Source organism: Vibrio sp. 10N.247.311.51 (assembly GCF_041467855.1).
In the GTDB taxonomy this organism is placed as follows: domain Bacteria; phylum Pseudomonadota; class Gammaproteobacteria; order Enterobacterales; family Vibrionaceae; genus Vibrio; species Vibrio coralliirubri.
This window is the reverse complement of sequence record NZ_JBFSVK010000004.1, coordinates 1-57671: the sequence shown is the minus strand read 5'-3', so window position 1 is coordinate 57671 and position 57671 is coordinate 1. Positions and strand designations below refer to the sequence as shown.

Sequence of the window (57671 nt, the reverse complement as noted above, 5' to 3'; positions counted from 1 at the left end):
ATGACGACGGAATGGGCGGAGAAATGGAAGGGGTTACCGCTTACGTAACTTTAGAGCCATGTTCATTTGTCGGCAGAACACCCGCTTGCGCCAATACATTGGTTAAAGCAGGTGTAAAACACGTGGTAGTGGCGATGCTAGACCCAGACCCTCGCAATAATGGCCGTGGTGTTGCGATCCTTGAATCGCACGGCGTGAAGGTGGATGTGGGGTTATGCCAAGCGCAAGTGAGCGCCTTTTTAACCCCTTACCTTGGTAAGTCCTAGATCTTAAACAACCAGTATTAGTTCAATTTCACTCGGTAAAGTGGGTTTACTGGTTTGTCGACAAAATACGACCAGATATGATCGTAGACCGCATGTTGGTTGGGGAATGGCGCTAACGCTTTTGCCTCTTCTAAATTGCACCAACGGTAGTCTGTGTGTTCATCATTCAGTTCAATCGCTTGGTTGGGCGGGCATAGCACCGCAAAGACAGGGATTAGCTGAATCACATTCACGTGCGCCTCGTAAAACTGCTCCAGAAACTGCGCGTTATACAAAGCTTCCACCTTAATTTGGGTCTCTTCTTCAAACTCGCGCAGGATAGCCTGCCAGCCTGTTTCACCTGCTTCAATCGAGCCTGCGACGTGGCACCAAAACTCACCTTTAACACGTTTCATTAATAGCATTTTCATTTGTCCGTTGATCTCTGAAATAGCGACACCGGATACAATCGAAGTGTTGAGTGGAATCATAACGTTACCTTAGGTTGAACAAGAGGGTGGCAAGGCTACCACCCTTCACTTGTTAAGTTACCTTCTCTGATTAGAAACGAGAAGTTACTCATCAATTAATGAAGTTCAAGCCATAACTCATGGGTTCAGTGTTAACCATCTCGCTTAGCTATCCAGTAATAGAACCATTTCTTATTTGAGGCGCTTTTCGATAAAGAGTAGAATCGCCGCCTTGTACTGTGTTTAACGTCGCTAAACATACACAGTAAACTCACAACCATTTATCACCACGATATAAGTATTAATACGACTATGCACTCATCAAAACCAACGCACGACTCAGAAAACAGCCACACACCTGAGCATTGCTTCACTCGTTTTCAACAGCCGATCGAGTCATATTCGTTGCCTGAGCGTTTCACATTCCCGTTCTACTACGAACCGCACCCACTGTGTGAAATAGCCTCTCATCAGCTTCAACAATATCTAGAAACACAAACCGACTGGCAGCATGACTTCGGACTAGATTCTGACGCTGGTCGCGGCAAAATGTTTGGTGTGTTACTGGTGAAAAGCCCTGAAGGTGAATTGGGTTACTTCTCTGCTTTTTCAGGGAAAATCGCCGACCAAAACCTACTGCCTCACTTTGTTCCTCCTGTATTCGACATGCTGAGCAGCGATAGCTTTTTCCATCAAGACACAGCCGACATGATGGCAGTCAACGCTGAGTTTAAAGCGCTGCAAGCAAATACTAAATACCTTGAATTGTGCGAGCAACTGGCGCAGCAGAAAGCGCAAGCGGAGCAAGAGATTGAAGCTCAACGCCTATCAATTATTGAAGGCCGAAAAACGCGTAAAGAACAACGTGAACAAGGTAAAGAAAACCTTGATGGGCAAGCTTTCGAACAGCTAAATAACGAGCTAAACAAAGCCAGCGTTGCCGACAAGAACCAGCAGAAGTACCTAAAACTCAACTGGGAACAAACCCTGCAACTGTTGCAGGCTAAAGTTGATGTTTTCACCTCTCAACTGGCTGAGCTAAAAGAGCAAAGAGCACATATTTCTCATCAGCTTCAACACAAGTTGTTTTCACAATACGCTTTCCAAAATGCGGAAGGAAACGTTGAAGACCTTAACCAGATCTTTGAAAACACGCCAAACAAGATACCACCAGCTGGCTCTGGCGAATGCGCTGCGCCTAAATTGCTGCAATACGCGTACTTAAATGGTTACACACCATTAGCATTGGCTGAATTTTGGTGGGGTCGCTCTCCAAAGTCGGAAATCCGTAAGCACAAGAAATACTACGCCTCTTGCCAAAGCAAATGTGTACCAATCCTTGGCCATATGATGAAAGGCCTTGAAGTCGATCCAAACCCATTGCTAGAGAACCCAGCAGAAGGCAAAGAGCTGGATATTCTGTTCCAAGATGAGCACATCGTTGTAGTCCACAAGCCAGCAGGTTTTCTATCTGTGCCGGGTAAAACCATCAAAGATTCCGCCTACACACGTGTTCAAGAAATGCATCCCGATGTTGAAGGCCCATTTGTTATTCATCGCTTAGACATGGCGACCTCTGGCATTCTGATATTTGCCCTCACTCGACGTGCGAACAAGAGCTTGCAGAAGCAGTTCATTACTCGTGAAGTCGAAAAGCGATACGTGGCAATGATTGAAGGCGTTCTAGCAGAAGATGAAGGCTATGTTCGACTGCCATTGCGTGGTGATTTGTATGACCGCCCTCGTCAGATTGTCTGCTTCGAACACGGCAAGCCTGCAGAAACCAAATGGGAAGTGATTGAGCGAAACGAGCAAACCACTAAGGTTTACCTGCACCCTAAAACAGGGCGTACACACCAGTTGCGTGTTCACTGTTCACACGAAGAAGGCCTTAACATGCCTATCGTTGGTGATGGCCTATATGGCAATAAAGCCGACCGATTGCACTTACACGCAGAAAGACTTGCGCTGCACCACCCTGTGACCAAAGAGTGGATGGAATTCCAGTTCGACGCTGAATTCTAAAATCTCTCATTAAAAACGAGTCTTAATTAAGGGAGTCACAACGCTTGTGGCTCCTACCTCTTTTGGGTATATCTCCACGCTTATTGCACTACATCAAGATTCACTTTGTTGTGAAGAGTAGCATGCCCACCTTCTTCTCTCCTTGAGGCCTTTGATATGTCATCAGCTGCTTTGAATTTACAACCTAACAAACTGACTTCCCCATTAATTGCGACTCAAGCACCAAGCTTGAAGCCACTTACATCCAAAAAGCCAGACTTAAACTCGGCAATGCTTAACTTAATTGAAGAAGTGAAAAACGAACTCCCACTTTACGAGTCGGAGACGTTTATCTGTGGGCCAAAAGGAAACTGCTCGGGTTGCTCTAAGAAACTACTTGAGATGGTCGACAGCGAGTTAATGTATTGGGAGCACAGTATTTCCATTGGCCAAGGCCCTAACTTCGAAGAACTGCGCCGCTTTGGTAAACTATGCAGCAGCGTTCGACGTGGTTTAGAGCGCAATGGCTTAGTCGAAAAACGCCCAAAGAAAAGATAACAAGCCAACTCGATAATCATTACAATGTGTCGTTGGCGATTACAAGCTACCCTGCTACTAACTGATTGAACTCGTTAGCTATAAAAGCAATAATGTTTTGTAATACAATTTAGTACGCAGACCGACTTCGTAGATTCGAACTCATAGAGATAAGTTCATCGATACTTTCACCATATTCTTGAACGACTCTATCCTTCTTGTCTGACGTGCCTTAGCCTTCTGTATATCAATATCACACCGATTAAAAACCTATTTGGGACAACGGAGAGCCACCTTGAAGAGACCACAACCAGTACTGGGAAAGACCGGTATGCTATTTTTTCTCGTCATAATAAGTGCTTTCCCTCCATTGACCATCGACCTTTACTTACCTGCACTCCCGCAGATGGTCGAGGTGTTTAATACTGACCGATCAATGGTCAACCTAACCCTGAGCAGCTACTTCGTTACTTACGCCATCGGTCTTTTGTTCTGGGGGCCACTCAGCGAAAAATTTGGTCGTAAGCCGATCCTATTAATTGGATTAGCGGGTTATATGGTCGCGAGCATATTGTGTGCGATGACCAATAGCATCGAACAGTTAATTGGCGCTCGTGTATTCCAAGCCTTTGCTGGCAGTGCTATCACCGTTATCGCTACCGCCATTGTCAAAGATCTTTATGACGGCCGAGAACGTGAAAAGATCATGGCGACTATCATGTCACTGGTGATCATCGCGCCAATGGTTGCGCCTGTATTTGGTGCCTTTCTACTGAAAATTGCTTCTTGGCGAATGATGTTTGTCACGCTCGCCATTTTTGGTGCATTTGCGTCAGTATTAGCTTGCTGCTACCGAGAAACACTCGAAAACAAATACCAAGGTTCTATATTCCGCTCATGGGGAAGAATGGGCGTGGTCATGAAAAACCGCTCGTTCGTCAAGCTGCTGGTCATTTTCTCTATCATACCGATGGCGTTGATGGGCTTTCTTGCGGCGGGTTCTTATATCTACATCGATCGTTTTGGATTGACCGAACAACAGTTTAGTTACGCGTTCGCATTCAATGCATTGTGTGCCTCATTTGGTCCAACAATCTACATGAAGTTGTCCTACCGAATGCCGGTTCAGAAGGTCATCTCAGGATGTTTTGCTCTGCTGGCGCTTGCCGGAATCTTCACCCTAACCATTGGTGACCTGTCCCCTTGGTTCTTCATGTTCATCGCTGCACCAGCGACACTGATGGCGATCATCATGCGAGTACCGGGCACCAACTTGATGTTGAACCAGCAAGATCATGACACGGGCTCTGCCGTCGCACTGATTCAGTTCTTCAGCATGATTTGTGGCTCGCTAGGCATGGTATTAGTGTCAATCCGTCCAGAGTCGCTGATTGAAAACCTCGGCTTTATCCAATTATCCATCGGTACGCTAGGCGGCCTGATGTGGCTAATGGTCAGAAACAAAGAGTTCGTGACTAATAAGCTGAATTAGGCCTTTTGGTAATCTAACTCTGGTACTTAAACACGATTTAGGATGTACTCGATCGTGTTTAAGGTCTCGCCCTCACTGGCTTTAGCGCATATTGGCTCCAATCACCTCAATTGGAGTTAAACCATGAAATGGATACATTTACTGTTCACATCCCTACTTTTCCTTTGTACTTCATCCATCGCTTCCGGTGTCGGATTCACTCAAGCCACCTTAGCTGACGATCCTAACCGCCCGCTAAACACTGCCATTTGGTATCCCACACAAGATGCATCAGACACAACCTTGATTGGCGATAACCCAGCCTTTATCGGCACGCAAGTCATCAAAGATGCTGAGATTCAATTAGGCACTTTTCCAGTAGTACTGCTATCACACGGCTACCGAGGAAACTGGCGAAACCAAAATTGGTTGGCGACAGAACTCGCGAACCGCGGATACATAGTCGCCGCAGTCAACCATCCGGGAACAACCTCTTTTGACCAATCTCCTGTGCAAGCCGCCAAGTGGTGGGAAAGACCGCGAGATATCACTCGAATTCTCGATTACCTATTAAGCGAAATTCAGTGGAAGCAAGCTGTTAACGCCGACAATATCACAGCAATTGGACACTCGTTGGGTGGCTGGACAGTGATGCAATTGGCGGGAGCAAAAATCGATAGGGCGACCTTTGAGGCTGAGTGTTTTATATACCCGAACCCGCGAACCTGTGGGCTGTCTGATGAATTTGGGCTATCACAAGTCCAACCCTCAGAACCAAGCAATAAAGACTTATCAGACCCTAGAATTCAGCGCATTGTCAGCCTTGATTTAGGACTTGCCCGAAGCTTTTCGCTACAAAGCTTAAACAACATCACCGTGCCAACTTTGATACTGGCTGCAGGAATTGATATTGGCGACTTACCCCAGGCATTAGAGTCTGGCTACATTGCTGAGCACATGCCTCTTAATTTAAGACGCTATAAGGTCTATGAAAGCGCCACCCATTTCAGCTTCATTCAAAGCTGTAAACCTGGGGCAATACCGATGCTTGAAGAAGAAGTCCCAGGCGATGGCATTATTTGTAAAGATGGCGTTGGTACATCACGCGACCAGCTACATCAATTGATCTTAAACGACATCATTAGCTTTCTGAATTGATAAACGAAAAGCAAACACACTCAATCTAACACTTGTGGCGAACTTCGGTACTCACTCGGGGTTTGCCCTGTGATTCTTAAAAACTCACGATTGAAATTGGACTTGGTTTGAAAGCCGGAGTTAAGGAATATGTCTGTTATCGTCCCATCACTTTGCTTCAATAAAGTCTTGGCATGCTCAATTCGATAAGAATTTATCACCTTCGAAATATTTTCGTTGTGGGTTTTATTAACCGCCACCGAGATCTTCCGAGCAGGAATAGCTAACTTTCTCGCCAACCGGTTTAGAGTCAAATCAGGGTCTGTGAACACATGTTGTTCTTTCATCAACGAGTCAAACTTAGCAACGATATACGCGACTTCTTTATCTTCTTCTACGCTAGCAACCGATACATCGACCTCTAAGGGCAAGTTGCTTGGCTTTGGAGGTTCACTCTGTTGATTCTGCTTGAGATCTGGAGCAGTACTTATACTGACAACAATTACAGCTCCAACTATGGCTGGAATAAGTACAAGGTAACCAACAGACAGAATCAGGTCAGTGTGCTTTGAGTTAAACAACAAGATATCGTAAGAGAGTACACCATCGACCAAAGCAGAAAACAGTAGCATTCCCCCTGCAACCCGCTCAGCAATCAAGGCTTTCGTTACATCAGTTAACCTTACTTGTTCCGGCATACTGAACGACGATTTCAGCAGCAAGCTACCGTAGCCTAGATATAGCGAGATCAGAAATATATCGACAGTTCCAACCCACACATGCTCATACAATAATGAACCGCACAGAACAACCGGAGGGCCAATCCAATGCAAATATGTGTTTGGTTGGCTTCTGTGAGCACCAGAAAAACAAAGCCATGCAGCTACTGGCACACTCGCGCCAAGAACGGGCTGTAAGAAACGAAACAATGCGATATCCAATGTCCAGCGTAGCCCTACAACGGTGATCATCAAAGCGCACAACATGATAAACCAAAATGGCTTTTGACTTGCCTGCGGGTAGCGATAACGAAATAAAATGGCGATAAGTAATAGCAGTAGAGCCGCAACGAATGGTAAGGGAATGGCGAGCATCAAAAGTCCATTTAAGTTCGATAAAAGATCATTTCAATATCACGTCACATATTCCGTAAGTAAACGATTGAATCAGTGCGAGTAATAAGGATTGAATATCAATCTATGGTAAATCATTCCTCAGAGAGAAATCTAGAGCGAAACCTTGATGGTGTTAAGCCAATGATTTTCATGAAGACTTTTCGGAAACTGTTTACGTCCTCATAGCCAACTAGGTAGCTGATCTGTTCTACCGGTTTGTGGGAGCTTTCCAATAACTCGCATGCGCTTTGAATACGCACGTGTTGGATATAATTGATAGGCGTAAAACTGGTCGCTTTGGTAAATTGACGAATAAAGGTTCTTCGAGTCATGAAGGCTTCTTCTGCCAATTGATCGAGCGACAAAGGGAGATGATGATGCTTCTGAATAAAACGCTGCACCGACACAATCTTGTCATTGCCGTGAGCATAATTCGGCACAAAACTCTGATAGTAGCGCTGCTCTCTCAAACCCGTATCAAGCACTAGGTATTTACCGAGATTACGAGTATTGGTCGGCGTCGTGTATTTGGTCAGGATAAACAGAGCCAGATCCATCCACGACATCAAACCACCTGCGGTGATAATGTCAGCGTCATCGATCAAGATTTTGTCGACATCAACATCGACGTCAGCATAGTGCTCCGAAAATTGTTGCTGAGCTTGCCAATGCGTTGTCACGGTTCGTCCTTGCAACAAACCCGTTCCCGCCAAAATAAACACACCTGCGCAAGCAGAACACAGGATCGCCCCACGTTGATGAGACTGCACAAGGTAGTCCAATAGCCCTTCATCTGGTTCTAGGTAGTATCTACCATCTAAGTTTGGCGGCACTAGAATAATGTCGGCCTTTGAGTTCTCAAGTGATCCGTTGGTCGACATAGACAAGTCGTCGTGAGGCTTAATTTCAACATGAAACTGAACCTGCTCATTGGAAGACTCAATGCTATTCGCCAACTGAAGAAACTCTTTCACTCCGAACACGGCACTTTGCAAAGAGCCTGGATAGTCGATGATTTCGACCACAACTGATTTTGTCACTATTGCCATAGAGTCTGTCATTTTTGACGTGCGATAAAAACTACAGAGTATTCATAATATCCCTACACCGCAATACACCAAATACACCAAATACACCAAATACACCAAATACACCAAATACAAAGGTATAGACTATGAAGAACACTGCATTACTACTTATCGACTTTCAAAATGACTACTTCCCTTCATACGAGGGTGCAAAGTGGGCACTGTCTGAAACGGAAAAGGCAGCCGAAAAAGGTGCTCAGTTATTACAGGCTTTCAGAGACAAGCAACTACCAATCGTTCATGTGCGCCATGAATTTCCAACCAATGAAGCACCCTTCTTCTTGCCAGATTCAGACGGTGCTCAAATCCACAACAGCGTGACTCCGCTAGAGGGTGAACCTGTTATCGTAAAGCATCAAATCAATAGCTTTAGAGATACTGAACTGAACAAGGTGCTAAAAGATCAAGGCATTGAGAAACTGATCATCGTTGGCGCAATGAGCCACATGTGTATTGATGCTGTGACTCGTGCAGCAACCGATTTAGGCTATGAATGCCACGTAGCACATGATGCTTGCACTACCTTAGACATGGAATTCAACGGTGTTAAAGTTCCCGCTGCGCATGTCCATGCGGCATTCATGGCCGCATTGAGCTTTGGCTACGGCAATGTCGCGACAGCCAGCGAACTTGAAAGCCAACTTTAGTAAAGCTCAAAACCGTCCACATGGGCGGTTTTGTCTATATTCAAATCAGTATTAGCTTCCAAACAATTCGTTCAGGCGCAAAAAAGGCCCCTTTTGGAGCCTTCTTGTCAGAGCCAGTGATCACTCAGTTTGGTCAATTGTTACTAAGCTTGAGCCACTTGGCGTGCTGGGTGTTTAATAAACACAGCCACTACAGCCACGATTGCAAGCGCGAAACAGTAGTAAGAGTTAGACACGATCTCTAGCGGCGATAGGTTAAACACAGAGCCCAATAGCAACACCTGAGCACCGTAAGGCAATACGCCTTGAATCACACACGAGAAGATATCCAATAAGCTTGCAGAGCGGCGTGGAGACACATCGTTCTCTTCTGCTAATTGGCGAGCAACACTACCAGACACAATGATTGCGACCGTGTTGTTTGCCGTACAAAGGTTCACCATTGATACCAAGCCAGCAATACCTAGCTCACTTGCGCGGCCATTCGCTTGCTTAGAGTGAGAAGAGCCAAACGCACGAATCAAACCGCTCACTAAGTTAGTCAGAAACGCTAATCCACCTTGGCGACGCATCAACTCACTCAAACCACCAATCAGCATCGACAGTAAGAAGATCTCTTGCATGTTGCCAAAGCCTGCGTAGATGTCTTGAGCGTAATCCGTCAAGCCGTAGTTCTCAACAGAACCTAGACTTACACCACCCGCTAACAAGATACCGATCGTCAATACAACGAACACGTTCATACCCGATACCGCAAGAATGAGGATAGTGATGTACGGAAGGACTTTCAGCCATTCAATTGGGCCCGTTTCAGGTACCTGAGTCGCTGTGCTGTTGAAAGCAAAGATAACAATCGCGATAAGTGCAGCAGGCAGTGCAATACGGATGTTCTCTTTAAATTTGTCTCTCATCTCACAGCCTTGCGAGCGAGTCGCAGCAATCGTGGTATCAGAGATGATTGAAAGGTTATCACCAAACATAGCGCCACTTAGCACCACGCCAGCAGTCAGAGGAATGCTCATGCCAGCTGAGTCAGCAATGCCTAGGGCAACAGGGGCAACCGCAGCGATAGTACCCATAGATGTGCCCATTGCGGTCGCAATGAACGCCGAAATAAGGAAGATGCCCGGTAGGATCATGCTCGTTGGGATAGCCGATAGACCAAGGTTTACCGTCGCGTCCACGCCACCAGAAGCTTTAGCCACAGCAGCAAAAGCACCCGCTAATAGGTAGATCATACACATTGCAATAATGTCTTTGTGACCCACACCACCCAAGAACTGCTCGATCGCACGGTTCAATTTATCTTTGCTCAATAGCAACGCTAACATCACGGCAGGCAGAGCCGCAATCGGTGCTGGAAGCTGATAGAAAGCAAAATCGACGCCTTGTAGCGACAGGTATGTACCCACGCCAATAAACAGCGCAAGGAAAACGATCAGAGGGATAAGCGCCACTGCCGAAGGGGCAATTACCGCGTTAGAATTTTTTGAATTGGACATGGAACGACAACACAATAGAACAGGAAGGAGAGCAGACTAATGTCACACTTAGAACTTGTCAACGTCTAGACGTCTAAACGCCTAATTTAATGCAAAGTAATAAGAACCCTATTGAGCATCACGTAATAAAAAAGGCTATTTACTCATCAGTAAACAGCCTTTCGATAACAGATAGTGCGTCGCTAGAAGTTAGCGTTTCTGCTTGAACGTTACTTGGTATTCGCCAATACCTTCATAATGGAAGGTCGTTGGCTTATCGAATTCCATTTCCACGATACCGCAGTAAGAGCCCGTGATAATAGCTTCACCCGCTTGGAAATCAACACCACGACGTGTCATGTAGTTAATCAGCCAGTAAATTGGGCTTGGTGGCAGTGTATTCGGGTGCTTACCGTCGAATGTTTGAACTTGCTCGCCTTGTGTCACTTCAATGCTGATCTCTGCAGAAGTGAACGCTTTTTCGCGATCAATCTCAGGGCCAATGAATAAGCCTTGGTTTACTAGGCCATCGGCCAGTTTTTCATAGAACTCAGCGCCGCTGTCATCCGCAAAACGAGATTGCATTAACTCAAGTGCCATGTGACAAGAACCAATCGCTTCGTTGATTTGCTCTTCGCTGTAGCCTTCTTGGCTTGCAGGCAGGCTCTTAGCAAGCGTAAATGCGATTTCAGGCTCAACGCGTACTACGTCGTTGTCAGCAAACAGTTCACAAACTTCGCCTTGTTGAACGCTGCCCGAGAAGATTGGCGCAACAACAAACTTGTCTTCAGCCAGAGGAAGTAAGCACTTCCAACCGCCGACTTTATCGCTTTTCAAATCGATCATTGAAGATTGGATCTTTAGCGCATCTTCCAAGTTATTCGGACGGTACTGTTCGTCCAATCTTGGTGCTTTGGTGCCAGCAACGCGACGACTCAACAGTTCTTCAGCTGCTTGTTTAAATACATTTGTCATATAATACCACCTTTAGTTTTATGACCAGTATAATATCGGATTTCTTAAAGCTTGAATAGACAATTCAACAACGGTGCTACACCGAAAATTCAGCCATCAATTTTCGCATATTCTAGACGCAAACAACTGAAATTATTTTGATTTAAAGACAACAAAAGCCAGTAAGTTCGTTACTGGCTTTTCGATGTGTTACTGATGATTAGGCTTTACTGCCCTTTCAAGGTCTTCTTAAGGTTTTGCATGAAGTCTCTGAAGTGAGGCATAAAATTAACAAACAGAGGATGCTTTCTATCTTGCATCATCAATGGACCGAGTAAACGGATACTCACACCCAGTCGTGCTGCTGATTGCTCATCTAAGCCGCTGTCTTGTTTGATCTTCTCAACAATCGCGAACATGTTTTCTCTGTCTTCAATTTCAAACTGCATGGTTTGAAGTTCGCGGTCTTCTTTAACGCTCACTTCTTCAATAGTGATGCGGTAGTTATTGTGTTTGCCTGTAAATGCTTTCATGTGGATCTCCTACAATGCTGTGAAATGTTTTGGCTAGCTCTTCATGAATCGTTCTAGCTTAGGTTTAACCGTCATCGACATTACGACCATAATCGTAAGGCCAATAGGAAGCGCGGCAATAAATCCATTAAACCATCCACTGGTAAACGCCGATGTATCCGAAAATCCAATATTATTTGCCGCTGTTACAAATGCCATCATGGACTCCATAATGAATGCCATGATCAGTCCTATGATCAGGTTGCGAACTTTCTCGCTATAAGTTGTGAACACTCTAGCAACGGCTTTGGTGACTAAAGCCATCATCACCGCGCCCATTGGCATCATGATCACGACAACAAGGGCTAACGAAGAAAGCCAGTTGCCAATAAATGCCTCGCCGAATCCGACATTCATGTAAGTCATCACGGCCGTTAAACTGCCGCCAATCGTCAGCATTAAGCTCATCATGACCAAAATTTTGTATAAAACCGGTGTGCCTTTTTGCTCAGGAAGAGTTGGCGTTAGAGTTGCTTGAATCGTCATATCTATTTCCTGTCTTGAATTTACGAACAATTAAGTTGATAATGTCAACTATAAATACAATAGTTGATAATGTCAACTATAAATACAATAGTTGATAATGTCAACTACATTTCTAAGGATAGTTTATGTCTGATAACACATCGCTAGAATCAATCTTTCGTCTAGTGCACTCTTTGAAACGTCAAATGAGCGAACAGATTGAGAGCTTAGACTCAGAGATCGCCCCTATGAACATTCGTGTCATGAAGATCATTACTAAGAAGTCTCCATGTACCGCTATCGATATCGCACACTTCCTAGATCGTGATAAAGCACAGGTCACTCGGCTCATTAATGCCTTGATCAATCAGGAACTTGTGAAGAAGTCTCCGAACCCGGAAGACAAGCGCAGCCAGTTATTGGTTCTGACTGATAAGGGTCAAGAGATCATGAGTAAGGTCTCGGATATCGATCGAGACATGCTGAAGAGAATGACCAAAGGCATGGCCGAAGACGAGTTAGAACAATTCAGAAAAATTGCGAAGAAAATGGCGCAGAACTTAGAAAGCTGATCTTAAAAATAAAACGAAAAAACGCCACCGAATCGTAAGATCGGTGGCGTTTTGTGTATAAGTTGGGTTGTACAGCTTAGTGGTTTAGCTATGTCTATTTAGATGACAACTCTAATTCGATGCCAGTTTCCACCATGCCTGAACAGGTACCGGCTCTGAAATCACCAAACGTTCACCCATCACCGGGCTTACCATTTGCACATCTCGCTCTTTGCTAATCGCCAGAGCTTGTTCCATTGGATCTTGCCAATCGTGCATAGAAAGGTCGAAGGTACTGTTGTGGATTGGCATCATCACCTTACCTTGCAGATCAATGTGCGCCTGAACACTCTGTTCTGGGAACATATGAATATCCGCCCAAAGAGAATTATACGCGCCCGTTTCAACCATGGTTAAATCAAACGGCCCATAGCGCTCACCAATCTCTTTAAAGCCGCTGAAGTAACCAGAGTCACCGCTAAAGAAGACTTTCTTATCTGAAGCGTTAATAACCCAGCTACCCCACAGTGTTTGGTCACGATCAAGCAAGCCACGTCCAGAGAAATGCTGTGTCGGCGTTAACGTGAACTCAATGTCTGAGGCCGTTGCCGATTCCCACCAATTTAATTCGATGATCTTCTCTTTATCCACGCCCCACTTTTCCAACAGTGCGCCCACTCTTAATGGCACTAAGAACGTCCCCACTTTGTCGGCGAGCACCTTAACGGCACCTTTGTCTAAATGGTCGTAGTGATCGTGGCTGATCACCACCACATCAATATCGGGTAGGTCTTGCAATGTGATTGGTGTCGGATGAAAGCGCTTTGGTCCCATCCATTGCACCGGTGATGCACGATCACTGAACACAGGGTCAGTCATCACTAGCTTCCCATCCAGTTTCATCATCACACTGGAGTGACCTAAGCGGTAAGCAACGTCGTCTTGTTCTTCGATCAATTGCTCAGCTGTCATTGGAATCAAAGGCAATGCAGCGCGCGGCACTGGCTCGTTTCTTTCTACAGTCACGTATGCTTTCAAGATTGAAAAAATATCAGACATACCCGATTTGTATTCCAACTCACTGTTAGCAAACTTCTTTGGAAGCTTATCTAGATTGTCGTTTGATTGTGAACCTGTGCTTACGATAGCGACCACGGCAAGTACTCCTAAAATCGGTAATAGATATTTTTTCATTGGTATCTCTTCATCGGTTGGGATGGACCCAACACATAAACTACACCGACTAGTTTACATACAAAAACTAAAAAGTAAACCACTGAGTGTAATTCTTAGTTTATCTAGACGTGAGCGTGCCAAAGTCGATTTTGGAGAAACCGACTTTGAAAACGAGTTAACTTAGTTATTTAGTAAGTAAGAAAGGTTAATCAGCAGACCATACATTCTTGAAATCTGGCCATCCCCAGTTGGTGATGGCCACGTTTTTCAGAATCCCTTGGAAACGAACAGTCTGTAAGTGATGGAACATAGGCACTAACCAATAATCTGAGATCAGAGTAGACGCGATAGGTTCTAGCTCTGCCAAGTAATTAGGCAGTTCAACGGATGCTTTATGACTATCCAAGCGCTGCTTGAGCCAATCGCTGTTCATCTCTCCCAAAGCAGAGTGCAGAACAGGATCGTTCATCATCCACGAGAACAGCGAAGACGGAGCATTGTCATCGAGGTTGAGGTTACACAACACCAAGTCCTCCTTTAACTCGCCACTCTGAGAGAGCTGCGCCAACTCTCGAAAACTGTAGGTGTTCACCTCAACTTCCACGCCATACCGTTTGAGTATGTCGGATACGCAAATCGCACATCGATACAACGCATAATAATCGTAAACCGCAATACTCATCTTTTTCGGCAGTTGTGTCTCTTTCGAAGGCGTTCGATACAATTTCTGCCAACTTGGTAGTATATTTTGAGCTAAAGAGACACTGAACAAACCCTTGTTATGTTCCAGCTGAGACAAAATCGCTTGTGGGTTGGTCAGTTGTGAAAGGTATTTGCGCTGCTCATTATTTAGTGGGCTAGCCGCTGAGTTCTGATTGAAGAGGATAAACAGACACCCATCCTCGACTCGGCTACGAAGGCCGTCTGTGTCTGCTGAAACAAGTTCCGCATCGCTTTTCCCTAATTGATGGAAGCAAGAAGAATCTTCATAAGGCGATACGTGCATTTGGCTATCATCGAATCGAGCAGTGCCCGTCATTGATTCCTCAAACTGCCAGATGGTCACCTCATCGGTTAACGAGCGGCAACCATAATAGTGTTCAAATGCGGCGAGTTTGATTCGTTCATTGTTGGTCTCAACCACTTTAAATGGACCGGTACCAATAACAGCATGGGACACAGAACTTAATGGAGACGGTTCACGGGTGACTTGCGCTGCGGGTTGAATCGAATATTTAACGCCAGCAAGTAAACCAGCAAAGCCGGTATCTGCTTTGGTGAGTTGAAAGCTGATCCTCAATGGCTGCTCACTGTAAACTGAAGCGACATGGGCGAGCTCTGTTTGATAGAAAGGTAAAGTTTGCAATGCAGAAAACATCGAAACTAATTGCTTAGCATCCACAGGCTGTCCGTCATGGAAAGTAAGTCCCGGGCGTAGATAGAAAGTCCAAGCGAGCTTTTCAGCGTCATATTGCCAATGATGCGCCAGCTCAGGCTTCAACTCGCCTTTGCCATTACAAGTCACTAAACAACTGAACACTTGTCTGATCAAAAATCGTTCACTACTACGATGAATATGATGCGGGAACAGGTCTTCGAACTTACGTTTGTAGGTTAATTGGACGTGCAGTAACCCTTCGCGCATCGTCGCACCGGATGTTTCTTGGAGAAGAGAACCAAACACTGCGCGGTCATCATCCAGAATAGAGAGTGCTTTTTCGTACTTACCCTGCTCTATCAGCTTGCTGGCAACATGTTGAGTCAGTTGTTGATTGCTAAAGCGCAATGTCAGGTTAGAACGTTGATTCCTCCCAACTTTTGGCTCCCACACTACCCATTCAGCCTGATGCATCTTGCCGAGTAAGGTTCGTGCATGGCGCAAACTGGTAAACAGCTTGTTTGCCACCTCAGTCAAAGTCACCGAATGTGAGATGTTTGGCTCGAACGAATCCAGCCGAGTGTAGTAACGCATCATATTTAGATCAGACAAATAATGAACCTTTTAGCAACAACCCTTCCTCATAAAGCCGATTATAAAACACATTTGTCTTTAAGTGACGATAAAAGACAAAAACAGGAACAACCCAACAAAAAACCGTCTGTTTATTACTTCCTGTTAAATGACCATAATTAATGGGTCAACAAGGAACTTTGAGTTCCCACCAAAGCCTAATACAAGAGAAGTAATCATCATGAGAAAATACTATCTTAATAAGCTAAAAAGCACCTGTAGCAAGCTCGAAAGAGAAGCACTACGAACACTTATAGAGCTATGTAACTGGCGTTATTAGTACACTTTTAAGCACCGAGTTAACGCGAGTTGAGTACAACCTAATATGCTCCTACCCCCAATATGAGTTAGGTCTCAACTCGCTTTTCCATTCCAAATCCCCTCTCAACCCAGTTGTACCAATCGCTCACGCACTCGATAAATTTCTGTTGTCGACTCGACAAATTTAATTCGTTTTCTTAGTTAAACGAAAAGCCTTAAGGTTCGCCCCGAAGCAAGCAAGGAGCCTCAGAAAAACTGAAAGCTCAGCTAACAACTAATTTATTTGCAGTTACCAATCAGGTATTAACTAAGGAAACGCCATGCGTATCGCAATTCTTTCTCGCAACGAAAATCTATACTCTACTTCTCGCTTAAAAGCGGCTGGAGAAGCACGTGGTCACCAGGTCGATGTTATCGACACGCTGCACTGTGATATAGATATCGCGAGTAACAATCCGAAGATTCGCTACATGGGTGAAGAGCTACCTCAATACGATGCTGTTATTCCACGTATTGGCGCTTCCATTACCTTTTACGGAACTGCGGTTGTTCGCCAATTCGAAATGATGGGCACTTTTTGTATCAATGAGTCAGTTGCAATCAGTCGTTCTCGCGACAAACTGCGCTCACTACAACTTTTGTCTCGCAAAGGTATTGGCTTACCAAAAACAGGTTTCGCTAGCCGCCCAGACAAGATTCAAGACTTGATCAAAAACGTAGGTGGTGCGCCACTGGTTATCAAGCTTCTTGAAGGTACTCAAGGTATCGGTGTGGTTCTAGCTGAAACAAACAAAGCAGCAGAAAGCGTTATCGAAGCATTCATGGGCCTAAAAGCGAACATCTTGGTTCAAGAGTTCATTGAAGAAGCAAATGGCGCAGACATCCGCTGTTTTGTTGTTGGCAACAAAGTAATTGCAGCGATGAAGCGTCAGGCTGGTGAGGGTGAATTCCGCTCTAACCTGCACCGTGGCGGTACAGCTCAACTGGTTAAACTAACCAAAGAAGAGCGCGCTACAGCAATCAATGCTGCGAAAATCATGGGTTTAAACCTATGTGGTGTTGATATTCTACAATCTAAGAATGGCCCTGTTGTAATGGAAGTTAACTCTTCTCCTGGCCTAGAAGGTATTGAGAAAGCGACGGGCAAAGATGTAGCAGACATGATTTTCGAATTCATCGAAAAAAATGCAAAACCAAACGCTAACCGTACTCGTGGCAAAGGCTGATTTAACGCCGTTAACTCATGATTGGAAATGACATGAACAATAAAATGATCATAGGGAATACAGAAGCACTTTGCTTACCAGAGTTAGGGATAACTGGACTACATACACGTGTTGATACAGGGGCTAAAACCTCTTCTCTACACGTAGACAATCTACTATGTGTAAAAACAGACGGTGAGAACTTCGTTGAATTCGATCTTCACCCAGACGTTTACCACCTAGAAGAGACAGTGCGCTGCAAAGCGAAACTGAAAACAAGTAAAAGAATCAAATCATCGAACGGCGAAGTTGAACACCGTTGTGTGATTGAAACCATGCTAAAAATCGGCGGTCAGGAATGGCCTATCGATATCACGCTAAGCAACCGTCAAGATATGACTTATATGATGCTGCTTGGTCGTCAAGGCATGAGTGACAAAGTGATTGTTGACCCAGCGGGTGAATTCCTGCTGACTCACTAATCAGAGTCATCGTAACCGCTCCACAGGTTATAACTAAATAAGGCCAGTCTCATGACTGGCCTTATTGCTATCTATTTTTCTATTTCTACTTTCAGCTCTGAATACACGACTTTGCATTCAGACTTCTGATCTATTTCTTCGATTTACTATGAGATTGAAAACCAAATCGCCAAATCGATAACAGTAATTTCTTGGTTTTGATTTTCGTCACTCGCCAATGTGTAACAGGCCTTCTTGGGGCACTCATCAGCAGATGTTCAAAAGCCTTCTGACTGAAATCGACTTGCCCACCATGTGCCACCAGCAAGGTATCGAGCTGCATATCATAAATGCGCGATACAGACGCTCGATACTTATTAGGGTGAAAGATAGGAAACGGCGGAATTAGTTTCTTCTTAACCTCGACCATCAAGTCGGCCACATAAGCCACGCTGTGTGATGGGCAATAAACGGAAAGATCTCTGTCGGTATGGCCCGGGGTTTCAAGAACCAACCAATCATCAAACCCCGGAATACTATCCCCATCAGACAGCTTATAGTCTGGTTTTAATTTCCTTGAATACCACAAGTTCGCTTTCGGTTTTCCTAAGCGATTCGCCATCCACCTAGCAAGCGCTAAGTCGGTCAGGTGCATCAAAATGCCATCAATGCCGTAATACCAGTCTTTATCTCGGTTTGCTGCCACCAAGTTACAGTTCGTCAGCTTTCTGAGCGTATGCGCAGCGCCTGCATGATCGGGGTGCATGTGTGTCACAACCACAGTGTGTAGGTCGCCGAATTCACGGCCAAGATCATCTTCAATGAAATCCCTAAGATGGGGTATATCCGCTCGGCACGCACCATCAAGTAACAGCAACCTGTCTGGGTACTCTACGAGATACATGTCTTGGATATAGCCTTTGATGGTATGCAGCTGCAAAACCGCTCCTTGTGATAAAACAACTGGTCAGACCTATACAATAGCAAATTCAACTTCAATTGTGATCATTTTGTTAAGAGTAACAATCTAAAACCGGATAGAGAACTCGAATCAAGATTTCGATTGGTATCCACTAAATTACTCAAATCCAATGTTACTCAAATCCAATTCAACTCAGAGCAGTGGAAACAGATTCCAAAGATTGCCATCAATTTCATCCGATATTTGTCAGCATTATCGAATGCCCGCATTGCCGTAAACCTTGCTCTATAGGCCTTGCTATTCAAGCCTCCACTAGCATTTATCGTAACGACAAAACATGTGATTTGTTGACCTGAGTTATTAGGACTATATATGCGCCTCTAATTTATTGTCTGAGTGCTATACATGAACCAATTAATCGATGCTCTTTCTACCCAAGGTTATTTCGTTTGGGATGACTTCTTAACTCAAGAAGAAGTGGTGGCATTGAGGGATTGCATTCCAGAGAACTGGAAAAAGGCTAGGATTGGCCGTAACGATGAAGTAACGCGAGAGTCGACCATCCGTAGTGACAAGATTCAATGGGTGCGCCGCGATATGGGTCAGCCAGCATCTCTGTTTCTAGACAAGATGGAACAAATTCGTTTAGCAGCAAACCAAGCGTTCTTTTTGGGTCTGTTCGAGTACGAAGCGCACTTTGCTAAATACGAAAAAGGCGACTTCTACCAGAAGCACTTAGACTGTTTCAAGGGTAATGAGAACCGCCGTCTGACTACCGTGTTCTACATGAACGACGAGTGGACAGAAGACGACGCAGGTGAGCTTGTGGTTTACGATCTAAAAGACAACCACATCGCGACCATTCCACCAAAGTCAGGCCGCTTATTTGTGTTCTTATCTGAACAGTTCCCACACGAGGTACTGCCGACCAACACAGAGCGATTCAGTATTGCAGGTTGGTTCCGTATTAACGGCGTGAAAGACAACCAACTCGATATCGCACACTAGAACAAAGCCGATTATTACAAGTTCTAGCTTATTCAAAGCCTCTCATTCGAGAGGCTTTTTTGTTGAACAAATGCCGATCAAATATCGGTCAACAAACCTCTCAAAAACCGCACGTAGTAAATATCAAAACCATCAATAACTTTTCTCTTAAATGAAATCGAAATGAATCTTTCATATCAGTGAAACGGTTTAGCCACTTAAGTGAAATACGCCCTGTTCAAGATAGCTTCAAACGACACCCCTACCGTCTCGTTAACACTCTAATCCAATACCTCGACATCGATTTCATCCAAAAGGAAACGAAGATGAATAAGCTAATTTTGGCAGGCGTTCTTTCTGCGACAGCGGCAATGCCAGCGTTCGCAACGACTCAAGTCACTTGGTGGCACGCAATGGGCGGCCAGCTTGGAGAAACAGTAAACAAAATTGCGACCGACTTTAATGCGTCACAAGATGATTACCAGATCACGCCAATCTACAAGGGTTCATATACAGAGACCTTAACAGCCGGTATCGCGGCATACCGAGCAGGTGAAGCACCTAATATTCTGCAAGTCTTCGATGCAGGCGCAGCAACCATCATGAACGCGAAAGGCGTCGCGAAACCGGTACAGGATATTCTGGTTGAGTCGGGCTACAACTTTAATTCAAACGATTACCTAGCGGGCGTTCGTAACTTCTATGCCGACAACCAAGGCAAGATGGTTGGTATGCCTTTCAACAGTTCGACACCGGTTCTTTACTACAACAAAGATCTTCTCGCGGAAGTGGGTGCAGACGCGCCTAAAACTTATGAAGAACTAGAAGTCGTTGCTAAGAAGCTGAAGGCAGAAGGACACATCGCGTTTTCTCAATCTCTGACGCCGTGGATCATGTTTGAGAACTTTAAGTCTCGCCACAACCTGCCGGTCGCAGATCAAAACAACGGCTACGATGGCTTGTCCACTAAGATCATGTTCAACACCAAAGACATGATGATGCACGTTAGCAAGATGAAAGAGTGGTCAGATCTCGGTTACTACAAGTATTACGGCAGCGACTGGGATGCAAACCAAACACCTTTCGAGCGCCAAGAAGTGGCGATGTGGATGGGTTCTTCAGGCTCATTCGGTGGCTTACGTAACCGCGTACCTTTCGAACTCGGCACCACATACCTTCCATATTGGAAATCGGTTAACCCAGACGCAGGCTTAACCTTCATTGGCGGTGCTGCTCTGTTTGCACTCAATGGCCATGACCAACAACAAGACAAAGGTGTCGCAGCGTTCTTTGACTACCTGACTAAGCCTGAAACTCAAGTTTACTGGCACAAAACCACTGGCTATGTACCTGTAACAACGGCTGCCTATGAGCTAGCGAAAGAGTCTGGCTACTACAACGAACAGCCAGACGCAGAAGTGGGCGTTAAGCAACTAAGCCTAAAATCGGGTGAATGGACTAAGGGCTACCGCTTAGGATACTACCCTCAAATTCGTGAAGTGATGCATCGTGAGTTTGACAATATCTTCGCCGACCGCTCTAGCGTCGAGAACAGCCTAGATAAAGTCGAAGATGAGAGCAGCAAGCTGCTGAAACGCTTCGCTCGTACGATGAACTAATTCTGCTTTTTAACCAAAGCAGATTACTGAGCTAAAGGCTTAACAACCCAAAGCTGTTCATTGCTCCTCACCACTTGTCACTGCGTCATTAAAAACGTAATGGCAAGGTGTGAGGAGATTCTTCACTAGCGCCATTTCTTGCTCCAAAAACTACAACTCAACTGGATGCATTCCTTTGCTATAGCGCTAGTGCTCACCGTAACTAACAGTGATAACAGTCACTAATTTTTGGGGGTTACCCTGTGGAACGACGTCAGCAATTCTTTCACTCTCCGCTGCCTTACCTATTTTTGGCGCCTCAGATACTCATCATTGCGATTTTCTTTATCTACCCAGCAGCAAAGGCAGTTTACCTGTCCTTCATGCTAGAAGACCCTTGGGGCACCTCTTCCATCTTCGTGTGGTTCGAAAACTATCAGATGCTATTCGAATCGAGCGAGTATCTGAACTCGATTGGTTTCACCTTGATGTTCGCAATTGTGGTTTCTTTCTTATCGCTTGCCTTAGCGCTGCTGCTCGCGGTTAAAGCCGACAACATCATTCACGGACGAGGCGCTTACAAGGTCACTCTCACTTGGGTTTACGCGGTTGCTCCTGCGATTGCAGGCGTAATCGGTGCTTTCTTGTTTAACCCACATATTGGCGTGTTTACCGAGATATTTGCGGTTATAGGTTGGGACTTTAGCTTCCAGACCGACCCTTTAGATGCCACGTTTGCTCTGATTTTGGTTTCGGTATGGAAACAGGTTTCGGTGAATTTCATCTACTTTCTGGCTGGACTTCAATCGATCTCTTACGCCGTAAAAGAAGCGGCAATGCTGGATTGCGTCAGCGACTCAAAACGTTTCTGGACCATTACTTTCCCGCTACTCGCACCTACAGGCTTCTTTCTTCTGGTCATCAACCTCACCTACTCGTTCTTTGAAACCTTTGGCGTAATCGACACCATGACCAATGGCGGCCCGGGTGGTGGCACAACGTCGTTGGTGTACAAGGTCTATCGAGACGGGTTTGTTGGCGCAGATTTAGGCGGCAGCTCTGCGCAGTCAGTTGTGTTGTTGCTACTGGTGCTCACTCTTACATTTATCCAGTTTCGCGTTGTAGAAAAACGTGTTCATTACTAGCCCACGACAGCTAGGTTTTAACGCGGCAGGAGTTATTTATGAAAAGTAATAAGGTCTCTGACCACCTAATTTTAATTACTGGGATGCTGTTCATGTTGGTCCCTATTTGGCTAATCTTCGCCAGCTCGACGCATAACCCAAACACCATTGTCAGCGAAGGCCTGCAATGGCTTCCAGGCGATAACTTTACGGCCATTTATAGCGAAGCTTGGAACAAAAGCATGGGCTTCAGTGGCGAAGTCACCGCCAGCAAAATGATCGCCAACTCGATGATCATGGGGCTAGGTTTTGCGATCGGTAAGATCATCATTTCGATGATGGCCGCATATGCTTTGGTCTACTTCAGGTTGCCTTATGCCACAGCTTGGTTCTGGTTGATCTTCGTGACGCTTTTACTGCCATTAGAAGTGCGCATTATCCCTTCCTATGAAGTTGTCGCTGGGCTTGGGCTGCTTAATAGCTACACAGGTTTAATTCTGCCTTTAATCGCCTCAGCCACCGCGACGTTCTTTTTTAGGCAGTTCTTCAAAACCATCCCCGATGAATTGTTAGAAGCCGCTCAGCTAGATAACGCAGGTCCGTTTCGATTCTTTGTCGACATCTTACTACCACTGTCTAAAACCATGATCGCCGCAATCTTCATCATCATGTTTGTGGTGGGTTGGAACCAATATCTGTGGCCGATCATGATGACCACGGATGAAGGCTACAACACTATCGTGATGGGCATCAAACAAGTACTCAACAACATTAATGAAACCAGTTTACCGCGCTACGACTATGTTTTTGCCATGGTGATTTTAGCTATGTTGCCACCCGTTTTAGTGGTGGTTGTATTTCAGCGTTGGTTTGTAAAAGGGCTAGTAGAAAGTGAAAAATAATAACAACACAAATCAAATGAACGATAACCGCATTCAATCACTCGCTGAGTACAAGATGTCTCACCCGGCTTCTCCGCAAAAATCAGAGGACACCCCGATGCCAAAGTTAAAACAAACGTTAGGGCACACCCAAGCCACTCACAACCATACGCACAAAGCACCTACCATGTTAGGCATCAAAAACTTGGTAAAGACTTATGAGAACGGTCATCGTGCAGTGAAAGATGTCTCGCTTGATATCGAAAAGGGTGAATTTCTTGTGTTGGTTGGCCCATCGGGCTGCGGCAAGTCTTCTATCCTGCGTTCAATAGCAGGGTTGGAAAGTATCTCTGGCGGTGAGATTCACTTAGGTGGGCGTCGTGTTGATAACGAAAAGCCAGCTCAACGAGATATCGCAATGGTCTTTCAAAATTACGCACTCTACCCTCACATGACGGTATACAAAAACCTCGCTTATGGTTTAAAGAACCGAGGTGTCAGCCAACACGTGATTGAAGAGAAGATTGAGAAAGTCGCCAAGACACTGAAAATCGAAGAGTACCTAGACCGCAAACCAGCCAAGCTTTCGGGTGGTCAGCGCCAGCGTGTTGCTATGGGGCGAGCGATCGTACGCGACCCTCAACTGTTCTTGTTTGATGAGCCTTTGTCTAACCTAGATGCCTCATTGCGCTCTCACATGAGATTAGAAATCAAAAAGCTGCAACGCGAGCTAGGCGTAACCAGTGTTTACGTGACCCACGACCAAGTCGAAGCCATGACACTGGCAGATAGAATTGTGGTTCTCAACAAAGGTCAAATAGAACAAATCGGCACACCAAGAGAAGTCTACCACCAGCCTGCCAGCACCTTTGTGGCAAGCTTCATTGGTAGCCCCGCGATGAACTTCTTAACTGCCACGCTCGATGATGGCTATCTTGAAATCGGCGATCAACAAATGTATCTGCCAGAGTACGCGCACGTTAAGGACGCGACTATCACGCTTGGCATTCGCCCTGAACACTCTGAGGTTTGTTCCGAATTAAAGATGAACACCTTGCCTCTCGAACTGCGTATCAGTGTGGTTGAGCCGTTGGGGCCGAATCAATTGGTTCATGGCCTTGTGAACGACCAACCCTTTATCGCCGTCACGCCAGAAACGACACTATGCCAAGTACTGCCGCTCGGATTAAGCATTGATAAATCCAACCTGCATATTTTTGACAGTCGTGGCAAGCGTATTCAGCCGAATAACTTTACTTCACAAGAGTCACGCGAAGAGACGACAAGCATAACGACGGCTCTCGCTTAATCGAGTACACTGATATTTAATGCGTTTTTACGGTGCGTCTTTAAGAAGGATTAATTATGTCGTCTATCATCGTAGGTCATCGGGGTGTAGCAGGTACTCACCCAGAAAATACCAAAGCAAGCATTGAACAAGCCGCTAAACTCGGCTTGAAATGGATTGAAGTAGATATTCAGCCAACTCAGGATGATCAACTTGTGGTTTGTCACGACCACACCCTTGAGCGCTGCAGTGATGGCAAGGGTCGTGTCGACGAACATACCCTTGCAGAACTGCGTCAGCTCGATTTTGGCAGTTGGAAGTCTGAGCAGTTCGCTGGTGAAAGAATATTGACGTTGGAAGAGTTGCTCGCGCTTGTTGAGCAGCATGATCTCAGCGTGAACTTAGAAATCAAAGTCGACAGTCGACATCAAGCGCCTCATGTCGTTGATTTGCTGCATACCGAGTTGATTCGTTCAAATCTAGACACCGACAGAGTGCTGCTTTCAAGTTTCAGCCATCAAGTAGTTTCTGAAATGGCCCGTCACCTGCCGAGATACCGAGTTGGTGTGATCACTGAGCAACTAACTCAAGCCGACTTGATGTTGATTGACGAGGTTAAAGCGTTCAGCTGTCACATGAACTACGAGCATGTGAATCAGAGCGATCTTGATACACTGAGTGAAGCAAACATCCAAACATGGTGCTACACAGTAAACGATCCGTCTCAGTTCAAATTCATCTCAAAAGTAGATGCCGTATTCACTGATTTTCCGAATCAATTTACCCCTATAAATTGACCAGACAAATACTGCAAAAATAACCCCGAGAGACTTTAAAATTAACTCTCGGGAAACCTTAAAATTAGGTAGCAAACACAAGTGAGTAGGAGTACATTCCGCTACTCACTTGGTTTCATTAGCTCGCTCTATTTAGACAGCTTCATTGGTTACTTAATTTATGGATCTCATTTTTAGTCCAACCTTCCCAATTTTGGGTGCAATCTTCATTTTCGCCGCTATTGTTCGTGGCTTCTCAGGTTTCGGTTTCACCTTAGTGGCATTGCCATTAAGTGCGTTATTCGAGCCTGTTATCGAACTGGTTCCCGTCTTCATGTTGATCGATCTCCTAGGCAATGTTCAATTACTGCCTAAAGTTCGAAAGCATGTTAACTGGCGCTGGGTTTTAAAGGTATTTATCCCCTGTTTTGCCTTCACACCAGTCGGCTTACTTCTGCTTAAATCCGTTAGCCAAGACACGATCATCTTGATCATCAGTGCCTTCATTTTTGCGTCTGCACTTATGATCTACAAAGGCTTCCAGTACAAAAGCGAACCTAGATTTGCTCCCTATATTCTAGGCAGCCTTGCGGGTGTAATGAACGGCGCGGCTTCGATGTCAGGGCCTCCAATTGGCACTCATGCATTGGCAAGCCCAGTCGCTCCGCACATAGCCAGAGCTGGCTTGATAGCCTTCTTTGTATTGGCGGATTCTACTGCATTTGTTTCGGCATCTATCGCTGGGTTAGTCGACCGCGATGTAGTTTGGCTGACTCTCGCGCTTCTACCAAGCAGCATGTTTGGCGGTTATGTGGGTTCTAAACTGTTCGAGAGATTTGGTGGAGCGAAGTTCAAGCCAGTCACCATTGCATTGCTGATTGTGATTGCAATCTTCAGTGCAGGTCGAGTCTTACTGTAACTGGCTTTAGCGGTTAATTTTGGAAGTTGATTTCAGCAGTTGGTTTCGCGAATTGATTGCTCTAATTGGCTGCGGAAAGTAATTAAGAAAATTGGGTACCAATGACTACCATTCAATATGGATAGGGGTACCCATTTTTACAAGTTGGAGAAACTCATCCATATCTTGATTGGTTAATGCGATACAGCCATCCGTCCAATCAAAGCTTTGAATAAAGCTCGGCGAACGACGCTCACCATTTTTGATGCCATGGATTTTGATGTTTCCTCCGGGGTCTACGTCATTTTGCTCTGCCCATTGCATATCCGAAGGTTGCGGATAATTAATATGTACTGAGCGATAAAAGTCCGACTCTTCCATCACATAATCGAGCTGGTATTCCCCTTCAGGCGTTCGATTGTCCCCTTCAAAGCGTTTATGCCCTTTCGGTTGCTTGCCTAACGCAATACGAAACTCCTGAATCACCTCTTCACCTTTAAGCAGGTACATCCTACGTTTCGATTTATCGACTTTAACTAAAGTCACCACTTGCGACAGCGAATCTATTTCAGATGCGCTATCCGGTAGATTGTAAAACTGTCGAGAGGAGCTTTGAGGCGGACGTTTCGATGACCCTTGAGAAAGCTGAGCTACCTTTTCATCAGAGCGACTGTTAAGAACATCACCGACAATAATCACATGCTTGGAGTTTGAGCTCGTGGAAGAGGTTGAGTTAGATGAAGACGTTGAGACACGTTGAGAATGAGCCGGTGCAGACTCGAATACGATGGTTTCGATAGCGGTCGCGTCAGAGACTATTTTCTCGACCACAACCTGCTCAGCATTCACCTTCGAAGCCATAAACAGTAAACACAGCGATAAAGGCAAAAACAGACGCACCTTTAGATCTCCTCAAAACGCATGGACATGGTTCGTGACTGAGTTTCCATTCCTAACGATTCATAGAAACCCTGAGCTTGTTGGTTAAACTCCATTACCTCCAACCTAAGTTCTATCGCTCCTCTCGCCTGCGCCCATTGATTAAACGACTTCATTAACGCTCGGCCAGCTCCTTGGCTCTGAACCTGATCGTTCACCACAATCGTATTCACCCTTGCCACCTTGTGCGGCTGAATAAAACTTACGCCTTTGTTCTGCGTTACCTTACCCGCTAAAAAGCCGACGACTTGCTTGTCATCGACTGCAACCAAGAAAGCGCCAAGTGGGTCAAGCATCAAGCCTAACCAATACTCTTCACTGTCGGCCAAGCCTTGTGACGCTGGCGCAAATACCATAGGCGCACCAAGATGATGTTGACGGTTTATCTGCTCAGAGAGCGCTAAGATCGCGTTAATATCAGTTACCTTGGCCGTCCGGATTTGCATATCATCACCTTGTTTGAATTCAATAATACCTTAGCAAAAATGGCTTAGTTGTGCACCGTTACACTGGTCAACTCAGACGTTCTGTGAAGGCTGATTATTAATATTAGGCACTATGTTGAGGGAAATTGTTCCGTAAATCTCAGGCACATTGCCAGCCGTTGAGTGCTACTATCTCTGCAGAATCAATATACTAACGACGACTAACGACTGGATACCTATATGATTAAGTTCGCTGTAATTGGAACCAATTGGATTACACAAAAGTTTGTTCAAGCTGCTCACGAATCTCAATCGATGCAACTTGCTGCGGTTTACTCTCGAAATCTAGACAGCGCGGCACAGTTCGCCCAAGAATTTGACGTTGAAACCACGTATGACTCACTCGATGCATTGGCCAATGACAACACTGTTGAAGCCGTGTACATCGCTTCACCGAACTCACTGCATTGCGAGCAATCTATCTTCATGATGGAACACGGAAAGCATGTTATCTGTGAAAAGCCTGTCGCATCGAATATTGATGAAGCAACACGAATGTTTGAGGTCGCTAAGAAGAACGGTGTGGTGCTGTTTGAGGCGTATAAATCTCAATTCCTACCGAACTTTAAGCAAGTTCAACTTGGGTTAGAAAAGATTGGCAAGGTACATAAGGCACACATCAACTACTGCCAGTATTCATCGCGCTACCAAAAGTACCTAAACGGCGAGAACCCAAACACCTTCAACCCAGCTTTTTCTAACGGCTCATTGGTCGATATTGGCTTTTACTGTGTTGCCGCGACAGTCGCGCTATTTGGCAAACCTGAAAATGCACAGGCTTCTGCAAAGCTACTTGATTCAGGTGTCGATGCGCATGGCTGCGCGATCTTCCAGTATCCAGAATTCGACGTAACGCTTGCTCACTCAAAAGTCAGTGACTCTTATGCACCAAGCGAGATCCAAGGTGAATTAGGGGCGATCATCATCGATCACATCGCTGAATGTACCGACGTTAAGATCCGCTACCGCGATGGCACGGTAGAAAACCTTACTCAAGCACAAAGCGAAAACTCCATGAGTTACGAAGCGCAGGCCTTTGCTAGCTGCATTGCTGGCGACAACGCAACACAAGCGCAGGCCCAACTGCGCGCTTTAACGGTTGCTAAGTTAATTACAGAGATGCGCCAACAAGTTGGTGTCGTTTATCCAGCGGATAAATAACGTCACAGCGTAAGTTAACAAACTGATTTTTAAGACATACTGATTTATACATAACTAAATTTAATCTTTACGACAAATAACTGGATTAGTTGATTGGGGTGCCATCTGTTTAAATCCGCGTTCGATATCTATCGTATTTATTTAATTTATTGAAGGTGTGTAAAGTGTTTTCAGTTGATGATCGCGTTGTAGCAACAAAAGGTGTTGAACTAGGTGAAATGGTAGTAACTGGCCTAAGTGCTGGTGGCGGCTACGTTCACGTTACAACGGTAGAAGGCGCAATGACGCTTACTTACCCAGCGCAAGATCTTAAAAAAGCATAGTTTAACCACTCTGCCCTTTTAGTAGTCACTCTACTAAAAGTAACAAAATTGAGGCTTTGGCTGACTTCACTCTTCTGCATTAGAGTGAGCAGCCAGAGCCTTTTTTATGCCCGTCATTTACCCACCAGCTTTCTCATTCGCTTACTCGTTACAATAAAACCGCACTCAACTGACAATAGAATTAGGCAACGAGTTTCTACACTAGGTGCTTATTCTCATCGTTCTCTTGATATCCCCGAGCACTTAATCGCAGTGAATAGTTCTTGTTAACAAAGGCTTATTGTCTGCGAAAGTTTCTGGTACATTAGCATCATCTTATACTAAGAATGACCCGAATGAGGGAAGCTATGAAGCTTTACATTTACGACCACTGCCCGTTCTGTGCAAGAGTCTCCTACATTGCTCAATCGCTAGGTTTGAACATTGAGCTTGTTTCTGTCGATTATGATGATGCCCAAACCCTTATCGATCTGATCGGTAAAAAGATGGTACCCGTCTTACAAAAAGACGATGGCTCTATCATGGCAGAGAGCCTAGATATCATCGCTTACTTCATGGACTTGAAATCAAGCGATGAGCAGCGTGTGCCATCAGAGCAAGTGACGGCGTTCCAAACTCGTGCATTCCCTCTTACTCAACAGATTGGTCGCCCACGTTGGTGGAACCTCGACTTGGCTGAATATCGCTCTGCTGGAGCCAAAGAAGCTTGGCGTGCCAGTAAAGAGACCGAAGGTTTTAACTTTGAAGAACTGTTAGAAAAGACGCCTCAGTTCGTTCAACTGATTAACCCATTACTGAAAGATACCGAACTATTACTGGATCTAGAGAATGGTGAGTCATCACTGCCTCTAGTCGATCAAGCGGTGTATTTCTCGATGCTTCGTGGCTTTTGCGTAGAATCAAGCATCAGTTGGCCACCAGCACTTGAACGCTGGTTAGAAAAGAAAAGCGAAACGCTAAAGCTGTCTTTACTTCGCTAGAAAGCTATCTCTGATTAAGAAAGCAAGCTCTGATTAAGAAAACAAGTTCTGATTCGCAAGCGACTACAACGAGCACAAACAAAAAATAGAAGCTCTCTGATGTGAAACTGCGAGCTTCGATTTTCTTTTATCTGGCCATTCTTTTCTCTAAGGTTTTGTCTTACAGCAGACGCCTTCTCAAACCTGTTCGCTCCAAGATGCGTGTCGAAATTTCTTCAACCGATAACGATGAAGTATTGATGTACGGCACCGCTTCTCGGCGGAACATTGCCTCTACGGTTTGTAGCTCATACAAACACTGCGAATCACTCGCGTATTCACTGCCCGCTAAACGGTTCTCACGAATCTCAGTCAGCCTTTCTGCGTCAATCGTTAAACCAAACAACTTGTGTCGGTATATCTCAAACTCAGGCAGCAGCTTCAAACGCGCTAAATCGTCATGGATGAATGGGTAGTTCGCTACGCGTAGACCAAACTGCATTGCCATATACAAACTTGTTGGCGTCTTGCCACTTCGAGATACCCCCAGCAAGATGATGTCGGCTTCTTCCAGCCCTTTGAGCGTGATGCCATCATCGTGTGCGAGTGTGTATTCAATCGCAGCAATACGGTCGAAGTACTTCACCGAATCTTTGTTCACACTGCGTGAACGTTGCAGTTTAGGCACAGGTGCCATCTGAATATCATCCTGAACCTTCTGAACGATACTTTCCAACACGTCATAACAGTGCGCTGGCGCTTCAAGCAGCTTAGCCTTGATATCTGGAATCACGATTGAAAAGAACACCAATGGTTCGACTCCATTATCGCGATACGAAATCTCGATCTCTTTTAATAAATCAGAAAGTTTGTCCTCACTTTCCACAAACGGAAAAGTTTTTTCATTGGCTTTGAAGGGGAATTGACCTAGAACAACATGCCCTAAAGTCTCACATGTTATGGCCGTTCCATCAGAAACATAGAATACATCACGACTTTGAATATCAATTTGCATTTTTTATTTAATGTTTAAAATTATTTTGAGTAGGATGGGAACCATAATATATATAACGAAACCCTGCTGACTATTACGTCCCCCACAGCTTTAAAAAATAATTTACATTTTTTTAAACTGATACGTAATCGTTTGCCTTTAAATCCCTACAATGCTTGCTATGTTTCTGGAGAAATAAATGCAAAATAATACCCTATGGTTCAATGGCCTATCCATGGAAGATGTCGACAAAGTCGGCGGTAAGAACGCCTCACTGGGCGAGATGGTTTCTAACCTATCCAATGCTGGTGTTTCTGTACCTAATGGTTTTGCTACCACCTCTCATGCGTTTAACGACTTTCTTGACTACAAAGGTCTTGATGAGCGCATTCACCAATTACTTGACGAACTTGATGTTGAAGACGTTGACGCACTGCGTAAGACAGGTGCAACGATTCGACAGTGGGTACTAGAAGCCCCTTTCCCAGAATCACTAGAGCAAGACATCCGTGATAACTACCGCGAGCTAATCGAAGATAACGAAGAATTGTCTGTAGCTGTGCGTTCATCTGCAACTGCAGAAGACCTTCCAGATGCTTCATTCGCAGGCCAGCAAGAGACCTTCCTTAACGTGAAAGGCATCGACGCTGTACTGGAAGCAACCAAGCACGTTTACGCTTCTCTATTTAACGACCGCGCTATCTCTTACCGTGTACACCAAGGCTTTGACCACCGCGGCATTTCATTGTCTGCGGGTATCCAACGCATGGTTCGTTCAGACAAAGCCTCTTCAGGTGTGATGTTCACCCTTGATACAGAGTCTGGCTTCGACCAAGTGGTATTCATTACCTCTTCTTGGGGTCTAGGTGAAATGGTTGTTCAAGGTGCTGTGAACCCAGATGAGTTCTACGTGCACAAGCCAATGTTAGAAGCAGGCCACCAGCCTATCGTGAAGAAGACCTTTGGTTCTAAGTTGATCAAGATGATCTACTCAACCAACCAAGAGATCGGTAAGCAAGTCGACATCATTGATACGGATGAGCAAGAGCGTAATCAGTTTTCACTGAACGACGAAGAGATCAAAGAGCTGGCAAAACAAGCGATGATCATCGAAAAGCACTACCAACGTCCGATGGACATTGAGTGGGCGAAAGATGGCATCGATGGCAAGCTTTACATTGTTCAAGCTCGCCCAGAGACGGTATGTTCTCAAAGCGACCAAAACGTTATCGAGCGTTACGAGCTGAACAACAAGGCCGATGTGCTAGTTGAAGGCCGTGCGATCGGTCAACGTATCGGCTCTGGCCCAGTTCGTTTGGTTGACTCACTAGACCAAATGTCACTGGTTCAAGAAGGCGATGTACTAGTAACAGACATGACAGACCCAGATTGGGAGCCTGTTATGAAGAAAGCCTCTGCGATTGTTACAAACCGTGGCGGTCGTACTTGTCACGCAGCAATCATCGCTCGTGAGCTAGGTATTCCAGCAATCGTTGGCTGTGGCAGCGCAACAAGCAACCTTGAAGACGGTGCAACCGTGACAGTGTCATGTTCTGAAGGCGAAACTGGCTACGTGTACCAAGGTGAGCTAGAGTTCGAAATTAAACGTTCTGAGGTTGATGAGCTACCAATGCTGCCAACCAAAGTGATGATGAACGTGGGTAACCCAGATCGTGCCTTCGACTTTGCGCAGATTCCAAACGAAGGTGTTGGCCTTGCTCGTCTCGAGTTCATCATCAACAAGATGATTGGTATTCACCCGAAAGCACTACTCAACTTCGACGCACAGTCTGACGAGCTAAAAGCTGAAATCACACAGCGTATTCGTGGCTACAAAGATCCTCTCGATTTCTACGTAGGCAAGCTAACAGAAGGCATCGCGACCATCGCTTCTGCATTCTGGCCTAAACGTGTAATCGTACGTATGTCTGACTTTAAGTCGAACGAGTACAGCAACCTAGTTGGTGGTAAAGAGTTCGAACCACATGAAGAGAACCCAATGCTGGGCTTCCGTGGTGCATCTCGTTACATCTCGCCAGTATTCGAAGACTGTTTCGAGCTAGAGACTCAAGCGATCAAACGTGTTCGCAACGAAATGGGTCTTAAGAACGTTGAAATCATGATTCCATTCGTTCGTACACCAAGCGAAGCGGCATCGGTTATCGACATTCTGGCTAAGTTCGATCTACGTCGTGGCGACCAAGGTCTGAAAGTCATCATGATGTGTGAGCTACCATCGAATGCAATTTTGGCTGAAGAGTTCTTGAAGTACTTCGATGGCTTCTCTATTGGTTCGAACGACATGACGCAGCTGACGCTTGGCCTAGACCGAGATTCAGGTGACGTGGCACACCTATTCGATGAGCGTAACCCTGCTGTGAAAGCGATGCTGAAAATGGCTATCGACGCGGCAACCAAAGCGGGTAAGTACGTGGGCATTTGTGGTCAAGGCCCATCTGACCATGACGACCTAGCGGAATGGTTAATGGTACAAGGCATCAGCTCTGTATCCCTAAACCCAGATACGGTTATCGATACGTGGTTGAAGCTAGGTAACGTTGCCAATAAATAAGTAAGTAACGTTTCACGCAATACCTAAACGACAAAAGCCAGTCACATTGACTGGCTTTTTTAGGTTCTTTGCAAATTAGCTGGCTAGAGCGCTAAAAGTAGTATCTCACACCAACCCAAGCCTCGGTTTGCCAACCATTCGGCATTGACACACCTTTCACATCAACATCCGCTTTGGTAATGTCATAGCGCGTATTCAACCACCAAGTTCTTGCAGTGTTCATCGGCACATTTAACGATGTTTTAAATGAGAAGTTTTGCATGTCGATATCATCACCAGAAAGATCTTGCCACTCAGGAACCAAAGACACATAAGCGCCAGAGTCACCGAGATGCTTCGCGGTAATCAAACCAAGCGAGTATCCCGTTAAATCATCTTTAGATGAAGTGACGCCAGGGATCTCCATGCTACCAGTCATCAGTCCTGCTCTTGGAAACACAAGGAATCCACCGGTATAAGCTGGGTTAATCGCAACAACACCGCCAACCGACAACAAGTCATTTTTAATACTGTTGCGCGTATTAATATAATCTAATGAAAGACCCACTTTAGGCGTAGCTTTCGTCCCCGTTTCAAAGACGTGGAAGTACTGGATTCTAGAGTTGCTGTACTCTGTACCGAATTTATCTGGATCGCGAAGCGCTGTGTTGCTTTCATCGACAAACGTCCCTTCGGCCAGTAGGGCAAACTGCTGACCGTTTTCTAAACCGCCAGAAACTTGCCCTTGAAATTGGATATCTGAACTACCATTCAGCATCAATGCAGCTTGAGTATAAACTTTAGTGACATCAGCAGGATCGATAACACGTTCGGAATCTGAATCGGCATGTGCAGGAAGGGCTAGACCTAAACTCAACGGGATTAATAGAGCAAACTTTTTCATTATATCTCTCGAAAGTCGTTTGCTTCCTCCTTGAAGCCTGGAACATCCTGTTAGGTAATAAATAGATTACTTGTCAGCAAGTAGTTTTGCTGCTGAACGCATTAGTGCAGGGCCTTTATTCTCACCAAAACCTGAGTGGTATGGGTTGGTTGAGAACATCACACCCACAAAGTCACGTGCAGGATCGATGTAAATAAATTGGCCTAGGTTGCCACTTTTCGACATTGCACCGTCATTGAAAATGAAATCAAATTGGTATGCGTTGTAGTCTGCTTTTTCGTTGTATGCGTGCAGTGAACTGCTCTCTTTGCTAGTACCTACGAATGCTTTTGGATCACCGCCGTTGCGGATACGATCAATCACAGCTTGTGACACCACTGGCTCATCAGCCACCGCTTTCCAGCTAGGTGTAAATAGTGCTCCCCAGCGAGCCATGTCTTCTACCGTTGATGAAACCAAGCCAACCGCGATCGCCATGCCATCTGGCGTCAAGTTGAATTGCATTGGTTGACGTGCGTGCACTTTTGACCAAACACGATCTTCGAATACTTGAGTCCAAGTTTTGTTTTCAACGTTTTCAACTAACTTAGTCAGCACCATGGTGTTGATAGAAGCGTAACGGAAATGGTCACCGGCTTTTTCACCTTCAAGCTTTTGCGCGCCCTTAGCCACGTCCATCCAAGTTTCCATCTCACCCGTTTTTGCTCTTGGTGAATTAAACGATGCCGCAAAGAAACGCACTACATCAGAATCTGGGTTCAAGATAGACTCCAATGTCTCTTCATTGTCTAGCGCAGTCGACATGTTCAGAACTTGGTGCACTGTGATGCCATCCCAGTTTGTTCCTTTCAATTCAGAAACATACTCAGCGATCTCTTTTTCAGGGTCGACTTTGCCCTCTTCCACTAACATCGCAATCACAGTACCAACCGTCGTTTTTGCTGTAGATGCCCAAACATGCGTATCTGTCGGCTTCATACCCGGGTAAGCTTCGTAAACGATCTCCCCTTTGTGAATTAGCATAAAGCCTTGAGTACGGAACTGCTCATCCGCCAAGTACTCATCCATTGTCAACTGACCTTTGCTTTCAGTATCAACTTTGAGTGCAGCGAGTCGTGGGTCGATGTTTTTAACTAAAGGCTTGTACTCTTCGTTTGGAGCCGCCAGTGCCATTGGTAGAAACTCACTCATGTGCATGTTGTAGTAAACGCTGTGGTCGCCGCCCATCTGCCAATGAAAGTTATTGAATAACTCACGAGCTGAGTCAGTAAAACTTGGGGTAAATGCTGTGCTCGCCTCTTTCACAGTCAAAGTAACTTGAGCACCTTCAACTTTCAGAGCTTCTTCAACTGGGTTTGCTGCAAGAGCAAATGATGATGCGGTCGCTAACGATACTAGAACGGCAATGTGTTTAAGTTTCATAATTGGTCTCCTGTTTGGGTTAGGAGAAGTATAAGGAGATGCGCTACACTTAATTAGGTCACTTGGTGACATTTAATGGTAGACACAAGACAATGAAAGCATCATCAAACACCACTAGTATATTGCTCACTTCGACCAGTAACATTGCTCCATATATTCAGTATTGTGACAAACATAGACTGGATTGGCGCACCGTCGCCGATGCGTGCGGCCTACCCATTGAACTAACACAATCCAATCAATGGCTTCCTACACAAGACGTGATTCGCTTCATTCATGGCCTTGAGCGGAAGTTTGGTTATTCGATAGGGATTGAGGTTGGACGCAGAGCTTCTCTAGAGCAATTGTCACCTGAGCTAGACCGAAAAATTGATCAATGCACGTCACTAGAGCAAGCGGTACGTTGCTTGATTACTGAAATATCGACCTTAAGTAATCACGTCACCATATGGACGGAAAAAAGCGATGGCTTGTGGTGGCTGTGTCATCGAAGTTGCTATCACCCATCGACCTCAGGTTTTGAACAAGCCGAATGGTTTCGCGCCCTGACCGTGATTAGCCTCTGTCGTAAGTTCATTGACAGTCGCTGGCAACCATCACACGCCAAGTTGGTCTCTAAGCACAACAGCGCACGTAAATTACCTAAGCATTTCTTTGATTCTGATATTCAGTTTGAACAGCAATACGGTGCGATTGCGATCCCGCTGCCCGATGAATATCGTGCCATTTCAGAACGAAATAGTACCCAAGATTGGCATCACGCCATCGAGATACTAATAGACACCTATGCGACTCTACCTTGGTTCAATATTGAGTGGTTTGCGACCATGCTCGGCATGACAAAACGAACGCTGCAGAGAAACCTAAAGAGCAAAAACATTCTCTTTAAAGAAGCCAAAGAACAAGTGCGGGAAGCTAAAGCAAAACAGCTACTTGAAGAGACCAACCTTTCTGTTCAAGACATCAGTTGGCAAGTGGGTTACAGCGACTTAAGTAATTTCAATCGTGCATTCAAAGGTTGGGTTGGAGTCACTGCACCGAGCTATCGAAGCAATAAAAGAGGTTATTAAAACCGAGGCTCAAAAACCAAAAAGTCCGGTCAAGTAACCGGACTCATAGTAGCTCTCAATGCAGGTTTACTACTCTAATAAAGCTCTGGCGTTATCACCTTGCTCATAGATATAGAGGCTGACACGAGACAATATCGTTATCTCTTCTAAGCTGACTTGAAGTGAGTTCTGCCCCCTTCCAAGGTTCGCTCTCAAGCGATCAACCAACTGCTGTACAGCCATCAAATCATCTCTCGCTTTAGGTACTCGTGTATTCATAAAGGTGAACCATTTTTCACTCATATTACGACTTATCTTGGCAAGCACCTCAGTATTGGTAATGGTGAATGCCTTATCAAGATTGCCTCCGTCTCGAAGGATGTCATAGATTATGTGACCGTTCTTTTTCGCCACCATCATATTCTTGGTATTGAGCTGCAATTCACCGATATGTCCATTGGCCATTTTTAAGAAGAACTTAATGTCTTTGTAACCGGCGTCTGTTGCTCCGCAGTTGAATTTTGCATTGTCGCCTTGGCTTGTACCGTAGCGATCTTTCATCGCAGACTGGTGGTGTTTTAGCTCAATAAACTCTTTGGTCAAAATGATCATCGCCTTGGCTACGATCATATCGTCCATATTCTCGAATACGATGGTCATACGAGCGGCATCTTTGAGATCGCCAATATCGTAGTGACGTTTTCGATTGGTAATTTTATCCAGCGCGCCGTGGAAATCTTTTACACCTAGATAAGCACCCGGCGGCTGTTTGAGTGTGCCGTTACATACTGAAGCGACTTTAACAGCAAACTCTCTGAGCGCTTCTTGCGCCTCGACCGTTTCCATAAACATCATGAAAAGCTGCTTTTTCTTAAGCGTGGCATTCGCGACCTGATTTCGAGAACCAAAATCTAGGTTACCGCTCCCTAACTTCTGGCTCGACGATTCATCCAAGTAATTATGAATTTTCTCTTTCTGAGTCATGATGTCGAGAATGACCTGGTCTTGCTGCTTATTGGCGTCATTCATGTAATCGAAGTTTTCGACTTTCTGTTTTAGAGCTTGTAACTTCTGTTGGTAATCTTTGACGTTAACCAAACGAAAGCCCTGAGACATAATCCCTTGCTGGTTTATCTTCGCCAGAACCTTGGCTTTATTCTTTCTCACTTGTTCTTGGCTGATCTGAATTTCTTCTGTCCCTGGCATATTTTGGCTCCCTCTCCAATATGCATTTAAAAATGTGCTTGCTGACTCGCAATTCCTTTTCTCTCCAACGATATTAGTTTATGGGTTTGATAATTACATTAGCCAACTTCGATAAGTCTATAAAATAAATAAGGTTTGAGAGGTGCTTCCATAAAGTCACAGTGCAGAATGCACCGAACCTACTGAAAACACGCATAGGTAATATGTTTAGATCGGGTAACATTTATTGGTATCGAGCTGACGTTACGTTATCCTTTACGCAATTCTTCATTGAGTGGATTGTCACTACGACAAACCGACCTTCAAGACTGATAAGAGTGTTATGAATTCTACGACCGCAACTCCCTCGCCTTCTCTTGGCCGACAACTCTATACAATGACATGGCCAATGCTGTTTGGGGTGCTTTCCCTAATGAGCTTCCAGCTTGTAGACAGTGCTTTTATTGGCCAGCTAGGCGTGCTGCCGCTCGCGGTTCAAGGCTTCACGCTACCAATTCAGATGATCATTATCGGCATTCAAGTCGGACTAGGCATCGCGACAACGGCTGTGATCGCGAGAGCGATTGGCGCCAACGAGATACGCTATGCCAAACAGCTCGGCGGATTAGTGGTTGCGATGGGCAGTGTGAGTGTCGCGCTGTTCTCAGTCATCATCTATCTACTGCGCGGTCCTATTTTACAACTCCTCGATGCGCCACCGACGGTACTGCCGATCATTGATTCTTACTGGATATATTGGCTTGTAAGCTCTTGGACAGGCGCACTGCTCTACTTTTTCTACAGTGTGTGTCGTGCCAATGGTAATACCATGCTGCCAGGTTCGATGATGATCGCGACCAGTATTATCAACTTGATATTGGACCCGATTTTCATCTTCACGCTCGACATGGGTATCAACGGAGCCGCGATTGCGACCATCTTGGCGTTCGGTGCGGGTATCTTTATCGTTGCTCCTAAGGTGACTAAGAAGCATTGGATGACATTCGACTGGCACGATCTTGATATCGGCAAAAGTGTTCGCTCTATTGGAAACATCATGGGGCCTGCGATGATCAGTCAACTGCTGCCACCAGTCTCTTCGATGCTCGCCACCAAACTGCTTGCTGGCTACGGTACTGCAGCCGTTGCGGCTTGGGCGCTAGGTTCACGTTTTGAATTCTTTTCGATTGTTGCAGTGCTTGCTCTGACTATGTCGATTCCACCTATGATTGGCCGAATGTTGGGAGAAAAGAACCTAGAAAACATACGCAAGCTCGTCAAGATTGCCGTGACGTTCGTATTAGGGTTCCAATTGGTGATCGCACTAGTCACTTGGGTATTCTCTGGCGGGTTGGCAAATCTCATGACCAGCGAAGACGAAGTCTCGACCATTTTGAACTACCACTTACTTATCGTTCCTATCAGTTTAGGGCCTTTGGGTATATGTATGCTGATGGTTTCTATCTCTAATGCGCTTGGCAAGTCTTACACTGCCTTGACGATATCAGCACTGCGTCTGTTTGCTTTCTTCTTACCTTGTTTATGGGTTGGTTCGCAGCTTGCTGGCATTGAAGGCCTATTCTGGGGTGCCATGGTAGGTAATGTACTTGCCGGCACCTGTGCATGGTTTATGTACCAACGAGCACTTGGGCAAGTCGAAGCCAAGCTAGCCAAATAGGTAATTGAACAGCTACAGCGTTACGAACGAAAAAGCAGCCACTTAGGCTGCTTTTTCGTTTTAAGATTTAAAGGATATCGAGTTTAAACTTGCTCAATGTGACTCAAAAACTCACCGCAGTCTTTTTGGAAAAGTGGCAAAGCCTCCGCGAGTTTTTCATCATCCCAATGCCACCATTCAAGGCTTTCTAGCCGTTCTGCGTAGCTAGGGTCGTCAAACCGAGGGCGCAGCACTTTGGCAGGGTTACCAACCACAATCGAGTATGCCGGTACGTCTTTGGTCACCACACTACCCGCGCCGACAATCGAGCCATTGCCAATCGTAATACCCGGCAGCACAATCACTCCGTGACCAATCCACACATCGTGTCCAACCTGTACTTTGTCTTCCTCACGCCATGAGAACACCTCATCGTCCAATGAAGTAGGATCTTCACCTAGTTGATACTTGCCCGGGCGATAAGTGAAATGATGCAACGTTGGACGCCACCACGGATGGTTACTCGGATTCAGACGAACCGATGCGGCGATTGATGTGAATTTACCTATTTCGGTAAACATCAGGTTACAGTCATTTTGGATGTAGCTGTAGTCTCCGACTTGCACGTTATTTAATACGCAACGGTCAGCGATTTCAGTCCAACGCCCTAGTTCAACGTTGTGCAGTTTACTGCTGTCCGCAACGCTAGGTTCGCTGTTTAAGGTAGGGGAAAGTGGTTGGCTCATAGGGTTATCTCCTCGCCATCGTTGAGAATGCGCAGTCGCTCTGAAAAGGCTTGTGGATGTTGCTCAGCCCAGCCAAGCATGTGGTGGCTGACGTGAATCAAGCCCAGATTTGTGGGGCGACAGGTTTCATCGATATCTAAAATATGGTGGAAGTCGTTGTGGTTTAGGCTAGCTCGAGCTTGAGGGTCTTCAATTGGCGAGTAATTACAATCGGTAATTAACCAATCAACGGGAAACTCTTTCAACCAACGCTCAGTTTGTTTTGGCAGCCCTACCGTATCGGTTAAATAAGCCAAGCGCTTGCCATCAAATTCGAAGCAATAACCAAGACAAAGTTTAGAGTGATTGAGGGGCACAGGCGTGATGGTGATTCCCTGCCAATCAAACGATTTAAATGCTTGTGCTCGTAGGGAAAAGTCCAAGATACCTGGGTGTTTATAAAGATCGTCGCAGCCAAGCGGGTCATCCGGTGAAATCACCGAGATCTTATCGCCAGCGCCCCAGCGAAGATCAAACAAACTATGGACATGATCCATGTGGTAATGGGTCAATAAGATCTTGTCTATCGAGCCCGCAGGGAAACGGCGCATCAGGTCAGGCGCATTAGCATCCAACAGCAGAAACTTGCCATTATGCTCAAGGAACGCTGATGACTTTTCGCGCCTTAGATTCGGGTCTTCAAGTGCAGAAAAACACACTGAACAATCACACCCATAAACCGGTATCATCGCACTGTTGGCTGTGCCTAACATGGTTAACTTCATGCGACACCACCTATGGGTTCTGCGAGCCTTTCAGCTTGTTCTTTTAAACGGGCGAACTGCGCAATGCTCTGCTCAAGCGTACCGCTATTATCAATACACAGCGTATTATTTAGAGCCGATGAGCCTGATGCTGAATCGATACAATAGTCTGCCGCACGTTGTAAGCGAAGCGCTATCTGCGCTTCACTCTCTCGTCCGCGAGCTCGCAAGCGTGCTTCTAACACCTCGGGGTTAACGCTCACCACAACAGGGACTAATCGTTCGCCAAACAACTCTCTTGCCGCATCCAAATACGCACGTGAGCCATTAACCACGACACTCAAACCGGCATCCATCCACTGATACACTTCTTGGCCAATGCCATAACTCATGCCGTGCGCTTGCCAACTCATCGCGAACATATTGCGTGAATAGCGAATGAAGAATTCATCATCACTGAGCTCTACGTGGTTTTCGCCACCAGCATCGGCCGCACGTGTGATGTAGCGATGGGCGACCACCAAGTCTTCAACAAACTGCTCTCGTAGCGCTGAGATAATTGAATCTTTACCAGCTCCAGAAGGACCAATTACGTAATAAAGCTGACCCGGTTTGTCAGCTTTAGGGGCAGCGTTCACCACCCCATTCACATCAAATGAGTAACCTTTAGACATGGATTAGAATACCTTCTTGCCTTCACGCCACACACGAGATACCAGCTGGTGATCATCCAAACGATGCGCTAGCACCAAGTCAGCACGCTTACCTTCCGCGATGACACCACGGTCAGTTAAGCCAAGAGCTTGTGCAGGATTCAATGTCGCCAATTGCACCGCCTGTGCTACATTGAGGTTATTGCGCTCATCATTCACTAGCGTAAACACCGCGTCTAACAAGCTCACAGGGTAGTAATCAGAAGACAAAATATCCAACACGCCCAAAGACGCCAACTCATGCGCTGCGACGTTACCCGAATGCGAACCACCACGAATCACGTTTGGCGCACCCATCATTACCTTCAAACCTAATTCGTGAGAGCGCTGCGCTGCCTCAACCGTAGTTGGGAACTCAGCGATGACCATACCCAACTCTTTTGATTCCGTGACATGTGCGCTGGTTGCATCATCATGGCTTGCGGTTGGTATGTTCAAATCACGGCACTGACGGGTGATCTCATCACGATTCTGTTTCGACCAACGCTGTGATTGAGCAACTTGGTCTTTTTCGTAGGCCGCCATTTCAGCATCCGTCATGTTGTACTTGCCCTGATAGTAAGTACGGTACTTATCAATGTTCACAAATTGACGCTGACCCGGCGCGTGATCCATCAAAGACACCAACTGTACTTCTGGCATATTCACGTAACGCTCAAACAAGCCAACGGTGGTCGAGTGCGGCACTTCACAACGCAAGTGAATACGGTGCTCGGCACGGGTTAAACCACGTTTCTGGCTTTCTGCTACGGTATTAATAAACTGGTCGAGATTCTCTTGGCGATTGCCATCTCGGTAGTCTCCCAAAGCAACTGCATCAAGCACAGTAGTGATGCCCGACCCAATCAGCTGAGTATCATGCGCGCTCATTGCCGAAAGCGGTGGCCAGTTTACCTTTGGTCTTGGCGTGAAGTACTTCTCTAGATTGTCGGTATGCAGCTCAATTAAACCCGGCATCAAGAAGCCATTCTCACCATCAAAGGCACCCGGAAGCTGGCTAGTAGAGTCAGACATGTTGGCAATCACGCCGTCTCGCAGCTCAACAGAGCCACGCACTACTTCATTTTCAAGCACCAGATTTACGTTGGTAATAATCATTTGCGTCAGCTCCCTTTACGCACACGCTGTGGTGAGTTGTTTTGGTGAAATGTCTTTTTGTAGCTTCACGTCATACAGGCGGTCAGCGACCAAATCTCGCGTTGCTTCATCATGGAAGATACCGATGATTGCAGCGCCATCCGCTTTGGCTTCTTCAATCAAACTCACAACCACTGCGCTGTTGGTCGCATCAAGCGAAGCCGTTGGCTCATCAAGCAGTAGGATTGGGTAATCAACAATAAAACCACGTGCGATGTTTACACGTTGCTGTTCACCGCCTGAGAAGGTTGCAGGCGCTAAGTGCCACAAATGCTCAGGTACGTTTAAGCGAGTCAGCAGTAACTTAGCTCTCTCTTGTGCTTCTTGCGCGCAGCCACCCATTTCCAACATAGGTTGCATCACCACTTCCAGTGCACTGATACGTGGAATCACACGTAAGAACTGACTCACCCAACCTATGGTGTGCTTGCGCACGTTGATGATTTCTCTTGGGGTTGCCTTCGCAAGGTCGAGCGTACTGCCTTGGTGTACAACGTTAATTGAGCCAGAGTCCACTAGGTAGTTGGCATAAAGCGCACGTAACAGAGTTGATTTACCAGAACCTGAGTGACCGTGCAGAACCACACATTCACCACTGTCTACTGAGAAGTTCGCACCAGTGAGAACTGGCAGTTCAACACCATTTTGATTGTGCAGCACAAAGGTTTTGCTGACGTTGTTTACGGTTAATTTGGTATTCATGTCATCGTCCTTAATTCTGCAATACAGAAGAAACTAGCAGTTGTGTGTATGGATGTTGAGGATCATCAAGCACTTGATCAGTAAGGCCGCTTTCTACTACTTCACTGCGGCGCATCACCATGAGTCGATGGGCAAGCAAGCGAGCCACAGCAAGATCGTGGGTTACGATCACCACGGCCAGTTCAAGCTCTGTGACCAAACGGCGAAGAAGATCGAGCAACTTAGCCTGTACCGACACATCCAAACCGCCAGTTGGCTCATCCATAAAGATCAACTTCGGATGAGTCACAAGGTTGCGAGCAATCTGTAATCGCTGCTGCATGCCGCCAGAGAAAGTCGTCGGCATGTCATCCATTCGATCCGTTGGGATCTCGACATCACCGAGCCATTTCGCTGATTTCTTACGAATTTCACCATAGTTACGTTCACCCACTGCCATTAGGCGCTCACCAATGTTGCCGCCCGCCGATACTCGGCCTCGCAAGCCATCCATTGGATGTTGATGCACCACGCCCCATTCTGTACGCAGCAAGTGACGACGCTGGCTTTCTGCCATTTGGTATAAATCTTCCAGTTGTGAGATTTGCTTATCCGCGTCACCACGCAAGTAAATCACTTCACCGCTGTCTGGGGTTTGACGGCCAGAAAGCGACTTCAATAAGGTACTTTTACCCGAGCCCGACTCACCCACAATGCCCAACACTTCTCCAGGGAAAAGGTCAAAAGATACATTCTGAAAGCCCTTACCCGGCGCATAAAGCTTAGTGAGATTAGAGACAGACAACAGAGGCTGCTCTGACTGGTTCCATTCGTGTTTCATGTTCGTCACAGCGTTCATGCGTTGTTCTCCTGTTGTTCGCGACAGTAATCCGTGTCTGAACACACGAACATATGTGAGCCTTGGTCATCCATAACGACTTCATCAAGGAAAGTATCCGTCGAACCACAAATCGCACATGGCTCGTCCCATTGTTGAATCTCAAATGGGTGATCTTCAAAATCTAGACTTTGAACCTTGGTGTAAGGAGGAACGGCGTAAATACGCTTTTCACGACCCGCGCCAAACAGTTGCAATGCGGCCATATTGTCCATTTTCGGGTTATCGAATTTAGGAATTGGCGATGGATCCATGATGTAGCGATCGTTTACTCGCACTGGGTAAGCATAAGCCGTTGAGATGTGACCAAATCGAGCGATGTCTTCATACAGTTTGACGTGCATGATTCCGTACTCTTGCAAGGCATGCATTTTACGAGTCTCAGTTTCACGAGGCTCAATAAAGCGCAGCGGCTCTGGGATCGGCACCTGATACACCAAGATCTGATCTTCTTGAAGATCAACTTCAGGAATACGGTGACGAGTCTGAATAATGCTCGCTTCCGTGGTTTTTTCAGTCGTATTTGCACTGGCGATGGACTTGAAGAACTCACGAATCGACACGGCGTTTGTTGTGTCATCGGCACCTTGGTCGATCACTTTTAGCGTGTCGGGTTGGCCGATTATTGCAGCGGTGATCTGCACACCACCCGTTCCCCAACCATAAGGCATTGGCATTTCGCGACCACCAAATGGCACTTGATAACCCGGAATGGAAACCGCTTTAAGCAAAGCACGGCGAATCATGCGCTTGGTTTGCTCATCAAGGTAGCCGTAGTTGTAACCCGTTGCACCTACTGGACTCTGAGATGCTGTTTCTTCAGTATTGAATGGCGCTGAATCGTTACCTATCGGTGCATTAAGCGTTGCTGTGTTCATGATTGACCTCCTTGTTCGTCATTACCTGGCTGAGCCATCAATTCATCGTGCTCTTTGTGCATTTTTCTCAGCAGTTCCAGTTCTGCTTGGAAATCGACGTAGTGAGGAAGTTTAAGGTGAGAAACAAAGCCTGCGGCTTCTACGTTGTCTGAGTGAGAAAGCACAAACTCTTCATCTTGAGCTGGGCCATCAACAGGCTCGTCGTATTCTGCGGCTTGCAAAGAACGGTCAACCAATGCCATCGACATTGCTTTACGCTCAGTCGCACCAAATGTTAAGCCGTAGCCGCGAGTCAACTTAGCTTTGTCCTGTTTATTACCAACAAAGCCATTGATCATCTGACACTCTGTCAGTTCAATTTCACCAATATCGATACTGAAACCTAACTCTTCAGGCTCAATCGATAGCGTTGAAAAGCCCGTACGAATCTCGCCCGCGAATGGGTGATTACGACCATAGCCACGTTGGGTTGAATAGCTCAGTGCCAATAAGAAACCTTCATCGCCGCGCACCAAGTTTTGCAGGCGTGCGCTGCGGTTACATGGGTAGTTCACCGGATTCATGGTGATGTCTTCTGGTACTTGTTGGTCATCTTCTTCGGTCAACATCATGTCGAGGTTTTCGAGAATGCCCAGCACCTGAGGGCAAGGTTCAGAGTCAGTCACATCTTGCGTAGGGATCTGCGGTGTTTCCCCTTCGGCAAGTAGGCTGAAATCCAATAGGCGGTGCGTGTAATCGTAGGTTGGGCCTAAGATCTGACCGCCCGGTAAATCTTTATAGGTTGCTGAAATACGACGTTCAATTCGCATTGTATTGGTATCAACGGGTAACGCAGTGATCAGGCGAGGTAACGTGGTGCGATAGGCACGTAACAAGAAGATAGCTTCAACCAAATCGCCCGTGGCTTGTTTGATGGCTAATGCCGCGAGTTGTTTGTCATAAATTCCGCCTTCCGTCATCACTCGGTCCACCGAACCTGACAGCTGCTCTTGAATCTGTTCAACGCTTAATTCAGGTAAATCAGGATTGCCGCGACGCTTCTTCGCTTGCAGTTGGTGCGCCAGACTAATGGCCTTTTCACCACCTTTTACAGCAACGTACATGTTGTCGCCTCCACTTTAGTTGTACGAGGCAAACACAGCACTTGCTGGTTCGCCACAAAGATAAAGTCGACACCTAATGGGAACTTCACCAATGATTGACGCTCTTTGAGGTGAGCAATAAAGCCCGCCGGTAATCCGCTGAAAAACGCAGCTTGTTCACTTTGAATGCCTGGGCCACTCAGAGACAGCTCAGTTCCAGACGTTAAGCTATCAACCTCTATCACAACTGTTGTTGAGGTATCTGGGTACTCTTCGTTACCGAGATTGAATGTCAGTTCTGACCAATCAACATCCTGTAGATCTTGTGCTGAAATCGCAGCAAAGCTCGCTTGTTGAGTCTGCTCTACAATCGGTGCGCCAATGTGAAACTTGATGTTTTCAGTCACCGCGTGATCAGCTTTTAATGTCGAAGATAGCCAGATTGGCGTTGCATTGTCGGCCATGGAAAGTAGCGTTTGAGCGGCTGCACTCATCATTGAACCAAAGCCTTCGCAACGATTTAGTGTTACGACGGTACCGGGTTCAGACATCGCCTTGAGCAGCAATCGAAAGCACTGCTGACTGTCATGAACTGCATCTTGAAATGCAGGAGAAATCATACTCATTGAATTCGTTCTAACCTGTTTAATTCGTTAATCTTATTCTTGAATGATATGGGATTCTTAGGCTTGCCCGCGGACCTAGTCTTCACCACGGACCATGGTAAAAAAGTCCACTTTGCTTGAAGCCACTTCTTGGCGACGTTGACTGTCTCGTTCATGTTTCATCGCTGCCAAAGGCTCTATGAGTTGCGTGTTGATCACTTCAGCTTGCTGTCCGTTTTGCATCAGGGCATCGACGACGGCTGCTAGCTCTGCATGAGGCTTGCTTCGCCCCTGTAGGTAGCTGTAACCAAGCTCTCCACTCGTTAGCTTGATTACGGCGCGAGTGATCGTGACATCCCCCATGTTGAACTGGCGGCCTGTTGAGCCCATACGTGCACGCACTTGTGCTAAACCAATCTCTGGTTGGCGAACCATTGCGTATTCCGCGTCTAGCCCTAATGCTTCCCAGCGCGTTTTCAATTCTGAGAACTGGCTCTGCGCGAGTACTGACATCCACTTTTGTCGCTCTTTCAAAGCTGTCATTTAGTGCTCCATTACAATTTCGGTTGCGTCGGCACGGGTGTTCGAACTTGAAAATTCCGCTATCACTTGCGTGCCTTTGATTACGTTGGTGGTTTTAATTTTGAGTAGCGGTGTACTGGTGCTGATTTGCAACAAACGACACTCTTCATTGGTTGGGATTTTCGCGCCCACTCGAGTCTCTTTTCGCTCTAAATCAGTCTCCAAGCCACGCTGAATAAATTGGTGCAAAGAACCGTTAGTGAAGTTCTTAAGAATCGGCCACCACGCCACATTAGGTAGGTAGTGGTCGATGATGGTTCTCGGTGTATCTCCGGTTTTTCGCAGGGTACGGATGTGAATAACCTTGCTCCCCTCTTCAATCTTCAAGTAGCCCGCAATCTTGGGGGGTACATTGATAAGACGAGACTGAAGCACCTCACACCTTGGCATCGCGCCTTGCTCAATCAGGTTCTTGGTGAAATGTGCTCCTGAGTGAAGTCGATATTCACTTGGCTGGCGAATCACCATGTTGCCTTTACCTTGGTGGCGTTGAATCAAGCCCGTTGACACGAGTTCATCGACTGCGCGGCGAAGCGTGTGACGGTTTACTGCAAAGCGCTCAGCCAATTTGGATTCAGGTGGTAAGTAGTCACCTGGCACAAAGTGGTCTTTCACTTCCTTTTCAAGCTCTGAGGCAATATCTAAGTAAACGGGCATAAGGGTTTCCTTTCCTAAAATTCAATCACTTATCTAGACAAGTTTGGTTAAATAGGCATCTGAGATGCCTAGATAAACTTCTTGCGGATGATTTGAGAAACGAAGTCGATAATGCTTACCGTCACAATAACAATCGCCATGATTGCTGCGGTTTGTTGCAGCTGGAAACCTGAGATAGATTGCCAAAGCAGCACACCGATACCACCTGCGCCAACCATGCCGACAACCGTTGCCGAGCGAATGTTCGACTCCAAGCGGTACAGTGAGTACGAAATCCAAAGTGGTAACACCTGTGGAATTACGCCGTAAAGAATCACTTCGATAGGATTCGCGCCAGTCGCTTTCACACCTTCCATCGGTCCGGGTTCAATCGCTTCAATCGCTTCAGCAAAGAGCTTGGCAAGCACGCCAGTTGTGTGAATGAACAACGCCATCACGCCTGCAAATGGCCCTAATCCGACAACCACGACAAACAGCATCGCAAACACCATTTCATTGATAGCGCGTAAACAGTCCATCAATCGACGAATTGGAAATGTCACCCAGCTTGGCATCAGGTTTTCAGCACTCAGAATGCCGAATGGAATCGCTAACAGAATCGATAACACGGTTCCCCAAATACCCACTTGAATCGTCACCAGCATTTCGGTTAAGTAGACATTGCTTTCACTAAAGTCAGCAGGGAAAAAGTCTTTACCTAGCTGAACCATGTTCTCTGGGTGTTCAAAGAACATCATTGGTGCCATTTCTGCGCCTTGCCACGCCCAACTAAGGACCAGTAGTGCTATCACAGCAATCACGCCGTTTTTAATCGACAGCTTTGATGAAGGCTCGTAACGTTGAGTCATTGCAGTCATTGTTCTCATACTCTTTTATTGCGCCGCCCACAGCGGCGCATGGGGATGGGGTTAACCTTTCAGTGCATCAATTTCTGTTTGCAGCTGGTCGATTTCGGCTTGGTATTGCGCAATACGATCGGCTCTCACTTTCTCGCTAAGGTTGCTGTTGTTTTCCGCTTCAACCAGCTTCTTAAACGCTTCCATTTGACGAATAGGCAGTAGTTGGTTGTTATCGGTAGCAGCAAAACCAGACCAAGCCAGTTGGTTTAGGTTTTTAAGCTGCTCAGGCTGTTCGCCGTAGCTCACGAAGAAATCACGCGCCTTTTGTTTCAAGCCTTCATCTAAGTCTTTACGGTAGGTAATCACATCTGATGGAATAAGCTCTGACTGCCAAACCACCTTGAGCTTGCTAAACAGCTCAGGGTTCTGATCTTCAATGCGAATAAGGCTCATGGTGTGATTAGTTGCGACATCGACTTGGTTATTCGCTACGGCCATCACGTTAGCGCCATGGCTTGCAGTCACATTACGGTGAAAGTCATTCGCGGAGATGCCATTGTTGGCAAATGCTTCGAAGTTCGGAACGAGGAAGCCCGAAGTAGAATTAGGATCGCCATTACCAAGCTTGAGTGTTTTGTGTTGCTCTAGAACATCTTCAAGCGTGTTGATGTTGTCGTTTTCAGCGTTAACAATCAGTAAGCTGTAATAACCCTGTAAGCCATCTTCATCGATGTAACGAACGAAGGCTTCAGCGTTTGCACGGTCAACAGCTTCCATTGCCGCCTTGTTTCCGTAGTAAGCAAAATCCACTTTGCCAAAACGTTGTGCCTGAATGATGCCTGCGTAATCGGGTGCGAAATAGGCGTTCACTGGCATGCCTAACGCTTTACCTAGGTCATCCAAAAGAGGCTCCCAGCGGCTACGCAAGTTTTGTTGTGCATCGGTTGCGATGATGCCAAAGTTAATCGAATCTTTAGCAAAAGCGTGGCCAGCAGTGAGAGTCGTCATCAACACAGTTGCTAGCGTCACGGCCTTCTTAATCCCTGATTTCATTGAATGAAACATCTTAAATTCCCTGATACTTAAAAAGACGCAGCGAGCACGTCGTTAGGTTGAATATGTGGCGTGTTTGTCGATTTTTTAGAACGATATAGATCTTCAAGCTGAGGCTTAGTCAGTTCCGCACTCTTTCCTTCGTAGAACACTTGGCCGTCTTTAAGCGCGATGATGTTTTCGCAATACTTAAGAGCGTGGTCGACTTGGTGGAGTGTTACGATCACAGGAATGCCTTCCTTTTGATTGATATCCGTAAGCAGCTCCATCACGATGCGCGCTGATTCTGGATCAAGCGAAGCAATTGGCTCATCGGCAAAAATGATTTTGGCTTTCTGCATCAGCGCACGTGCAATTGCGACACGCTGTTGTTGGCCACCTGATAGGTTACCAACGCGTTGGCCTGCAAAATCTTCCATGCCAACGCGACGCAGTGCTTCAAGCGCTTCTTGCTGTTGTTCAACCGTAAAAATACCCGTCAGAGTGCGCCACTTAGGTGTTGAGCTCAGTGCGCCAATCAGTACATTGGTCATCACAGATAAGCGGTTAACGAGATTGAATTGTTGGAAGATGTAACCCGCTTGTGCACGGATGTCGCGGACATTGCTGTCTGCCTTACCGTTCGCCTGTACCGTTTGGCCAAGCACGTTAATTTGAGAGTCGGTGCTTTTATCTCCGATGATCAGACCGCTTAAGTGACGAAGCAGTGTAGATTTACCTGAACCAGACGGACCAAGTAGCGCCGTCATCTTACGACTGGTAATCGTCAAATTGATGCCATTCAGTGCCTTGTTCGAACCGAATGTTTTGTTGACCTTCTTAACTTCAATGATGTTATTCATCGTCAATGTCCCTGTTTGATTTAAGGCCACTTTGACGTTTGAATATTAAAGTTACGTGTCGGTTTATTTGCAGAAATGAAATATTTAAAGGGGTTAGTCAACTTGTCTAGACAAGCTTAACTCGCTGTTTTAAATACCAAAAAATCAAGGAATTTGCGGGAGAATATCAACTTATATACGGAGGTAATTCACAGTAATTTGACAATAAAAAGCTCAATAAACATCGCAGCGTCTTGGTGTTCTCCAAGCAATAGATACACACCTCCAATAGCTGCTAAATTCACATACAAAAAAGCACCCCATAAAGGAGTGCTCAAAGTGATTCATTTTGAAGCGATAACAATACAGGTTAGTCAAAACCTAAATGGACGGCGCTCTATGTTGTCGGAAAAATCTACGTTGTCAGTAAACCTTATATTTTCGATAAAGACGGTTGAGAGCGAGCTAAATGTAACCTTGATACGGTGACTATAGAAACAAAACCAACAACAGCACTACCAAAGATACTCCACAGTACCCATTGATAGCCTCCCATCTGCCAGATAACCGCGCCAAAGTATGGCGACAACGCAAATGCTAGCAAATAAGGCACCGCCATTGCGCCCGCCAAAGAACCAAAGTTAGCCTCCCCCATTACCTCACGAGTAGTTAAAGGCTTCACAATACTCATCACACCGTAAGCGGAACCCTGTAAGAGCACAAAACCAAACACCAGATACAGAACGTTCTCAGACAGAATCAAACACAAGGTCGCGCAACAGATACTCATAAAACACGCAACGGTGATCCGCATGATCGACCAGTGTTTATCAACCAACAACCACATTACACGCCCGGCGACCTGCATTGGACCTATCAAAGAGATCACCAATATTGCTAAGTCATCAGGGACATTGCGCTCATCTAATAATGGCAATAGATGGTTTAACACCACACCATGATTAAGCGCGAGCATAGAGAAACCACAAGCAAGCAGCCAAAACATTGGGTTAGATAGATATGAAACAGAACTAAAACGATCGCTTGAACCTTGTGAGACCGTCGGAGGAACTTGTGGCAGAGCGTCAGCGTTGGAAGGTAAATTAAACCGAGCAAGCGATTTAGTATTGATGAACAGTAACGGAGCGGCGACGAACAGAACGATTCCAGCAAAAATCTGCAATGTCATCGTTGGGCCGTAATGCTGAGCTAAGTAATGAACCGTTGGAAAACAAATGGTACTCGCAAAGCCTGCTACCAAAGTGATCATGGTGATCGCACGCTTGGCTTTGGTTTTTAAGCTACGAATCAGAAAGGCAAAACAAGGTTCATAAAGGCAACCCGCCATTGCGATTCCCATCAATCCCCAGAGCAAGTAAAACCAAGCAAGTTGTTCCACCAAGCTAACCAAAAACAGAAGCAAACCACCAATGACCGCCGAAACAGTCATCATCAGCGCACCATAACCTTTGTCAATTAAGCGCCCAGCAGGCAAAGCCGCAATGGCAGACACGCCAACCGCCAGCGTCAGCCCTAACATGAATTCAGACCGACTCCAGTCGTGTACTTGCTCCCAATGCAGAAGCATCGCCGGAAAAACGTAATAGAGACAACACCAGAGCAACGTCTGACCGAGGGCTAAACCCCAAACCGCTTTGTTCATAAATCCACACTTCTAGAAAATTCGAATAATTTAAATACAGTTATAATAAAAGACAGTACTACCCGCTAACCCTATCGCTCAAAAGTGACAATCTAAAGAAAACCAGATGAATAGTTTGCGAAGCGTGTTTTCAGCTGAATGTAGAACTTGTCCTAGATCATCAAAACATTCAATAAGGCAACCTTTGGTTTTAAATATGTAAACCTTGATGAAGTTTAAGAAATTAAACCTGATTTACCTATTTCGAGTGATCATGTTCAAATTTCGTTCGTGATTTAGCTCTAAAACTTACGATTTGTTGATGTTTTAGACGTTTACGTCAGGTTTACAGAAGTTTACTGCATATTGTGGAATCACCACCAAAGGAGTAGATTTCAGTCATTGAGTTCAAAAATGTAAACCGAAATCATGAATGTAAAACAAGTTCGATTCACCGATGAAGACAGAGAATGCTTAAGCAATTACTTCCGCTTAGCAGACACAATTGCCGATTTGATTGGTCCCTACTGTGAAGTAGTCATCCATTCATTTGAAAGCTTAGAAAACTCAGTCGTGAAGATCGTCAATGGTCATCATACGGGGCGTGAAATTGGTTCACCGATCACCGATTTAGGTTTACGCATGTGGAGTGCATTCGAGAAGACTGGCGAAGTTTCTCCAAAAAGCTACTTCACTAATGCAGCAGACGGATCCCTACTGAAATCGACCACCTGCGTATTGGCTGGTCCACAACAAAAGCCGATTGGCATGCTGTGTATCAACATGAACTTGTCTTTCCCATTCCCAGAAATCGTCAAAACACTGATGCCGCAGTGCAATGTGCCGCAAGCCATTGTCAGCGAGACATTCAGCAACAATGCAAACGACGTGATTCAACAAGCATTGAGTTCAGCCATTAACGAGGTTGACCAAGACGAGTCGGTTTCTTCCAAAGGTCGCAATAAAGCCATCATTCGTTGTTTATTTGATAACGGAGTATTTGAGCTAAAAGAGACGACTACACAAGTATCAGAGCAACTTGGGATCAGCCGACAGGCGGTTTACAAGTTTATCCGTGAATTTAAATCAGAATAAAACCAATAATTTAGGAGTTACATCGTGAAACAGATCATTGCCACTGAACAAGCACCTGCAGCTATCGGCCCTTACTCACAAGGTACGTCTTACGGCGACATGGTTTATACATCAGGTCAATTACCTCTCGTTCCAGAAACGATGCAGTTTGTTGAAGGCGGCATCAAAGAGCAGGCTCGTCAGTCGCTAGAAAACTTAAAAGCTGTATTAGAAGCGAGTAATGCGGGACTGGACACAGTGCTTAAGACAACCTGCTTCTTGTCAGACATGGAAAACTTCGTTGCCTTTAACGAAGTGTACACAGAGGTGTTTGGTACAGAAAACGCACCTGCTCGCTCTTGTGTTGAAGCAGCACGACTACCAAAAGACGCACTGGTTGAAGTTGAAGCCATCGCATACAAAAAATAACCGATTTAGGTATTAATGGGTATCATAGGAGATTCTCATGAGCGTTTCATTTATTGGATTAAGCGTACTGTTCTTTGGGTTCTACGCACTGCTGTCGAACTTCAAAAAGCAAAAGAAAAGTTTTAACTTCCGCGTACTGAGTGCGCTTGCTGCTGGCTTACTGTTCGGTGGCGCAATTCAACTTGTTTTCGGTGTCGGCAACGTTGCGACATCTGGTTTTGCTGAACTGATTTCGGTGTTCGGTAAAGGCTACATCAAACTTCTACAAATGATCGTTATCCCACTGGTATTCGTGGCGATGATCTCTTCGATCATGAACGTGGAAGGCGGCGGCGCGCTATCTCGTATCGCGCCAAAAATCATCGGTATTCTACTTTTCACTTGTGCAATCTCAGCAGCCGTTGGTATCGCAAGTATTTACCTATTTGGTATCGATGCGAACGCGCTAGTAAGCACAATAGGCACAAACAGTGCAATTGAAGCTCGCGGTGATTCACTGGTTGCAACACAAGATGCAATGGCGAGTAGTGGCTTATCTGGTATGGCTCTGTCTATCATTCCAACCAACATCTTTGACATGCTAACGGGCTCTCAACGTACTTCTACGCTATCAACTGTACTGTTCGGCATGTTCCTTGGCTACTGTATCCTTCAAGTGAAAAACCGTAAGCCTGAGAAAGTGCAAAACTTCGTTGATTTCATCAACTCGGCAAAAGAAGTGGTGCTTTCAATGGTGCGTGAAATTCTGAAGCTAACGCCTTACGGTGTATTCGCTCTGATGACCACGTTCATGATGACAAACGACCTGTTCGCACTAGCAGAGATGGGACGCTTCCTTCTAGCAAGCTACGTAGCAATTGGCGTTATGTTCGGCATCCACTTCGTCATGGTGTCAATGTTCGGTCTTTCTCCTGCTAAGTTCATGAAGAAAATCTGGCCAGTATTGGTGTTCGGTTTCGGTTCTCGTTCAAGCATGGCAGCTATCCCACTAAACGTTGAAACACAAACTCAACGCCTAGGTGTAGATGAAGAAACAGCAAACATGTCAGCGACATTTGGTACCAGTATCGGTCAAAACGGTTGTGCAGGTATCTACCCAGCTATGCTCGCAATCATGGCGGCACAAGTAATGGGCATGCCTGTAGACTTAAGCTTCATACTACAACTGATCGCTGTTATCGCAATTGCTTCATTCGGTATCGCAGGTGTCGGTGGTGGTGCAACGTTCGCAGCGGTAGCGGTACTGACCATCATGGGTCTAGACATCACAGTAGTCGCGATTCTAGTGTCTATTGAAGCGCTAATTGACATGGCTCGTACAGCGCTGAACATCTCAGGCTCTATGTTGTCAGGCGTTCTTACAGCGAAGAAGAATGGCTCATTGGATACTGAACAATACGACGCTGACGTTACAGCGACAGTATCAAAAGAAGCAGCTGTATAATTCTCAAACTTAATTAAGAGCACTCTACTTGAGTGCTCTTCTGTTTTTCCTGAGTTCAGGTTATTTAGGTAGTAAATATGAAAGTTGTTGTTATAGGCGGTAGTGCCGCGGGTATGAGTTTCGCAGCAAAATACAAACGTAATCAACCATCAGACGAAGTCATCGTTTTAGATAAGCGTAGCTACATCTCTTTCGGAGCCTGTGGCTTACCTTACTTTGCAGGCGGCATGTTTGATGACACCGAGCGAATGATCTCTCGTACGCCAGAACAAGCCATCAAATCTGGTTTAGATGTTCGTGTAGAAACAGAAATGGTGTCGTTCGACCGCACTGAAAAACACATTACGGTGCGTCACCAAAACGTAGAGAGCACTATCGATTACGATATGTTGGTGATTGCGACAGGCGCACGTCCAATTGTGCCCTCATTCGGTGAATTCAGTCCAGAACACGTATACACACTAACAAGCATGGAAGATGGCTTAGCAGTCAAACAAGCGCTTAAAGACGATAGTAAACAACGCGTGTGTGTCATTGGCGCAGGCTTTATCGGCCTGGAAGTCTTCGATGCGGCACATGGCTTAGATAAGCACGTGACGATTATCGAACGTGAACAACACATCATGAGCCGTCAGTTTAGCCCAGAGATCATTGAAGTAGTTGAAGGTGCGATTCGAGAATCCGGTGCTGACCTTAAAACAGGTTGCAGCGTGTCTGCGATTCGCGATGCCGAGCAAGGTGGTTACATCGTAGAAACCGATAACGGTAATGTAGAAGCTGATGTCGTGATCCTGTCACTCGGCTTCAAACCAAACACTGAAGCATTCGAATTACCAAAAGCTCAAAATGGCGCGTTGTTGGTCAATGAATATGGTGCTACTGAAGATGCTTACATCCATGCTGTAGGTGACTGTGCCGTTGTCCATCATATGGCACTAGGCAAACCCGTTTATGTTCCTCTAGCAACCACAGCCAACAAACAAGCACGCATGATGGCAGACAAGCTAGCAGGAAAAGACACTTACATGACGGGCTTCTTGGGGTCGTCTTGTTTGAAAGTACTCGATTACGAACTGGCATGTACCGGCGTATCTGAACTTCTGGCGAAAGAACATAGCTTAGATGTGAAAGTATCAACGATTTCAGATAAGAACCAAACGGATTACTACCCAGGCCAAGAAGGCATTAAGGTGAAGTTGGTTTATCACCCAGAGACTAACGTTCTACTTGGTGGTGAGATCGTAGGTAAGAAAGGAGCTGTTGGCCGTATTAACGCACTAGCAGTTGCTATCACCGCGAAGATGACGACTCAACAACTAGGCTACATGGACTTCTGTTATGCCCCTCCTTTTTCACGTACATGGGATGCGCTAAACGTGGCAGGTAACGTAGCAAAATAACGAGTGTAAGTTCTGAGGAACGTACAGTTCAAACATCAAAGCAGAGCCTGAGCGCTCTGCTTTTTAATACCTAAGCTATACTGAACCTGAAGCAGAAGCAGAAGCAGAAGCAGAAGCAGAAGCAGAAGCAGAAGCAGAAGCAGAATAAGATAACGACGTATCTAAAGGTATTTGAGCTTTATTTTACTAAATTCAAGACGAGAAAAAGCCCGCTGATTTCTCAGCGGGCTTTTTAATGGTGGTGGAGGGATAGGGATTTGAACCCTAGAACCGCTATTAACGGTTGCCGGTTT

57 protein-coding genes (1 of these 57 running past the window's edge) are annotated in these 57671 nt (G+C 45.8%); 26 read left to right on the top strand and 31 right to left on the bottom strand.

What is annotated here, in order from left to right:
- A protein-coding gene (locus AB6E85_RS05345; protein WP_372141752.1) for a bifunctional diaminohydroxyphosphoribosylaminopyrimidine deaminase/5-amino-6-(5-phosphoribosylamino)uracil reductase RibD crosses the window boundary here: on the top strand, nucleotides 1-266 show its 3' portion. 172 nt of this gene lie to the left of the window's left edge; only the last 266 of its 438 coding nucleotides appear in the window; its start codon lies off the left edge, out of view; it ends in the stop codon at nucleotides 264-266.
- Between the two features lie 17 nt (nucleotides 267-283).
- Here the strand turns inward: AB6E85_RS05345 and AB6E85_RS05340 are convergent, their stop codons facing one another.
- A complete protein-coding gene (locus tag AB6E85_RS05340) occupies nucleotides 284-736 on the bottom strand; it encodes an NUDIX pyrophosphatase (protein ID WP_372141750.1) in 453 nt (150 codons plus the stop codon).
- 291 nt (nucleotides 737-1027) lie between these two features.
- Here AB6E85_RS05340 and AB6E85_RS05335 point away from each other — a divergent pair, with 291 nt between their 5' ends.
- From AB6E85_RS05335 to AB6E85_RS05320, 4 genes are all read left to right on the top strand, one after another.
- On the top strand, nucleotides 1028-2740 hold the full coding sequence (locus AB6E85_RS05335; RefSeq protein WP_050653866.1) for an RluA family pseudouridine synthase: 1713 nt from the start codon (nucleotides 1028-1030) through the stop codon (nucleotides 2738-2740).
- Between the two features lie 156 nt (nucleotides 2741-2896).
- Nucleotides 2897-3277, top strand: coding sequence for a hypothetical protein (locus AB6E85_RS05330; RefSeq protein ID WP_017064884.1), 381 nt, complete (start codon nucleotides 2897-2899; stop codon nucleotides 3275-3277).
- Between the two features lie 310 nt (nucleotides 3278-3587).
- Complete coding sequence (locus AB6E85_RS05325; protein ID WP_372141884.1) at nucleotides 3588-4748, top strand: multidrug effflux MFS transporter; 1161 nt, start codon at nucleotides 3588-3590, stop codon at nucleotides 4746-4748.
- Nucleotides 4749-4871: 123 nt separating this feature from the next.
- Nucleotides 4872-5885, top strand: coding sequence for an alpha/beta hydrolase family protein (locus AB6E85_RS05320; RefSeq protein ID WP_372141748.1), 1014 nt, complete (start codon nucleotides 4872-4874; stop codon nucleotides 5883-5885).
- Nucleotides 5886-5905: 20 nt separating this feature from the next.
- Here the strand turns inward: AB6E85_RS05320 and AB6E85_RS05315 are convergent, their stop codons facing one another.
- Together AB6E85_RS05315 and AB6E85_RS05310 are read right to left on the bottom strand one after the other, a co-directional pair.
- Nucleotides 5906-6961, bottom strand: coding sequence for a helix-turn-helix domain-containing protein (locus AB6E85_RS05315; RefSeq protein WP_372141746.1), 1056 nt, complete (start codon nucleotides 6959-6961; stop codon nucleotides 5906-5908).
- Nucleotides 6962-7071: 110 nt separating this feature from the next.
- Complete coding sequence (locus AB6E85_RS05310; protein ID WP_372141744.1) at nucleotides 7072-8028, bottom strand: GlxA family transcriptional regulator; 957 nt, start codon at nucleotides 8026-8028, stop codon at nucleotides 7072-7074.
- Between the two features lie 125 nt (nucleotides 8029-8153).
- On the opposite strand from AB6E85_RS05310, the gene AB6E85_RS05305 reads away from it, so the two are divergent.
- Nucleotides 8154-8714 (top strand): cysteine hydrolase family protein, encoded by a 561-nt coding sequence (locus tag AB6E85_RS05305; protein ID WP_372141743.1) that lies wholly within the window; start codon nucleotides 8154-8156, stop codon nucleotides 8712-8714.
- A 143-nt stretch (nucleotides 8715-8857) separates the two neighbouring features.
- Here the strand turns inward: AB6E85_RS05305 and AB6E85_RS05300 are convergent, their stop codons facing one another.
- The 4 genes from AB6E85_RS05300 to AB6E85_RS05285 all read right to left on the bottom strand — a co-directional run bounded on the left by AB6E85_RS05300 (nucleotide 8858) and on the right by AB6E85_RS05285 (nucleotide 12207).
- The gene (locus AB6E85_RS05300; protein ID WP_048612851.1) at nucleotides 8858-10216 is read right to left on the bottom strand and encodes a Na+/H+ antiporter NhaC family protein; all 1359 of its coding nucleotides are present in this window, start codon (nucleotides 10214-10216) and stop codon (nucleotides 8858-8860) included.
- 189 nt (nucleotides 10217-10405) lie between these two features.
- A complete protein-coding gene (locus AB6E85_RS05295; protein WP_372141741.1) occupies nucleotides 10406-11170 on the bottom strand; it encodes a hydratase in 765 nt (254 codons plus the stop codon).
- A gap of 206 nt (nucleotides 11171-11376) precedes the next feature.
- Complete coding sequence (locus tag AB6E85_RS05290) at nucleotides 11377-11682, bottom strand: DUF3861 domain-containing protein (protein WP_017069212.1); 306 nt, start codon at nucleotides 11680-11682, stop codon at nucleotides 11377-11379.
- Nucleotides 11683-11715: 33 nt separating this feature from the next.
- Nucleotides 11716-12207, bottom strand: a complete 492-nt coding sequence (locus AB6E85_RS05285; protein ID WP_372141740.1) for a DUF2798 domain-containing protein — start codon at nucleotides 12205-12207, stop codon at nucleotides 11716-11718.
- Between the two features lie 125 nt (nucleotides 12208-12332).
- On the opposite strand from AB6E85_RS05285, the gene AB6E85_RS05280 reads away from it, so the two are divergent.
- Nucleotides 12333-12758 (top strand): MarR family winged helix-turn-helix transcriptional regulator, encoded by a 426-nt coding sequence (locus AB6E85_RS05280; RefSeq protein ID WP_017060573.1) that lies wholly within the window; start codon nucleotides 12333-12335, stop codon nucleotides 12756-12758.
- Nucleotides 12759-12869: 111 nt separating this feature from the next.
- Here AB6E85_RS05280 and AB6E85_RS05275 read toward each other — a convergent pair whose 3' ends face one another.
- Complete coding sequence (locus AB6E85_RS05275; RefSeq protein WP_372141739.1) at nucleotides 12870-13931, bottom strand: MBL fold metallo-hydrolase; 1062 nt, start codon at nucleotides 13929-13931, stop codon at nucleotides 12870-12872.
- A 187-nt stretch (nucleotides 13932-14118) separates the two neighbouring features.
- A complete protein-coding gene (locus AB6E85_RS05270; protein ID WP_372141738.1) occupies nucleotides 14119-15903 on the bottom strand; it encodes an SgrR family transcriptional regulator in 1785 nt (594 codons plus the stop codon).
- A gap of 602 nt (nucleotides 15904-16505) precedes the next feature.
- Here AB6E85_RS05270 and rimK point away from each other — a divergent pair.
- Together rimK and AB6E85_RS05260 are read left to right on the top strand one after the other, a co-directional pair.
- A complete protein-coding gene (gene rimK, locus AB6E85_RS05265) occupies nucleotides 16506-17411 on the top strand; it encodes a 30S ribosomal protein S6--L-glutamate ligase (RefSeq protein ID WP_019824669.1) in 906 nt (301 codons plus the stop codon).
- 32 nt (nucleotides 17412-17443) lie between these two features.
- Nucleotides 17444-17872 carry a RimK/LysX family protein gene (locus tag AB6E85_RS05260; RefSeq protein WP_019824668.1) on the top strand — a complete coding sequence of 143 codons (429 nt, stop codon included), beginning with the start codon at nucleotides 17444-17446 and terminating at the stop codon, nucleotides 17870-17872.
- A gap of 130 nt (nucleotides 17873-18002) precedes the next feature.
- Here the strand turns inward: AB6E85_RS05260 and AB6E85_RS05255 are convergent, their stop codons facing one another.
- Nucleotides 18003-18791: an MBL fold metallo-hydrolase gene (locus tag AB6E85_RS05255; RefSeq protein WP_193842337.1), complete on the bottom strand. Its 789-nt coding sequence runs from the start codon at nucleotides 18789-18791 to the stop codon at nucleotides 18003-18005.
- A 387-nt stretch (nucleotides 18792-19178) separates the two neighbouring features.
- Between AB6E85_RS05255 and AB6E85_RS05250 the strand changes: the two genes are divergently transcribed.
- The 7 genes from AB6E85_RS05250 (at nucleotide 19179) to AB6E85_RS05220 (ending at nucleotide 26346) form a co-directional block, all read left to right on the top strand.
- Nucleotides 19179-19781, top strand: a complete 603-nt coding sequence (locus AB6E85_RS05250; protein ID WP_050621773.1) for a 2OG-Fe(II) oxygenase — start codon at nucleotides 19179-19181, stop codon at nucleotides 19779-19781.
- A gap of 305 nt (nucleotides 19782-20086) precedes the next feature.
- Nucleotides 20087-21379 carry an extracellular solute-binding protein gene (locus AB6E85_RS05245; protein WP_048612845.1) on the top strand — a complete coding sequence of 431 codons (1293 nt, stop codon included), beginning with the start codon at nucleotides 20087-20089 and terminating at the stop codon, nucleotides 21377-21379.
- A gap of 242 nt (nucleotides 21380-21621) precedes the next feature.
- Entirely contained in the window at nucleotides 21622-22503 is an 882-nt protein-coding gene (locus tag AB6E85_RS05240) for an ABC transporter permease subunit (protein WP_050711797.1), read from the top strand.
- A 38-nt stretch (nucleotides 22504-22541) separates the two neighbouring features.
- Nucleotides 22542-23384 (top strand): sn-glycerol-3-phosphate ABC transporter permease UgpE, encoded by an 843-nt coding sequence (gene ugpE / locus AB6E85_RS05235; RefSeq protein ID WP_048612843.1) that lies wholly within the window; start codon nucleotides 22542-22544, stop codon nucleotides 23382-23384.
- Complete coding sequence (ugpC, locus tag AB6E85_RS05230; protein ID WP_372141737.1) at nucleotides 23374-24672, top strand: sn-glycerol-3-phosphate ABC transporter ATP-binding protein UgpC; 1299 nt, start codon at nucleotides 23374-23376, stop codon at nucleotides 24670-24672. Before ugpE ends, ugpC begins: the two co-directional genes overlap by 11 nt.
- A 56-nt stretch (nucleotides 24673-24728) precedes the next feature.
- Entirely contained in the window at nucleotides 24729-25448 is a 720-nt protein-coding gene (locus AB6E85_RS05225; RefSeq protein WP_372141736.1) for a glycerophosphodiester phosphodiesterase family protein, read from the top strand.
- 160 nt (nucleotides 25449-25608) lie between these two features.
- The gene (locus AB6E85_RS05220) at nucleotides 25609-26346 is read left to right on the top strand and encodes a sulfite exporter TauE/SafE family protein (RefSeq protein WP_050645840.1); all 738 of its coding nucleotides are present in this window, start codon (nucleotides 25609-25611) and stop codon (nucleotides 26344-26346) included.
- A gap of 105 nt (nucleotides 26347-26451) precedes the next feature.
- On the opposite strand, the gene AB6E85_RS05215 is transcribed toward AB6E85_RS05220, so the two are convergent.
- Complete coding sequence (locus tag AB6E85_RS05215; protein WP_372141735.1) at nucleotides 26452-27225, bottom strand: murein L,D-transpeptidase family protein; 774 nt, start codon at nucleotides 27223-27225, stop codon at nucleotides 26452-26454.
- A 2-nt stretch (nucleotides 27226-27227) separates the two neighbouring features.
- Nucleotides 27228-27710 (bottom strand): GNAT family N-acetyltransferase, encoded by a 483-nt coding sequence (locus AB6E85_RS05210; RefSeq protein WP_065584882.1) that lies wholly within the window; start codon nucleotides 27708-27710, stop codon nucleotides 27228-27230.
- 219 nt (nucleotides 27711-27929) lie between these two features.
- Between AB6E85_RS05210 and AB6E85_RS05205 the strand changes: the two genes are divergently transcribed.
- From AB6E85_RS05205 to grxB, 3 genes are all read left to right on the top strand, one after another.
- Nucleotides 27930-28910 carry a Gfo/Idh/MocA family protein gene (locus AB6E85_RS05205; RefSeq protein ID WP_372141734.1) on the top strand — a complete coding sequence of 327 codons (981 nt, stop codon included), beginning with the start codon at nucleotides 27930-27932 and terminating at the stop codon, nucleotides 28908-28910.
- A gap of 164 nt (nucleotides 28911-29074) precedes the next feature.
- A complete protein-coding gene (locus AB6E85_RS05200; RefSeq protein ID WP_004733064.1) occupies nucleotides 29075-29233 on the top strand; it encodes a hypothetical protein in 159 nt (52 codons plus the stop codon).
- Between the two features lie 347 nt (nucleotides 29234-29580).
- A complete protein-coding gene (gene grxB / locus AB6E85_RS05195; protein ID WP_372141732.1) occupies nucleotides 29581-30213 on the top strand; it encodes a glutaredoxin 2 in 633 nt (210 codons plus the stop codon).
- A gap of 160 nt (nucleotides 30214-30373) precedes the next feature.
- Here grxB and AB6E85_RS05190 read toward each other — a convergent pair whose 3' ends face one another.
- Nucleotides 30374-31207, bottom strand: coding sequence for a pyruvate, water dikinase regulatory protein (locus AB6E85_RS05190; protein WP_116870933.1), 834 nt, complete (start codon nucleotides 31205-31207; stop codon nucleotides 30374-30376).
- A gap of 178 nt (nucleotides 31208-31385) precedes the next feature.
- On the opposite strand from AB6E85_RS05190, the gene ppsA reads away from it, so the two are divergent.
- Entirely contained in the window at nucleotides 31386-33758 is a 2373-nt protein-coding gene (gene ppsA, locus AB6E85_RS05185; RefSeq protein ID WP_372141731.1) for a phosphoenolpyruvate synthase, read from the top strand.
- A gap of 91 nt (nucleotides 33759-33849) precedes the next feature.
- Here the strand turns inward: ppsA and AB6E85_RS05180 are convergent, their stop codons facing one another.
- Both AB6E85_RS05180 and AB6E85_RS05175 read right to left on the bottom strand, forming a co-directional pair.
- Complete coding sequence (locus AB6E85_RS05180; protein ID WP_017064910.1) at nucleotides 33850-34641, bottom strand: hypothetical protein; 792 nt, start codon at nucleotides 34639-34641, stop codon at nucleotides 33850-33852.
- A 66-nt stretch (nucleotides 34642-34707) separates the two neighbouring features.
- Nucleotides 34708-36063, bottom strand: coding sequence for a serine hydrolase domain-containing protein (locus AB6E85_RS05175; RefSeq protein ID WP_372141730.1), 1356 nt, complete (start codon nucleotides 36061-36063; stop codon nucleotides 34708-34710).
- Nucleotides 36064-36155: 92 nt separating this feature from the next.
- Here AB6E85_RS05175 and AB6E85_RS05170 point away from each other — a divergent pair, with 92 nt between their 5' ends.
- The gene (locus AB6E85_RS05170; RefSeq protein WP_372141728.1) at nucleotides 36156-37133 is read left to right on the top strand and encodes a helix-turn-helix domain-containing protein; all 978 of its coding nucleotides are present in this window, start codon (nucleotides 36156-36158) and stop codon (nucleotides 37131-37133) included.
- Between the two features lie 69 nt (nucleotides 37134-37202).
- Here AB6E85_RS05170 and AB6E85_RS05165 read toward each other — a convergent pair whose 3' ends face one another.
- Nucleotides 37203-38318 carry a hypothetical protein gene (locus AB6E85_RS05165; protein ID WP_372141726.1) on the bottom strand — a complete coding sequence of 372 codons (1116 nt, stop codon included), beginning with the start codon at nucleotides 38316-38318 and terminating at the stop codon, nucleotides 37203-37205.
- Between the two features lie 322 nt (nucleotides 38319-38640).
- Here AB6E85_RS05165 and AB6E85_RS05160 point away from each other — a divergent pair, with 322 nt between their 5' ends.
- The gene (locus tag AB6E85_RS05160) at nucleotides 38641-39975 is read left to right on the top strand and encodes an MATE family efflux transporter (RefSeq protein ID WP_372141725.1); all 1335 of its coding nucleotides are present in this window, start codon (nucleotides 38641-38643) and stop codon (nucleotides 39973-39975) included.
- A gap of 83 nt (nucleotides 39976-40058) precedes the next feature.
- On the opposite strand, the gene AB6E85_RS05155 is transcribed toward AB6E85_RS05160, so the two are convergent.
- The 15 genes from AB6E85_RS05155 to AB6E85_RS05085 form a co-directional block, all read right to left on the bottom strand.
- Nucleotides 40059-40700: a DapH/DapD/GlmU-related protein gene (locus tag AB6E85_RS05155; RefSeq protein ID WP_372141723.1), complete on the bottom strand. Its 642-nt coding sequence runs from the start codon at nucleotides 40698-40700 to the stop codon at nucleotides 40059-40061.
- Complete coding sequence (phnP, locus tag AB6E85_RS05150; protein ID WP_372141721.1) at nucleotides 40697-41464, bottom strand: phosphonate metabolism protein PhnP; 768 nt, start codon at nucleotides 41462-41464, stop codon at nucleotides 40697-40699. The genes AB6E85_RS05155 and phnP overlap by 4 nt, the downstream gene beginning before the upstream one ends.
- Nucleotides 41461-42117: a ribose 1,5-bisphosphokinase gene (gene phnN / locus AB6E85_RS05145; RefSeq protein ID WP_081090205.1), complete on the bottom strand. Its 657-nt coding sequence runs from the start codon at nucleotides 42115-42117 to the stop codon at nucleotides 41461-41463. The genes phnP and phnN overlap by 4 nt, the downstream gene beginning before the upstream one ends.
- Before the next feature lie 3 nt (nucleotides 42118-42120).
- Nucleotides 42121-43254 (bottom strand): alpha-D-ribose 1-methylphosphonate 5-triphosphate diphosphatase, encoded by a 1134-nt coding sequence (gene phnM, locus AB6E85_RS05140; RefSeq protein ID WP_372141720.1) that lies wholly within the window; start codon nucleotides 43252-43254, stop codon nucleotides 42121-42123.
- Between the two features lie 15 nt (nucleotides 43255-43269).
- Nucleotides 43270-43995: a phosphonate C-P lyase system protein PhnL gene (gene phnL, locus AB6E85_RS05135; RefSeq protein ID WP_052879137.1), complete on the bottom strand. Its 726-nt coding sequence runs from the start codon at nucleotides 43993-43995 to the stop codon at nucleotides 43270-43272.
- A gap of 10 nt (nucleotides 43996-44005) precedes the next feature.
- Nucleotides 44006-44833, bottom strand: coding sequence for a phosphonate C-P lyase system protein PhnK (gene phnK / locus AB6E85_RS05130; protein WP_054548434.1), 828 nt, complete (start codon nucleotides 44831-44833; stop codon nucleotides 44006-44008).
- A complete protein-coding gene (locus tag AB6E85_RS05125; RefSeq protein ID WP_050621791.1) occupies nucleotides 44830-45750 on the bottom strand; it encodes an alpha-D-ribose 1-methylphosphonate 5-phosphate C-P-lyase PhnJ in 921 nt (306 codons plus the stop codon). Before AB6E85_RS05125 ends, phnK begins: the two co-directional genes overlap by 4 nt.
- Nucleotides 45747-46853 carry a carbon-phosphorus lyase complex subunit PhnI gene (locus AB6E85_RS05120; RefSeq protein WP_372141719.1) on the bottom strand — a complete coding sequence of 369 codons (1107 nt, stop codon included), beginning with the start codon at nucleotides 46851-46853 and terminating at the stop codon, nucleotides 45747-45749. The genes AB6E85_RS05125 and AB6E85_RS05120 overlap by 4 nt, the downstream gene beginning before the upstream one ends.
- Nucleotides 46838-47458 (bottom strand): phosphonate C-P lyase system protein PhnH, encoded by a 621-nt coding sequence (gene phnH, locus AB6E85_RS05115; RefSeq protein WP_372141718.1) that lies wholly within the window; start codon nucleotides 47456-47458, stop codon nucleotides 46838-46840. Before phnH ends, AB6E85_RS05120 begins: the two co-directional genes overlap by 16 nt.
- 75 nt (nucleotides 47459-47533) lie before the next feature.
- Complete coding sequence (gene phnG / locus AB6E85_RS05110) at nucleotides 47534-47980, bottom strand: phosphonate C-P lyase system protein PhnG (RefSeq protein WP_017066708.1); 447 nt, start codon at nucleotides 47978-47980, stop codon at nucleotides 47534-47536.
- Nucleotides 47981-48676, bottom strand: a complete 696-nt coding sequence (gene phnF, locus AB6E85_RS05105) for a phosphonate metabolism transcriptional regulator PhnF (RefSeq protein WP_050649118.1) — start codon at nucleotides 48674-48676, stop codon at nucleotides 47981-47983.
- Nucleotides 48677-48744: 68 nt separating this feature from the next.
- Complete coding sequence (gene phnE / locus AB6E85_RS05100; protein WP_086774585.1) at nucleotides 48745-49533, bottom strand: phosphonate ABC transporter, permease protein PhnE; 789 nt, start codon at nucleotides 49531-49533, stop codon at nucleotides 48745-48747.
- 51 nt (nucleotides 49534-49584) lie between these two features.
- Entirely contained in the window at nucleotides 49585-50580 is a 996-nt protein-coding gene (gene phnD / locus AB6E85_RS05095) for a phosphonate ABC transporter substrate-binding protein (RefSeq protein ID WP_372141716.1), read from the bottom strand.
- 17 nt (nucleotides 50581-50597) lie between these two features.
- Nucleotides 50598-51410, bottom strand: coding sequence for a phosphonate ABC transporter ATP-binding protein (phnC, locus tag AB6E85_RS05090; protein ID WP_017067518.1), 813 nt, complete (start codon nucleotides 51408-51410; stop codon nucleotides 50598-50600).
- A 412-nt stretch (nucleotides 51411-51822) separates the two neighbouring features.
- Nucleotides 51823-53052: an MFS transporter gene (locus tag AB6E85_RS05085; RefSeq protein WP_372141714.1), complete on the bottom strand. Its 1230-nt coding sequence runs from the start codon at nucleotides 53050-53052 to the stop codon at nucleotides 51823-51825.
- Between the two features lie 408 nt (nucleotides 53053-53460).
- Between AB6E85_RS05085 and AB6E85_RS05080 the strand changes: the two genes are divergently transcribed.
- The 4 genes from AB6E85_RS05080 to AB6E85_RS05065 all read left to right on the top strand — a co-directional run bounded on the left by AB6E85_RS05080 (nucleotide 53461) and on the right by AB6E85_RS05065 (nucleotide 57378).
- Nucleotides 53461-54126, top strand: coding sequence for a transcriptional regulator (locus tag AB6E85_RS05080; RefSeq protein ID WP_065676814.1), 666 nt, complete (start codon nucleotides 53461-53463; stop codon nucleotides 54124-54126).
- Between the two features lie 24 nt (nucleotides 54127-54150).
- Nucleotides 54151-54534 (top strand): RidA family protein, encoded by a 384-nt coding sequence (locus AB6E85_RS05075; protein ID WP_017111552.1) that lies wholly within the window; start codon nucleotides 54151-54153, stop codon nucleotides 54532-54534.
- A 37-nt stretch (nucleotides 54535-54571) separates the two neighbouring features.
- Entirely contained in the window at nucleotides 54572-55978 is a 1407-nt protein-coding gene (locus AB6E85_RS05070; protein WP_059019145.1) for a cation:dicarboxylate symporter family transporter, read from the top strand.
- A 77-nt stretch (nucleotides 55979-56055) separates the two neighbouring features.
- A complete protein-coding gene (locus tag AB6E85_RS05065) occupies nucleotides 56056-57378 on the top strand; it encodes a CoA-disulfide reductase (protein WP_372141711.1) in 1323 nt (440 codons plus the stop codon).
- Nucleotides 57379-57671: the final 293 nt, after the last annotated feature.

Coding starts and splice junctions, on each gene's coding strand:
- AB6E85_RS05340 (WP_372141750.1), bottom strand. CDS start 736: ATGATTCCACTCAACACTTCGATTGTATCCGGTGTCGCTATTTCAGAG.
- AB6E85_RS05335 (WP_050653866.1), top strand. CDS start 1,028: ATGCACTCATCAAAACCAACGCACGACTCAGAAAACAGCCACACACCT.
- AB6E85_RS05330 (WP_017064884.1), top strand. CDS start 2,897: ATGTCATCAGCTGCTTTGAATTTACAACCTAACAAACTGACTTCCCCA.
- AB6E85_RS05325 (WP_372141884.1), top strand. CDS start 3,588: ATGCTATTTTTTCTCGTCATAATAAGTGCTTTCCCTCCATTGACCATC.
- AB6E85_RS05320 (WP_372141748.1), top strand. CDS start 4,872: ATGAAATGGATACATTTACTGTTCACATCCCTACTTTTCCTTTGTACT.
- AB6E85_RS05310 (WP_372141744.1), bottom strand. CDS start 8,028: ATGGCAATAGTGACAAAATCAGTTGTGGTCGAAATCATCGACTATCCA.
- AB6E85_RS05305 (WP_372141743.1), top strand. CDS start 8,154: ATGAAGAACACTGCATTACTACTTATCGACTTTCAAAATGACTACTTC.
- AB6E85_RS05300 (WP_048612851.1), bottom strand. CDS start 10,216: ATGTCCAATTCAAAAAATTCTAACGCGGTAATTGCCCCTTCGGCAGTG.
- AB6E85_RS05295 (WP_372141741.1), bottom strand. CDS start 11,170: ATGACAAATGTATTTAAACAAGCAGCTGAAGAACTGTTGAGTCGTCGC.
- AB6E85_RS05290 (WP_017069212.1), bottom strand. CDS start 11,682: ATGAAAGCATTTACAGGCAAACACAATAACTACCGCATCACTATTGAA.
- AB6E85_RS05285 (WP_372141740.1), bottom strand. CDS start 12,207: ATGACGATTCAAGCAACTCTAACGCCAACTCTTCCTGAGCAAAAAGGC.
- AB6E85_RS05280 (WP_017060573.1), top strand. CDS start 12,333: ATGTCTGATAACACATCGCTAGAATCAATCTTTCGTCTAGTGCACTCT.
- AB6E85_RS05275 (WP_372141739.1), bottom strand. CDS start 13,931: ATGAAAAAATATCTATTACCGATTTTAGGAGTACTTGCCGTGGTCGCT.
- rimK (WP_019824669.1), top strand. CDS start 16,506: ATGCGTATCGCAATTCTTTCTCGCAACGAAAATCTATACTCTACTTCT.
- AB6E85_RS05260 (WP_019824668.1), top strand. CDS start 17,444: ATGAACAATAAAATGATCATAGGGAATACAGAAGCACTTTGCTTACCA.
- AB6E85_RS05250 (WP_050621773.1), top strand. CDS start 19,179: ATGAACCAATTAATCGATGCTCTTTCTACCCAAGGTTATTTCGTTTGG.
- AB6E85_RS05245 (WP_048612845.1), top strand. CDS start 20,087: ATGAATAAGCTAATTTTGGCAGGCGTTCTTTCTGCGACAGCGGCAATG.
- ugpE (WP_048612843.1), top strand. CDS start 22,542: ATGAAAAGTAATAAGGTCTCTGACCACCTAATTTTAATTACTGGGATG.
- AB6E85_RS05225 (WP_372141736.1), top strand. CDS start 24,729: ATGTCGTCTATCATCGTAGGTCATCGGGGTGTAGCAGGTACTCACCCA.
- AB6E85_RS05220 (WP_050645840.1), top strand. CDS start 25,609: ATGGATCTCATTTTTAGTCCAACCTTCCCAATTTTGGGTGCAATCTTC.
- AB6E85_RS05210 (WP_065584882.1), bottom strand. CDS start 27,710: ATGCAAATCCGGACGGCCAAGGTAACTGATATTAACGCGATCTTAGCG.
- AB6E85_RS05205 (WP_372141734.1), top strand. CDS start 27,930: ATGATTAAGTTCGCTGTAATTGGAACCAATTGGATTACACAAAAGTTT.
- grxB (WP_372141732.1), top strand. CDS start 29,581: ATGAAGCTTTACATTTACGACCACTGCCCGTTCTGTGCAAGAGTCTCC.
- AB6E85_RS05190 (WP_116870933.1), bottom strand. CDS start 31,207: ATGCAAATTGATATTCAAAGTCGTGATGTATTCTATGTTTCTGATGGA.
- ppsA (WP_372141731.1), top strand. CDS start 31,386: ATGCAAAATAATACCCTATGGTTCAATGGCCTATCCATGGAAGATGTC.
- AB6E85_RS05180 (WP_017064910.1), bottom strand. CDS start 34,641: ATGAAAAAGTTTGCTCTATTAATCCCGTTGAGTTTAGGTCTAGCCCTT.
- AB6E85_RS05175 (WP_372141730.1), bottom strand. CDS start 36,063: ATGAAACTTAAACACATTGCCGTTCTAGTATCGTTAGCGACCGCATCA.
- AB6E85_RS05170 (WP_372141728.1), top strand. CDS start 36,156: ATGAAAGCATCATCAAACACCACTAGTATATTGCTCACTTCGACCAGT.
- AB6E85_RS05165 (WP_372141726.1), bottom strand. CDS start 38,318: ATGCCAGGGACAGAAGAAATTCAGATCAGCCAAGAACAAGTGAGAAAG.
- AB6E85_RS05160 (WP_372141725.1), top strand. CDS start 38,641: ATGAATTCTACGACCGCAACTCCCTCGCCTTCTCTTGGCCGACAACTC.
- AB6E85_RS05155 (WP_372141723.1), bottom strand. CDS start 40,700: ATGAGCCAACCACTTTCCCCTACCTTAAACAGCGAACCTAGCGTTGCG.
- phnP (WP_372141721.1), bottom strand. CDS start 41,464: ATGAAGTTAACCATGTTAGGCACAGCCAACAGTGCGATGATACCGGTT.
- phnN (WP_081090205.1), bottom strand. CDS start 42,117: ATGTCTAAAGGTTACTCATTTGATGTGAATGGGGTGGTGAACGCTGCC.
- phnM (WP_372141720.1), bottom strand. CDS start 43,254: ATGATTATTACCAACGTAAATCTGGTGCTTGAAAATGAAGTAGTGCGT.
- phnL (WP_052879137.1), bottom strand. CDS start 43,995: ATGAATACCAAATTAACCGTAAACAACGTCAGCAAAACCTTTGTGCTG.
- phnK (WP_054548434.1), bottom strand. CDS start 44,833: ATGAACGCTGTGACGAACATGAAACACGAATGGAACCAGTCAGAGCAG.
- AB6E85_RS05125 (WP_050621791.1), bottom strand. CDS start 45,750: ATGAACACAGCAACGCTTAATGCACCGATAGGTAACGATTCAGCGCCA.
- AB6E85_RS05120 (WP_372141719.1), bottom strand. CDS start 46,853: ATGTACGTTGCTGTAAAAGGTGGTGAAAAGGCCATTAGTCTGGCGCAC.
- phnH (WP_372141718.1), bottom strand. CDS start 47,458: ATGAGTATGATTTCTCCTGCATTTCAAGATGCAGTTCATGACAGTCAG.
- phnG (WP_017066708.1), bottom strand. CDS start 47,980: ATGACAGCTTTGAAAGAGCGACAAAAGTGGATGTCAGTACTCGCGCAG.
- phnF (WP_050649118.1), bottom strand. CDS start 48,676: ATGCCCGTTTACTTAGATATTGCCTCAGAGCTTGAAAAGGAAGTGAAA.
- phnE (WP_086774585.1), bottom strand. CDS start 49,533: ATGACTGCAATGACTCAACGTTACGAGCCTTCATCAAAGCTGTCGATT.
- phnD (WP_372141716.1), bottom strand. CDS start 50,580: ATGTTTCATTCAATGAAATCAGGGATTAAGAAGGCCGTGACGCTAGCA.
- phnC (WP_017067518.1), bottom strand. CDS start 51,410: ATGAATAACATCATTGAAGTTAAGAAGGTCAACAAAACATTCGGTTCG.
- AB6E85_RS05085 (WP_372141714.1), bottom strand. CDS start 53,052: ATGAACAAAGCGGTTTGGGGTTTAGCCCTCGGTCAGACGTTGCTCTGG.
- AB6E85_RS05080 (WP_065676814.1), top strand. CDS start 53,461: ATGAATGTAAAACAAGTTCGATTCACCGATGAAGACAGAGAATGCTTA.
- AB6E85_RS05070 (WP_059019145.1), top strand. CDS start 54,572: ATGAGCGTTTCATTTATTGGATTAAGCGTACTGTTCTTTGGGTTCTAC.
- AB6E85_RS05065 (WP_372141711.1), top strand. CDS start 56,056: ATGAAAGTTGTTGTTATAGGCGGTAGTGCCGCGGGTATGAGTTTCGCA.